The sequence below is a fragment of the Streptomyces sp. NPDC049585 genome (genome assembly GCF_040675615.1).
Lineage (GTDB): Bacteria > Actinomycetota > Actinomycetes > Streptomycetales > Streptomycetaceae > Streptomyces > Streptomyces luteosporeus.
The window spans coordinates 1-54,869 of sequence record NZ_JBFAPE010000024.1 but is presented as its reverse complement, the minus strand read 5'-3'; the positions used below and the strand labels follow the sequence as shown (position 1 = coordinate 54,869).

Below are 54,869 nucleotides of genomic sequence, written 5' to 3'. Positions count from 1 at the left end.
TGTTGCGGAGCTTGACCTCGACCCTGGTGCGGGCCAGCCGGGTCTCCTCGAGGTCCGTCTCCAGCTCGGCGATGCGCTCCTCGGTCTTCCACTCGTCCCGGGTGCGGGCGGCGGAGAGCTGGGCGACGCGCTTGCCTGCCGCGCGGTCCCAGCGGCGCATCATCACCGAGCCGACGACGGCCGCGGCCGCGGAGGCCGCGGCCAGGGCGCGTATGACGAGCGGCTCGCCCACCACCAGAGCACCGGCGGCGCACGCGACGGATGTCGCGGCGACCGACAGCGGGGGAAGAAGCCGGTGCAGGGGTGCGGAATGGCGGTGGCGTCCTCGTGGCATGGCCTGAAACTTACCGTGCGTTGCCTCGGGAGTGTGACCCCGCCACCAAACTCGTCCCTTGATCTTACTTCTCCCCTACACCGTCACTTGCTCGCCGTCACGTCGGTCCGTCACTTCGTCAGGAGCTTCTTCTCCTTGAGGTACTGCGCGGCGACATCGGCGGGCTTGAGCCGCTCGGCGTCGACCTTCTTGTTGAGTTCGGTGAGATCGGCCGTGGTCAGGACCCTGTTGAGCCGTTCCAGCGCTTCCGTGATCTTCTCCGAGCCGGCCTTCTTGGCATTCACCACGGGCAGCACGTTGTCGGAGTTCTGCAGCTTCTTGTCGTCTTCGAGGAGCACCAGTCCGAACTGCTTCAGGGTGGCGTCCGTGGTGGTGGTCAGGAGCAGCTGCGCCTTGCCGTCCTTGACCGCCTGCTTGGCCTGGGGGCTGCCGACCTCCAGCGGCACGATGCCGGAGACCTCGATGCCGTAGGTCTTCTCCAGCCCGGGCCTGCAGAAGGGCCGCTCCCGGCATTCGTCGCCCGCGGCCAGCTTGACCTGCTGCTTCGACTTTCCGAGGTCGGAAAGCGTCTTGAGGTGGTGTTCGTTTGCGAACTCGCCGGTAACGGCGAAGGCGTTCTGGTCGACCGCCCGGCCCGGTTCGAGCACCTTCAGACCGCGCGGCTCGGCGAGTTTCCGCAGGGCCTTCACCGTGGCCTCCGGATCGGAGGAGGCGACCTGCGGGGCATCCTTGCCGTTCTGCTTCTTGTTGAGGAATTCGGTGAGCGTCGCCGCGTACTCCGGGACGACGTCGATCTCGCCCCGCTCCAGCGCCGGCTCGTACAGCTCGCGCGCATCGACGGTGTGCACCGTCGTGGAATACCCGGCGTTCTTCAGCAGCCCCGCGTATATCTCCGCCAGAACCTTCGATTCGGTGAAGGACGCGGAGCCGATGACCAGGGACTTCTCCCCCGAGCCGGCGCCGGAGCCACCCGCCCCGCCGGACTTCTCCAGGCTGTCGCCGCCGCAGCCGGCGAGCCCCGCGGTCAGGGCCGCGACGCCGGCGGCCGCCAGCAGGGCGCGGGCGCGGCGCGCCCGGCGCGCCGTTCCCGGCAGCAACGGCAGCGTTGTCCTGGGCATAGGTGACTCCATCCGTCCGATTGGTTCGCTCGTCATGCGCGTGCGGTCGCCACCTGCCCGCGCATCGGGTCCAGCAACCGCTGCAGCAGCACGAACGCGCCCTCCACCGCCAGCGCCAGCACCGCCACCAGCAGGGCGCCCGCCACCACCTGGGCGGTGTCGGTGAGCCGGAAGCCGGCCGTGATGATGCGGCCGAGCCCGCCGCCGCCGGGCAGCGCCGCCAGCGTCGTCGTGGCCACGACCTGCACGGCGGCGGACCGGATGCCGGTCATGATCAGGGGGAAGGCCAGCGGCAGCTCGACGCGCGCCATTACCTGACGGCCCGTCATCCCCATGCCGCGCGCGGCTTCCACCGTCCCCCGGTCGACACCGCGCATGCCCACATAGGCGTTGGTGAGCACCGGGGGTATCGCGAACAGCACGAGCGCAATGACCGTCGGCCAGGATCCGTGCGTACCGAGCGGGCTGAGCAGCAACAGCACCAACACCGCGAAAGTCGGCACCGCACGGCCCACGTTGGAGATGTTGATGGCCAGCGCGCCGCCCTTGCCCAGGTGGCCGAGCAGCAGGGCGACGGGCAGCGCGATCGCGCAGGAGATCAGAAGGCAGACGACGGTGAGGAAGAGGTGCTCACCGAGCCGGTGCCACACCCCGTCCGTGCCGGACCAGTGGGCGGAGGTGCTCAGCCACTCCCACGTACGTCCCAGGACGTCCATCAGGCCACCGCCTCGCCCGGCAGGTCGTTCGCCGGCCGCCGCGCCGACATCCGCTTCTTCGGCCGCGCTCCCGCCCGCGCCCACGGTGTGAGCAACCGCTGGACGCCCAGCAGCAGCACGTCCGCCACCACGGCCAGCAGGACGCACAGCACGGATGCCGTCAGCACCTGGGCCTTGAAGTAGCTGTGCATGCCCTCGTAGATGAGGTTGCCCAGGCCGCCGTAGCCGATGATGGCACCCACCGTCGTCAGCGAGACCGTCGAGACCGTGGCGATCCTCAGACCCGCCATCAGAGCCGGTACGGACAAGGGCAGTTCGACCTGGAACAGCAGCCGGGCCGGACCGAACCCCATGCCCCGCGCCGCCTCCCGTGCCTCCTCCGGGACGGACGCGAGGCCGGCGAGTATGTTGCGCACCAGGATCGTCAGCGAATACAGCACCAGACCGGTGACCACCACCGCCGCCGAGAGCCCGAACACCGGCACCAGCAAGGAGAACATCGCCAGGGAGGGCACCGTGTACAGGATCGTGGTCGCCCCCAGCACCGGCGCCGCGATCCCCCGCCACCTGCGGGCCAGCAGCGCCAACGGGAAGGCCACGAACAGGCCGATCAGCACGGACGAAAGAGTGATGCCGATGTGCTGGAGGGTCGCTTCCGTCAGCTCCGTGCCGCGCGTGCGGACGTACTCCCCGCAGACCCAGTCGTTGGCGATCAGGCAGTTCTGACCAGCCATCCGTGCCCTCACCTCCCCCTCGGCTTTCACGGTCGGTTACCAGCGACCCTAACCCGGCGCACTGACATTCGCCTCCGGCGGTCATTCGACGGCAACATGTTCGAAGGCCGTCCCGACGGCCGACGGGCAGCCAACCGGGCAACAATGGGGAACCATGATCCGCTTCGAGCACGTCACCAAGCGCTACGCCGATGGCACGACCGCCGTCGACGACCTCTCCTTCGAGGTCGCGGAAGGAGAGCTGGTCACGCTCGTCGGACCGTCCGGCTGCGGCAAGACCACGACCATGAAGATGGTCAACCGGCTGATCGAGCCCACCAGCGGCCGCATCCTCGTCGACGGCCGGGACATCGCCGACGTCGACCCCGTCGAACTGCGCCGACGCATCGGGTACGTCATCCAGCAGGTCGGCCTCTTCCCCCACAAGACCGTGCTCGACAACACCGCCACCGTGCCGCACCTGCTGGGCTGGTCGCGCAAGAAGGCCCGCGCGCGAGCCGCCGAACTGCTGGAACTGGTCGGGCTCGACCCCGCCCTGTACGGGGACCGCTACCCCGAACAGCTCTCCGGCGGACAACGCCAGCGCGTCGGGGTGGCCCGGGCCCTGGCCGCCGACCCGCCCGTCCTCCTGATGGACGAACCCTTCGGAGCCGTCGACCCCGTCGTGCGGGAACGACTGCAGTCCGAATTCCTGCGACTGCAGTCGCAGGTGCGCAAGACGGTGCTCTTCGTGACGCACGACATCGAGGAAGCCGTACGGCTCGGCGACCGCATCGCGGTGTACGGGAACGGGCGCATCGAACAGTTCGACGCACCGGCCGCGGTGCTGGGCGCGCCCGCCACGCCGTACGTCGCGGACTTCGTGGGCGCCGACCGGGGGCTCAAGCGGTTGTCGGTCACGCCCATCGAGGCGGGCGACCTGGAACAGCCGCCGGTCGTGCACCTCGACGACCGGCTGGCCGACGCCGCGGAGCGGCTGACCGCCGACGGGGCGCGGTGGGCCGTCGTCCTCGACGACGCGGATCGGCTGCACGGGTGGGTCTCCGCGGAGGCGGTCTCCTCCGGTGGCGGAGTCGTGCGGGACGTGGCACGGCGGATGGATGCCTGGCTGCCGCTGGGGGCGTCACTGAAGCAGGCGTTCAGCACGATGCTGCAGCACGATGCGGGGTGGATTGCGGTGGTGGACGGGGAGGGGGCGGATCACTTCTTGGGCGTGCTCACGCCGGGGGGATTGCATGCGGCGTTGCGGCGGTCGGTGGGTGGGGACGCGGACGTGCGCACCGTCAGTGGTGCGTGACCCGCACCCGGGGTGCGGGCGGGGTGGTTCCGCCCGGTGGGCGGGTTTGTGCCCACCCGTTCCTCCCCCAGCTACCGCTGGGAGGTGCCCCCACCCCAGCTACCGCTGGGAGGTGCCCCCACCCCAGCTACCGCTGGGAGGTGCCCCCATGCGGAACGATTGCCCACAAACGCGCGGGCGGCGGAAGCCTGCCCGCAAACCGGCCGTCAGGCTCGGCTCGCCCCGCCGTCTTCGTCGTCGTCTTCCGGGAGGCGGCAGACTCGTTCCATGAAGAAGGCCGCTGCCACCACGCAGGCGCCGGCCAGGACCGAGGCGCCGGCGTAGATGGCCTGGTCGCGGCGGACGGGGACGTCGAGGCCGTCCATGAGCAGGAAGACGCCGACGCCGCCGTACATGCCGGCCACCAGGGCCGCGACCAGGGCGCTCGCCTGGCCGAAGACGACGGCTCGCGCCGCCAGGAGCGGGTCGACGCCCTTGGCGCCGGGGCGGCGCTCCCGCTGGGCGCGCAGGCGTGCCCGGATCGAGAGGCCGGTGGCGAAGAGGACGACGGCGATGACGGCCAGCACGATGGGCGCGGCCACGGGCACGCTGGGCAGCGTGCCGAAGGAGTCCCACAGCCGGGCCGCCGCCCAGGACAGCACCCCGGCCACGGCGAACAGCCCTGCCAGCATCCCGATCCGCAGTTGTTTCACGTGGCTGTCGCCCCTTTGTTTTTTGTCGCTCGCCGCCACCCGCCCAACGGCTACTCGGGCAGACGGAGTTCCAGGTCGGTCCGGACGGACACACCTTCCTTGCCGACCGTCGTCAGCAGGTCGGCCAGTGCACCGTGGCCCGGGACGACGGCCTCGGGGTCCACGTCGTACCACGGGACGAGGACAAAGGCACGCTCGTGGGCACGCGGGTGGGGCAGGGTGAGTCGCGGGTCGTCGGAGACGACGTCCTGGTAGGTGACGATGTCGACGTCCAGGGTGCGCGGGCCCCAGCGCTCGTCCCGCACCCGCTCGAAGGCCTCCTCGATCGCGTGACCGCGCTCCAGCAGGGAGTCCGGCGGAAGAGTGGTCTTCACCAGCACGACGGCGTTGAAGTACGACGGCTGGGAGCCCGCCTCTACGCCCCACGGCTCGGTCTCGTAGACGTGGGAGACGGCTTTGACGCGCAGGCCGGGGGTGTCCTCCAAGGCGTCGATGGCGCCCTGGAGGGTCTCCAGGCGGTTGCCCAGGTTGCTGCCGATGGAGATCACGGCGCGCTTGGGGTTGTGCAGGGTGATGTCGGCGGCGTCCACCTGTTCCACCACGGAGGCGGGCACCGGCTGCACGGTCGGGTCGCTGCTGCTCATACTCGGCTCCGGGTGATCGTGACGGTCACGTCGTCGAAGGGAACGGTGATCGGGGCGTCCGGCTTGTGGACGACGACCTCGACCTGCTGCACGGGCTCGTGCGCGAGGCACTGCTGGGCGATGCGCTCGGCGAGGGTCTCGATGAGGTCGACGGGCTCGCCCTCGACGATGCCCACGACCTCCTCGGCCACGATGCCGTAGTGCACGGTCTTCGTGAGGTCGTCGCCGGCCGCGGCAGGCCGGGTGTCCAGGCTCAGCACCAGGTCCACGATGAAGGTCTGGCCCTCCTCGCGCTCCCGCGGGAACACCCCGTGGTTGCCGCGAGCCTTCAAGCCGCGCAGCGCGACACGATCCACACGAATCACTCCTGCTGGTCGTCGGTACGGGCCCGGCGCGGCAGGCGGCCGCCGGGTGGCCCACTTCGAATCTACCTGCGGGCACCGACACGACCGGTCCTCGGGTGCTATGGACAGGGCCTTCGGGCGGTGCTAAGCACCGCCCTCGCTCTCCGCCCCCGTCCCCGCCTTTCCACCCCCGGCCTGGGCCGACGCGCCTGCGGGGTGGTCCGGCCAGGGGTGACATACCCGTGCGGGGGACGTGTCGTACGCCACATCACCCCGACGGGTCAGCCCGCCCGGGTCAGGATGATTCGTCCCCGTCGTCCTCCTCGTCCTCCTCGCCCGCCAGCACCGGCGAGCCGTGGTGGGACCAGACCTTCCACTCGCCGCCGGCCGTGCGCCGGAAGACGTTGGTGGCCACGACCAGCTGGCCGACCAGCGGGCCGAGCTCGCCCTCGTTCTCGGCGGGGGCGCCGCTGAGGATGTTCTCCGTGCAGGTCACCAGGGCGGTGTCGCCGGTGACGGAGACCTCCACGTCCGTCAGGAAGAACTGGATGTAGTCCGTGCTCGCCATGATCAGGGCGTACGAGCGCAGGACCTCGCTGCGGCCGCGCAGCACCGGCCAGCCGGGGTGCACGCACGAGACCTCGACGCCGGGCTCGTTCAGCCACAGCTGCTCCATGGCCACGGTGTCGCCGCGCTCGACCGCCTCGTACAGCGCGGTGTTGGCCAGCTCGACCCGCTCGCTCTCGGTGCGGGCGGTGCTCACACCGCCCCCTCGGCGGCCGCGGCACCGGTGACGGCGGCGACCACACGCACGGCATCCGCGCTGGCCCGCACCTCGTGCACCCGTACCGCCCAGGCGCCGTCGCGGGCGGCGAGGGCCGAGACGGCGGCGGTGGCGCCGTCCCGCTCGCGGGCCGGCGGCGGTTCGGCCCCGGGGCCGGCCAGCACCCGGCCGAGGAAGCGCTTGCGGGAGGCCGCGACCAGCACCGGCAGGTCGTCGAGCTCCCGGCGGAACCTGCGCAGCCCGGCGACCAGGGCCAGGTCGTGCTCGGCGTTCTTGGCGAAGCCCAGGCCCGGGTCGACCACGATGCGCTCGGGCTCGACGCCGCCGGCGACGACGGCGTCCAGCCGCTGCCGCAGCTCGTCGATCACCTCGCCGGCGACGTCCGGGCCGTAGACGGCCCGGCTGTTCATGTCGGCACTGAAGCCACGCCAGTGCATGACCACGAACGGCACCCGGGCGTCGGCGACCACCGGCACCATGGCCGGGTCCGCCAGGCCTCCGCTGACGTCGTTGACGAGCACCGCGCCGGCCTCGACGGCGGCCTCGGCGACGGCGGCGCGCATGGTGTCCACGGAGACGACGATGCCCTCGCCGGCCAGCTCGCGGACGACCGGGATCACCCGGCGCAGCTCCTCGTCCTCGTCGATCCGCGTCGCCCCGGGCCGGGTGGACTCGCCGCCCACGTCGACGAGGTCGGCGCCGGCCGCGGCGAGCTCCAGGCCCCGCTTGACCGCCAGGGCGGTGTCGAACCAGTGGCCGCCGTCCGAGAAGGAATCGGGCGTGACGTTCACCACGCCCATCACGGCACAGCGGTCCCACGCGGGCAGTCCGACCGGCCCCACCCGGCCGCGCAACGTACTCATACCAACCAGCCTAGGGCGTGGGGGCGCCCCGTTCACCGCCCGCCCGGGGGCGCGGGAGAAGCGAGGGCGCGGGAAACGGCACGGGAAAAGCGAGGGGCCCCCGCCCGGACGGTGTCCGGTGCGGGGGCCCACGGGGCCGGCTGCGGTCAGGCCGCGCGCGTGACCTCGCTCTGCTCGACGGCTTCCTCGTCGTCCACGATCACCGAGGGGTCGGCCGGGCGGCGGCGCAGCAGGCGCGGCAGCTCCAGGAAGCCCTCGGCCTGCATCATCGCGAAGCCGATGCGCGGCAGGTCGCGGCTGTTGGGGAAGACCACGAAGCGGGGCTCCCAGATCGGGCGGAACTTCTCGTTGAACTTGTACAGCGACTCGATCTGGAACCAGCGCGACAGGAAGATCAGCACCGCGCGCTGGATGCGGACGACCGGGCCGGCGCCCAGCTTGCCGCCGCGCTCCAGGGCGGAGCGGAAGAAGGCGAAGTTCAGCGACATGCGCTTGATGCCCAGCTCCGGCGCGGCCTGCAGGAAGGCGACGATCAGGAGCTCGTTCATGCCGGGGTCGGCGCTGCGGTCGCGGCGCATGAGCTCCAGGGAGCTGCCGTCCGGGCCCCAGGGGACGTAGTGCTGCATGGCCCGCAGGTCACCGAAGGGCAGGTCCTCGCCCTCCTCCGGGTCCTTGTGGGCGGTGGCGATGATCGCGTCCAGGTCCTTGGGGTCGCCGATGCGGCCCAGGGCCATGGAGAAGCCGCGCTCGTCCTCGGTGTCCCGCCAGGCGTTGGCGGCCTTCTGGACGGCAGCCAGCTCCTCGGGGTTCAGGTCGCCCACGCGGCGCACCTTGGTGGTGTAGCCATTGCGCTCGATGCGCTTGACCATCTGGCGGACGTTGCGCATGGAGCGGCCGCTCAGGCTGAAGTCGGCGACCTCGACGATGGCCTCGTCGCCCATCTCCAGGGCGTCCAGGCCGGTCTCGCGGGTCCACACCTCGCCACCGGTCTGGCTGCAGCCGGCGACGGCGGGGGTCCAGGAGTGGCGCTTGGCCAGCTCCATGAACTTCTCGATCGCGCCGGGCCACGCCTCGACGTCACCGATCGGGTCGCCACTGGCGAGCATCACGCCGGAGACGACGCGGTAGGAGACGGCGGCCTTGCCGGACGGCGAGAAGACCACGCTCTTGTCGCGGCGCAGCGCAAAGTGGCCGAGGGAGTCGCGGGCACCGTGCTTGGCCAGCAGCTCGCGCAGCCGGTCCTCGTCCTGCTCGGTCAGCAGCGGGGCCGGGTACTCGGGGCGGAAGAGCAGGTACGCGGTGGAGAGCACGGTCAGCAGGCCGAGGGCGCCCAGCGAGTAGCCGACGACGTAGTCGGTGCCGCCGGTGTAGCGGACGGAGCCCTCGAAGCCGAACAGACCCCACACGACGTGCTCGATCTGCTCCAGCACCGGCGGGTCGCCGACCATCTGGTTGGCGTGCGAGCCGACGATCACCCAACCGAGGGCGAAGCTGACGCCACCCATGACGATCAGGTTGGCGAGCGCCTTCCAGCGGCTGCGCGAGTCCGGCAGCGCGTCGAACGCCTTCTTGTGCCGCAGCAGGTAGACGAAGAGCAGCAGCGAGAGGATCGTGCCGATCCTGGAGTGGCGGTAGATCAGCTGGGCCGCGGCGCCGATGGGCAGCAGGACCACGGCGGCCATCCAGGCCCGCTTCTTGGCCCGCTTCAGGCCGTGGGCCAGCATCAGCAGCAGGATGCCGACGATGATCGAACCGGCGGCGGCCAGCTGGGTCACCGTACCCGGCAGCACCTCGGCGAGGGCGTGCACCTTGCTCCAGCGCCACCGGGGGATGACTCCGGCCGCGACGTCGGCGAGGCCGATGAGCGCCGCGATCGTGCCCACGACGGCGGGTACGTTCTCGGGCTTCGGGCCTTTGACGACTCGCGCAAGCCCCGTGAGCCACTTCGAACGCGAAGCAACCTCGTCGGACTTATTGCCATCTTCCCTGACAGACATCTCTTCCCGTCGTCCTGTCGACTGGAGCTGCGCCGTTCGGCAGCAGCACCCGTGCAATGTGCGCCCTGTAGGACGACGGTTTCGGGGTTGAGGTTCCGCGGGGGGCCGAGCCCGGAAAGAAGTAACCATTCCGCGACTCGGCGCCGGGTCGCTCGGCAGAAAGCACCTCATGGGTCTCACCAGCATGGCAGTACTGCTGCTTGCCATCGCGGCTGCGGTAGTGCTCTTCGCGTTGACCATTTGGCTCTGGCCCCGGCTGGGCAGGAAGAGCGTGGGCGCCGTGGCCGCCCGCGTGGGCATGATGCTGGCCACGCAGCTCTCCCTGTTCGCCGCGATCGGACTGTGGGCGAACCAGTCCTTCGGCTTCTACGGCTCGTGGGCCGACCTCTTCGGCCAGGTCAAGGACGAGGGCGTGGTCGTCGACCACAGCATGGGCGCCAAGCGCGTCCAGGTGGTCGGTGCGCAGGCGGTCAAGGTCCCGCGGGGCAACGTGCCGCGCGTCGGCGGCAAGATCGAGAAGATCAACGTCGTCGGCATCGAGTCCAAGATCAGCAGCCCGGCGTACGTCTACCTGCCGCCGGAGTACTTCCAGCCGGAGTACGCGAACAAGACCTTTCCGGCATCGGTCGCCCTGACCGGCTACCCGGGCACCGCCGAGGCGCTCATCAAGGGCCTGGACTACCCCGTGCGCGCACACAAGCTCGCCAAAGAGAAGAAGATGCAGCCCACCATCCTCGTGATGATGCGGCCCACCGTCGCCCCGCCGCGCGACACCGAATGCATGGACATACCCGGCGGCCCTCAGACCGAGACCTTCTTCGCCAAGGACCTGCGCAAGGCCATCTCCGAGCAGTACCGCGTCGGCACCAAGGCCGCGAACTGGGGCATGATCGGCGACTCCACCGGCGGCTACTGCGCGCTGAAGATCGCCATGCGCCACCCGGACTCCTACAGCGCCGCCGCCTCCCTCTCCGGCTACTTCAAGGCCCCGCAGGACCCGACCACCGGCTCCCTCTTCGGCGGCAGCAAGCAGGTGGAGAACGAGAACGACCTGCTGTGGCGGCTGAAGAACAAGCCGCTCCCGCCGGTCTCGCTGCTGGTGACCAGCAGCAAGAAGGGCGAGCACAACTACAAGGACACCCTGAAGTTCATCGACATGGCCTCGAAGTCCCCGACCCGGGTCTCGTCGATCATCCTCGACAGCGGCGGGCACAACTTCAACACGTGGCGGCGCGAGCTGAACCCCACGCTGAAGTGGATGGGCAGCCGGCTTTCCGCTTAGCGGATTCCTTGCCGGCTCCCGGGGTACGGGGTCCTGCCGTCAGCCGACTGCGCGTCGTTGGTGGCTGATCGCGCAGTTCCCCGCGCCCCTTTCGGGCGCCCTCGCCGCGGCCGCGACAGAGAAAGGGCCCGCCATTTGGCGGGCCCTTTCTCATGTCCTGGTTCAGCGCGCCGCCATGATGAGGCTCATCGCCTCCGCGCGCGTTGCGGGGTCGCGGAGCTGGCCGCGGACGGCGGAGGTGAGGGTCTTGGCGCCGGGCTTGCGGATGCCGCGCATCGACATGCACATGTGCTCGCACTCGACGACCACGACCACGCCGCGCGGCTCCAGGATCTCCATCAGGGAGTCGGCGATCTGCGTGGTCAGCCGCTCCTGCACCTGCGGCCGGCGGGCGTAGACGTCCACCAGGCGGGCCAGCTTCGACAGGCCGGTGATCTTGCCGGTTGTGGACGGGATGTAGCCCACATGGGCGACGCCGTGGAAGGGCACCAGGTGGTGCTCGCACGTGCTGTAGACCTCGATGTCGCGGACGAGCACCATCTCGTCGTGGCCCAGGTCGAAGGTCGTGGTGAGCACGTCCTCCGGCTTCTGCCAGAGGCCGGCGAATATCTCGCGGTACGCCCGTGCCACTCGCGCCGGGGTTTCTCGGAGGCCCTCGCGGTCGGGGTCCTCACCCACCGCGAGCAGCAGTTCGCGGACCGCGTTCTCGGCCCGCTTCTCGTCGAATTCTCCGATGGTGCCCTCGGCGTCCAGTGTCACCGGGTCGGTCATGGGCTTGCCTCGTTCTCTCGTCCGTCAGCGCCGAAATGCGCGATGCCGCGCCCCCAGGCTAAAACCTGGGTGACGCGGCATCCATTCCGGGCCTTGCTACGGGGCCGATCAGCTCTCCGGGCCGGCGGGGCTGTCCTTCGACAGCTCGACGGTGTCCACGGAGGCGGCGCCGTTGTTGCTGGGGGCGAGCTCCTTGGGGGAGAGCACCGGCGGGCGCGTGGAGGGCGTACGCCGCGAGGAGCCGGTCCAGGCCGGGCGCGGCGGGCGCTTGACCACGTGCTTGAAGATCTCGGCGATCTCCTCCTTGTTGAGCGTCTCCTTCTCCAGGAGCGCCAGCACAAGGTTGTCGAGGATGTCGCGGTTCTCGACGAGGATCTCCCACGCCTCGTTGTGGGCGTTCTCGATCAGCTTCTTGACCTCTTCGTCCACCAGGGCGGCGACCTCTTCCGAGTAGTCGCGCTGGTGGGCCATCTCACGGCCCAGGAAGGGCTCGGAGTTGTCGGAGCCGAACTTGATCGCACCGAGGCGCTCGGTCATGCCGTACTGGGTGACCATCGCGCGGGCCGTGGCGGTGGCCTTCTCGATGTCGTTCGCGGCGCCCGTGGTGGGGTCGTGGAAGACGAGCTCCTCGGCCGCGCGGCCGCCCAGCATGTAGGCCAGCTGGTCGAGCATCTCGTTGCGCGTGGTCGAGTACTTGTCCTCGTCGGGCAGGACCATGGTGTAGCCCAGGGCCCGGCCGCGGGACAGGATCGTGATCTTGTGGACCGGGTCGGAGTTCGGGGAGGCCGCCGCGACCAGGGCGTGACCGCCCTCGTGGTACGCGGTGATCTTCTTCTCCTTGTCGCTCATGATCCGGGTCCGCTTCTGCGGGCCGGCCACGACGCGGTCGATCGCCTCGTCCAGCATGTGGTTGTCGATCAGCTTGCGGTCGCTGCGGGCCGTCAGCAGAGCGGCCTCGTTCAGCACGTTCGATAGATCGGCACCGGTGAAGCCGGGCGTACGGCGGGCGACGGCCGAGAGGTCGACGTCCGGGGCGACCGGCTTGCCCTTCTGGTGGACCTTGAGGATCTCCAGACGGCCCTGCATGTCCGGGCGGTCGACGGCGATCTGCCGGTCGAAGCGGCCGGGGCGCAGCAGTGCGGGGTCGAGGATGTCGGGCCGGTTGGTGGCCGCGATCAGGATGACGCCGCCCTTGACGTCGAAGCCGTCCATCTCGACGAGCAGCTGGTTCAGCGTCTGCTCGCGCTCGTCGTGGCCGCCGCCGAGGCCCGCGCCGCGGTGCCGGCCGACGGCGTCGATCTCGTCGACGAAGACGATGGCCGGGGCGTTGGCCTTGGCCTGCTCGAACAGGTCGCGGACGCGGGAGGCGCCCACACCGACGAACATCTCGACGAAGTCGGAGCCGGAGATCGAGTAGAACGGCACGCCCGCCTCGCCGGCGACGGCGCGCGCGAGCAGCGTCTTGCCCGTACCGGGCGGGCCGTACAGCAGCACACCCTTGGGGATCTTGGCGCCCACGGCCTGGAACTTCGCGGGCTCCTGCAGGAACTCCTTGATCTCGTGGAGCTCCTCGACGGCCTCGTCGGCACCGGCCACGTCGGCGAAGGTGGTCTTCGGGGTGTCCTTGGTGATCAGCTTGGCCTTGGACTTCCCGAAGTTCATCACTCGGGAGCCGCCGCCCTGCATCTGGTTCATCAGGAACAGGAAGACCACGACGATCAGGACGAAGGGCAGCAGCGAGAGCAGGACACCGATGAAGGGGTTCTGCTTGGAGGTCGAGACGTTGTAACCCTCGGGCAGCGTGCTCGAGTCGTCGTCGTCGGCCTTGGCCTGCAGATCCTTGGAGATCTCCACGCCCTGGTCGCCGATGTAGTTGGCCTGGACCTTGCTCGAGCCCTTGATCTTGACGCCGCTCTTGAGCTCGACCTTGATCTTGTTCTCGTCGCCGGTCGTCAGCTCGGCCGACTTCACCTGGTTCTTGTCGATCGCGTGTACGACCTGGCTGGTGTCCACCGACTTGTAGCCGCCGGACGAGCCGACGACCTGCATCAACACGACCACGGCGAGGACGGCCAGCACGATCCACATGACCGGCCCACGGAAGTAGCGCTTCACGTCCATCCATACGGGGCGCGAGCGCCCCGTCCCTCCTGCCACAGTGAGGCACGGTCACCCCGGAACGAGGTGCTGTGCGTGCGGTGTCCTGCTCGACCTTGAAAGCTTGAAAAAAGACTGACCTTCGGACGGTACCCCAGCATTGTCACCCGATGACGCCGCGGACGGTCAACAAACCCGCCTTCCCCTGCTCCAACGGCGGGAAACCGCGAAGGGTTCCCGCGCGCCGGAACACACGACTGCACCGGGCCCCACCAGGGCCCGCGAACCGCTCTAGCCGCCGTAGACGTGCGGCGCGAGCGTGCCCACGAAGGGCAGGTTGCGGTATTTCTCCGCGAAGTCGAGACCATAACCGACGACGAACTCGTTCGGGATGTCGAAGCCGACCCACTTCACGTCGATCGCGACCTTCGCCGCCTCCGGCTTGCGCAGCAGCGTCACGACATTGAGCGACTCCGGCTCGCGCGAGCCGAGGTTCGACAGCAGCCACGACAGGGTCAGGCCGGAGTCGATGATGTCCTCGACGATCAGGACGTGCTTGCCCTTGATGTCGGTGTCGAGGTCCTTGAGGATGCGCACCACGCCCGAGGACTGGGTGCCCGCGCCGTAGGAGGACACGGCCATCCAGTCCATGGTGACGGGGTTCGACAGCGCCCGCGCCAGGTCCGCCATGACCATCACGGCGCCCTTGAGGACGCCGACGAGGAGCAGGTCCTTGCCCGCGTACTCCTCGTCGATGAGCGCGGCCAGCTCGGCCAGCTTCGCGTCGATCTCTTCCTTGGTGATGAGCACCGACTTCAGATCGGTGCCCATGTCCTTCACGTCCACCCGCGCCACTCTCGCTCGTACGACTCGTCCGGCCCGGCGGCGCGTCGATCGCCCCGCTCGCGTCAGCCCTGCCGGAGCACCAGTCTGCCACCCTGCCTGCGAACGGCCACGCGCCCGGGCAGGTTGATCGCCCCCTGACCGCGCCAACCGGTGATCAGCCGGTCGACTTCCTCCAGGTGACGGGCGAAGAGCGAACCCGGCGGCGAGCCCGCGGCGATGGCCGCGCGGCGCAGCACGCGACGGCGCACGGCGACGGGCAGGGCGTAGAGCTTGGCGACCTCCAGGTCGCCCGCGTCGTCCCGGACGGAGGGCTCGACCGCGGCGGCCCAGGAGTCCAGGGCGTCGGCGTCGTCCCGGGAGAGCTGGGCGGTACGGGCGAGGGCCTCCACGACGCCCTTGCCGAGCGCCTTCTCCAGGACGGGCAGGGCCTCGTGCCGCACCCGGGAGCGGGTGTAGGCGGGGTCGGCGTTGTGGGGGTCGTCCCAGACGGGGAGCGCCTGGACCATGCACGCCTTGCGCGCGGTCTGCCGGTCCAGACCGAGGAACGGCCTGCGGTAGCGGCCGCCGTGGCCGGAGGTGATGGCCATCCCGGACAGCGAACGGATGCCGGAGCCGCGGGCGAGGCCCAGCAGAACCGTCTCGGCCTGGTCGTCGCGGGTGTGGCCGAGGAGGACCGCGGTGGCACCGTGCCGCTCGGCGACGGCGTCCAGCGCGGCGTAACGGGCGTCACGGGCGGCGGCCTCCGGACCGCCGTCCCGGCCCACGTCGACCTGCACGGCCTCCACCGGATCGAGACCGAGGGCCCGCAGGCGGCTGGCGACCTCGGCTGCACGCAGGTCGGAACCCGGCTGGAGACCGTGGTCCACGGTCACCCCGCCGGCCCGCAGGCCCAGCCGGGGAGCCTCGAAGGCGAGCGCGGAGGCGAGCGCCATGGAGTCGGCGCCGCCGGAGCACGCGCACAGGACGAGCGGGGGGCGACCGTCCTGTACGAGGGGCTTCGGGGAGGAGTCGGGGGGCATGGTCAGGACGTCGTGGAGGACGCGGCGAACCGCCAGGCGTATCGCCGCGACCGCGGGGTGTGGACCCATGTCCGTGTGTCCAATCGTTCCATTCGGAGGGGATGCCCGAGGAAGTATCGCGAGACTTCCGCTGCCTTCCGTCACGCTGTGTACGTCGATGGTGACAGAGACGAGCCTTTACCCGAGCATCGCACGCCCACCCTTGCCTTACGGTCCCTCGGACGGGTGATTACGGGAGCGTTCTTCCGGTACGGCCCGCGACCACGGGGCGTGACCGGGTCACCCGGCCGTCGTGCCGTGCACCCGTGCGACCCAGTCCGCCGGTTTGGCGATCTCGGCCTTCGTCGGCAGCGTGTTCGGCGACGTCCAGACCCTGTTGAACCCGTCCATGCCGACCTCGTCCACCACGGCCCGTACGAACCGCTCCCCATCACGGTACTGCCGCAGTTTGGCGTCCAGACCCAGCAACTTGCGCAGCGCCGCGTCCAGCCGGCCGGCCCCGCTGGCCCGCCGCTTCTGGAACTTCTCCCGGATCTCCGCGACCGACGGCACCACCTGCGGGCCCACCCCGTCCATCACATAGTCCGCGTGCCCCTCCAACAGCGACATCACCGCCGTCAACCGGGCCAGCACCTCCCGCTGCGCCGGAGTCTGCACCAGCTCCACGATGCTGCGCCCCTCCCCCTCCGGCGGCCGGCCCCCCGCCAGCGACTGCGCCGCCTCCCGCACCCGCTCCAGCAGCGTCGCCGGATCGACGTCCGTCTCGCTCAGGAACGTCCGGATCTCGCCCTCGATGTGATCCCGCAGCCACGGCACCGCCGCGAACTGCGTCCGGTGCGTCTCCTCGTGCAGGCACACCCACAGGCGGAAGTCGTGCGGATCCACCTCCAGCTCGCGCTCGACCTGGACGATGTTCGGCGCGACGAGCAGAAGACGGCCGCCACCGCCCGGGAGATCCTCACTGCCGGGCGCGAACGTCTCGTACTGCCCCAGCACGCGCGAGGCCAGGAACGACAGCAGCATCCCCAGCTCCACGCCCGTCACCTTGCCGCCGACGGCCCCCAGCACCGCCCCGCCCGGCAGGTTGCTGCGCCGGTCGGACATCTTGTCCAGGAGCGGCGTCAGCAGCGCGCGGAAACCGGCGACGTTGGCGCGGATCCAGCCGGGCCGGTCCACGACGAGGACGGGGACGGGGGTGTCGGACGCCGCCACCATCCGGGTGAACCCGCGGACGTGCTCCTCCGCGGCGGTCGCATGCCGCCGGAGCTCGGCGACGATGTCACGGGCCTCGTCACGGGTGACCTCCGGCCCGGGGCGGACGAGACGGGCCGCGGTCGCGGCTGCGAGCTTCCAGTCGACCATTTCCGGTGCGTTGCCGTTGCCGCTTGTCATGCCTTTCACGGTACGTGCGCCGCACGGTGGTTGGGGCGGTGGTCTTTCCCCAATCCCGCCCCTCCCCGCTCCCCGGGGCTCCGCCCCGGACCCCGGAGCGGTCACTGGAGGGGTCCACTTCCAGCCAGGCCGGCGTTCGAGGCCACCGGGCGGAGCCCGGTACGGGGGTGCCAGGCCGTGTCCGGCGGATCTTCGTCACGCGCCACCACGGCGCCCCGTAAGGGGCGCGGGGCGGTGTCGATCTGCGGCTGCCGCCGCGTGGGCGCGATCGGCCACCGACGGCCCGCAGTCGACGCGCCGGGGGCGAAGCGCGGCACCCCCTGTGCGGGCCGTCGTGGCTTGTCGCGCAGTTCCCCGCGCCCCTTACGGGGCGCCGCGGTGGCTGCTTGACGAAGATCCGCCGGACACGGCCTAGGGGCGGAGCCCCGCGAGTGGGGGCTCAGCCCGTGGTGGCCAGCGTCGTCGCCAGGCGGTCGAGCGCCTTCTGGGCCGCGTCCGCGTCCGTCGTGCCCGAGGCCAGGAACGCAAACGCCAGCAGGCGGCCCGACGGCGTCACCACCGTGCCGGCCAGCGTGTTCACGCCCGTCAGCGTGCCCGTCTTGGCCCGTACGAGGCCGCGTCCCTGCATTCCCGCCGCGTACCGCTCCCGCAGGGTGCCCGTGAAGCCCGCCACCGGCAGGCCCGTGAGGACCGGCCGCAGGCCGGGGCGGCCGGGGTCGGCGGCCCGTACGAGCAGGTGCGCCAGGAAGTCCGCGGTCGCGCGGTCCGCGCGGTCGAGGCCGCTGCCGTCCGCGATGTGAACACCGTCCATCGGCAGGCCCAGCTTCGTCAGCTGGGCCGTCACGGCCCGTGCCGCGCCGGCGAAGCTGACCTCCTCCCCGCCCGCGACCGCCGTCTGCCGGGCGAGGGCCTCGGCGATGTCGTTGTCGCTGTTGGTGAGGGCCCGTTCCACCAGGGCCGACAGCGGCGCGGAGGAGACGGAGGCCAGGCGGGGCGCGCCCGCCTGCGCCCGGCCCTCGGCGACGTCGCCGTCGATCTCGACGCCCCGCTCCCGCAGCATCGTCGCGAAGGTGCGCGCCGCGGCGCCCGCCGGGTCCGCCGTACGGTCGGCGGGGCCGCGGTCGGAATCATCGAGGCGGCCCTCGTCGACCATGAGGGCGCTGACCGGTGCGAGGTTCTCGTTCGGCCCGATGACGTGCAGCCCCGGCCCCGCGTACCGCGAGGCGTCGTACGCCAGCCGGACCCGCTCGGTGCCGCGCGCCTTGAGCGCCCCCGCCGTCGCGTCGGCGAGCTCGGCGAGGCTGGCGCCGGCGGAGCCGCCGTCGTGCTCCGGCCGGGCGGTCAGGGTGGGGTCTCCGCCGCCGACGAGCACGATGCCGCCGTCCGGGCCGCCGCCGAGCACCGTCGTCGCGATGCGGTGCTCCGGGCCGAGCGCGGCCAGCGCGGCGGCCGCCGTGGCGAGCTTGATCGTAGAGGCGGGGGTGTACGCGTCGCGCTCCCCGGAGCCGTACAGCTTCTCGCCCGTCAACGCGTCGACCACGGCCGCCGCCCGCCCGGCGGAACCGAGCGCCGGATCCTGCAGGAGCGGCTCCAGGGCCGCCGCGAGTCCCACCGGTTCGCCGCGACCTGCGCGCAGGGCGCCCAGTACCGGCGGTACGGGCGCGGCCTGCGGTCCGGCGTGACGCGCGCCACCCCCGACACCCGCCCGGACGTGCTCCGCACGGGCCCGTTCGGCCGTACGCTGACCTCCGTCCCAGGGCCCGGCCACGGCCGCCGCACCGGTCCCGAGCGCCAGGCCGGCCACGGCCGACGCGGCGACGAACCGCACGGTCCGACGCCGCGCCGCAGGGGTGTCACGCCATGCCCCACGCCACCGCCCGACCTGCCAGCGCCCGGCCTCCGGCACCACGGACCAGCCCCTTTCGCCACCACACACCTGCGTGGGGGACACTTAATCACCAGACGTATGTGTTGATCATGAAGGAGCCACCCGTGGAGTTCGACGTCACCATCGAGATCCCGAAGGGTTCGCGGAACAAGTACGAGGTGGACCACGAGACCGGTCGCATCCGTCTGGACCGCCGCCTGTTCACCTCCACCAGCTACCCGGCCGACTACGGCTTCGTCGAGAACACCCTCGGCGAGGACGGCGACCCGCTGGACGCCATGGTCATCCTGGACGAGCCCACCTTCCCGGGCTGCCTCATCAAGTGCCGCGCCATCGGCATGTTCCGCATGACGGACGAGGCCGGCGGCGACGACAAGCTGCTGTGCGTGCCGGCGAACGACCCGCGCATGGAGCACCTGCGCGACATCCACCACGTGTCGGAGTTCGACCGCCTGGAGATCCAGCACTTCTTCGAGGTCTACAAGGACCTGGAGCCCGGCAAGTCCGTCGAGGGTGCGGACTGGGTCGGTCGCGCGGAGGCCGAGGCGGAGATCGAGGCGTCCTACAAGCGCCTCGAGGCGGCGGGCGGCGCCCACCACTGACCCCTGCGGGGTCGCTTTGCGGGTAGGGGTGCCCCCGTGGGCCCCCTACCCCGCACGCCATGCCGGGGCTCGGGGCTTCGCCCCGGGCCCTGCGCCATGCCGCGGAATCTGCGGGCGCGTCGTGGCTTGTCGCGCAGTTCCCCGCGCCCCTATGGGGCGCTGTCGCTAGAAGCCGCGGGTGCGCTTCGCCGCTCGGCGGAGGGCCGCTTCGCCCGGGACCTTCAGGAAGAGGCGCGCCATCTCGCTTCCGAGGTTCACCCCGATCGCAATGGCCAGCGCCAGCGCCGCTGCCTTCGTCAGGCTCGCAATCCCCGTGTTGAGCTCGTTCTTCGCAAAGTTCAGCAGCGCGAAGTACATCGCACTACCCGGCAGCAGCGGCCCGATCGCCGCCGTCACGTACGGCAGTGCGGACGTGTACCAGTAGCGCGACATCAGCTGCCCGAAGAGGCCCACCAGTCCCGCCGCGATGGCGGTGGCCGGCACCGGGTCGAGTCCGGCCGTGTCGGCGAGCGCGCCGTAGACGGTCCAGGCCACGGCCCCGTTCAGAGTGGCCGCGAGCACGGTGTGCCGTTCCTGCTGCAGCAGGACCGCGAAGGCCGCGACCAGCAGCATCGCCGCCACGATCTGGATGACGGGCCGTTCCTGACGTTGTAGGACCGCTTCCGGGTTGAGCGTGCCGCCGCCGATGTGGACGCCGCCGTAGAGGACGACGAGTACGCCGCAGACGATGCCGACGACCAGGTAGACGACTTCGAGCAGGCGCGCGGCAGCGGTGATGTAGAAGCCGGTCAGGCCGTCCTGGACGCCCGCGACCAGTGCCCGTCCGGGCAGCAGCGCGAACAGCCCACCGGTGATCACCGCCGACGCCTGGACGTGCACGTACTGCTGGCCGGCGCTCAGCGCCACACCCATCGCCGCCGGCGGCATGGCCGCCGCCACGAACTGGTAGAACTCCGGCAGCCCGCGCCCCGATGCCAGCCACGCCAGCCGGTCGCCGAGCATCGCCCCGGCGGCCGCCGCGAGGAACACCACGATCCCGCCCCCGACGAGCAGGGACGCCCCGCCCGCCAGCAGGCCGGCCGCGGCTGTCAGTGCCCAGCTGGGGTACGGGTGGCGGTTGCGCCGTATCTCGGCGAGCCGCCGGTACGCCTCCTCCAGGGTCAGCCCCTGGGTGGTGATGTCGTGGACGAGCCGGAAGACCGCCGACAGCCGCGTGTAGTCCGTACCGCGCCGCCGCACGGTACGGCTGGCGGTGACCGGATCCTCGACCAGCGACGGCTGGTAGCTGACGGACAGCAACGTGAACGTCACCGTCGGCTCGCAGCGCGCCAGCCCGTACGCGTGGGCGACGCCGAACATCGCCGCCTCGACGTCCTCGGCCCCCTCGCCGCCGGCGAGCAGCAGTTCCCCGATGCGCAGCGTCAGGTCGAGGATGCGGGGCACCGGCAGGGCCGGTGCCTCCTCTTCCTGCTTCTCCATCCGCTCGGGCACCGGCCGCTCGGCGAGCGGCATGCGCAGCATGGTGCGCATGCGGTCCTGCCAGGGGGTTTCCTTGGTCAGGCTGATCAGGGGCATGCCGTACGGCGGGGTGAAGGCGGGGTGGACGGGCGGTCCCTGCACGCCGGCCGGTACGCCGCGCCCGCGGGGCGGGGCAAAGGCGGAACGTTCCTCCGGCTCGGTCTCGGGCTCCGCCACCCCGTTCGGCAGGGCGAACTCCGAGGTCGGATGCTCGTCCTCCGGCGGTGGGGGCAGCGGCACGCCCAAGGGCGGGGTGAAGGCGCTGCGCGCCTCGTCGGACTGCGGCTTGCGGTCATCCGGTTCGGAAGCGTCGCCGCCGCGCTGCCGATCAGTCACCACGTGCTCCACGTGCTCCTCGTCAGGCACTCCTGTTACCGCCAGCATGCATGGCGGCCGGAACGGCCGCGCACCGGGGGCCCATAAACGGAATGAGAGGCCCCGGAGGGGCCCCTCATTCGTCACAAACGACCGATATCAGTAGCGGGCGTGCCGCCCGTGCCCGTCGTGGGGCCAGTCGTCATTGGGGTCGCGCTGCTGAGGCTGCTGGGGGTACTGCTGCTGCGCCTGCTGGGGGTACTGCTGTTGCGGCTGCTGGGGCTGCTGCGGGTACTGCTGGTAGTCCTGGTAACCCTGATGGTCACCGTTCTGGTAGCCGCCGTAGGCGCCGTTCCCGTACGCACCGCCCCCGTACGCAGCGTCCCCGTACGCACCGCCCTGGTAGTCGCCGCCGCCCTGCTGATAACCGCCACCCTGCGGCTGGTAACCACCGGCCTGCTGCGGGTATCCGCCCGGCTGCTGGTACCCGTAGCCGTCCTGCTGCTGGTAGCCACCCTGGTACTGCTGGTACTGGTACTCGTACCCGCCCGGGGCCTCCATCCCGGGAGCGGGCGCCGGCACCGCAGCCGGCACCGCGGCCGGGGCCGGCTCGTACGACGCAGGCGCCGGCACCCGCACCGGCACGGGCTCGGGCTCCGGCTCCGCCGCCGCCTTCTTCGCCTTGCTCCGCGCCCGCAGGAACTCGATCGCGATCGGCACCACCGACACCAGCACGATCGCGACGAGCATCGCCTCGATGTTCTTGTGGACGAACTCCACGTTGCCCAGCGCCGCCCCCAGCAGCGTCACGCCGGCACCCCACAGCGCGCCGCCGATCATGTTGAAGATCAGGAAGGAGCGGTAGTTCATCCGGCTCACGCCGGCGATGATCGGCGTGAAGGTGCGCACGATGGGCACGAAGCGCGCCAGGACCAGCGACTTCGGTCCGTATTTCTCGAAGAATTCGTGCGCCTTCTCGACGTTCTCCTGCTTGAACAGCTTCGAGTCGGGCCGCCGGAACAGCGCCGGGCCCACCTTCCGCCCGAACAGGTAGCCCGCCTGATCGCCCAGCACCGCCGCCAGCCAGACCATGACGCACACGGCCCACAGCGGGTAGTGCAGCTTGCCCGTCGTGACCAGGAGCCCCGTCGTGAACAGCAGCGAGTCGCCGGGCAGGAAGAAGCCGATGAGCAGGCCGGACTCGGCGAAGACGATGGCCAGGACACCGAAGATGCCGAATTGGCCGATCAGGTAATCCGAGTCCAGCCACTGTGGGCCGAGCGCGAGGGTGATCGGGGTCACGGGGTGAGCTCCTGGGTGGAGGAGAAGAGAGGAGGCGGAGGCGAGAGGCGAAAGTACGAAAGTACGGCCGTGCGGCTCAAAGGTACCAACGCGGACCGCCACCCCCCGGGTTCCACCGTACGGCGCAACCCCGCCGCTGCGGCGTGCGTCACGGACAGCAGACGGCAAAACTGCACATACAGACGGAAGAGGTGGCTCACATGGGCATCGACGAGTACGGCGGCGGCCAGGCGGAGAACCCCGATGTCCTCGTGGTCACGACCAACGACATCCCCGGCTACCGCGTGGACAAGGTCATCGGCGAGGTCTTCGGCCTGACCGTCCGCTCCCGTCACATCGGCAGCCAGATCGGCGCCGGTCTGAAGTCGCTGATCGGCGGCGAGCTGCGGGGCCTGACCAAGACCCTCGTCGAGACCCGCAACCAGGCCATGGAGCGCCTCGTCGAGCAGGCCCGCGCGCGGGGAGCGAACGCCGTGCTCATGTTCCGCTTCGACGTCACCGAGGCGGCGGACGTCGGCACGGAGGTCTGCGCCTACGGCACGGCGGTCGTGGTCTCCCCGCACGCATAGGACACCCCCGTCCCCGACCCCGGACGGCCGGCACCCCCTCACGGGCACACGCCAGGTCGTGTCCGGCGGATCTTCGTCACGCGCCACCACGGCGCCCCGTAGGGGCGCGGGGAACTGCGCGATCAGCCGGACACGCCCTAGGCGCCCCGTAAGGGGCGCCCCCTTACGCGGCGCTGTGGCGCGCCGCGTTCGCGGTGATCGCGTCCTTCAGGTAGGCCGCCATGCCCGGCCGGATCGCCTCGTACGTGGCGGTGAACCGCTCGTCCGCCACGTACATCTCCCCCAGGCAGCTGTGCATCTCGTACGAGCAGTCGTAGTAGAACTGCGCGATCTGCTGCCGGTGCTCCTCGGCGAGGTCCATCGCCGCCTCCGAGTCGGCCGCCGCGCCCGAGGCCATCAGCTCGGCGATCCGCCGGTTGAGGTCGTCGGCCGCGGCCTGGATGCGCAGCCAGTCCTCCTTCGTGTACTTGGCCGTGCGCTGCTGCGACTGCCGGTACGCGTCGGTGTCGCCCCAGCGCTCCTGGACCTCGTCCTTGTACTGGTCCGGGTCGAAGTCCCCGAACACCTCGAACTTCTCCTCCGGCGTGAGGTTGATTCCCATCTTTCGCGCCTCCATGGCGTGCTCCACGGCGGCGGCCATCTGCTGCAACCGGTCGATCCGTCCCTGCAGCAGCTCGTGCTGCCGGCGCAGGTGCGCCATCGGATCGGCGCCCGGGTCGTCCAGCAGTGCCGCCACCTCGTCGAGCGGGAACCCGAGCTCCCGGTAGAACAGGATCTGCTGCAGCCGGTCGAGATCGGCGTCCTCGTACCGCCGGTGCCCGGCATGACTCCGGCCGGACGGCACGAGCAGCCCGATCTCGTCGTAGTGGTGCAGCGTCCGCACGGTGACACCGGCGAAATCGGCGACCTGTCCCACGGAATAACTCACGTCCGCGCTCCTTCTTTCTCTGGCGCGCTCCACGATGCGTCCTCACGTGACGTGAGGTGCAAGCCGAATACCGATCACCCTTGCGGGTTGGTCTTCACAGGGTTCACGAACCCGCGCCGCCGCCTCCCTGCACCATCAGGCTCATGGAACAGCTGCAGCGGGCTACTCGGGCCAACTGGATGTACCCACCGATCGACGGCTGGACTGTCGATCAAGTGGAGGAGCTGTACCTGCCCTACGACACTGATTGGGAACTGATCGACGGCAGGATCGTGACCTACAGTGACACCTCCTGGTGGCACAACCATGTGCGCGACGAGTTGTACATCGCTCTGAGGACGGCGCTGCGCCGCCCCTACACGGTCGGCATGAGCCGGTGGACGGAGATCAACAACCGCACGGCGGTCTCACCGGACCTCGTGGTGTTCGACCACCGAGGTCTCGACATCCACACCCTCGTCGCCACGCCGGTCGCCAATGTGGCACTCGTGGTCGAGGTCCACTCACCCTGCTCCCACGCGGCTGACCGCCACCTCCGGCCGGGGCTCTTCGCCGAGGCGGGCATCGGCCTCTTCTGGCGGGTGGAACGGGGGGAGGATGCTGTTCCTGAGATCCACGAGCACCAGCTCGACCCTTCAACCGGACGCTATGGCGAGGCAACCCGCCACACCAGCACGCTCAAGACCCACGTCCCCTTCCCCATCGAGGTCGATCTGCGCAGCCTGATCGATTTCTGACGCCCCGCTCACGCCCCCCGCGGGTAGAACTGCCGGGCCCATCGCCGCAGCTCCCCCACCGGCCCGTCGTCGGGCGTGAGGCACGGCTCCGCCAGGTACCGCTTGCGGTGCCAGATCTCCACGTCCCGCCGTACGTCCTTCGCCAGCCACGCCACCCCGCACCGTGTCACCAGCCACGCCGCCATCGCCGCCGGCGGCTCCCACGGCAGGGTCACCGCGCTGCACACGAACACCCGGAACTGCGTCCGCCACGCTCCCACCGGCGTCGGGTTCACCCACATCCGCATCGACAGGCCCAGCGGCGCGATCTCCACCTCCGCCAGCACCAGCCCCAGCCCGAACTGCCGCACCGTGTACTCCACCGGTACCCGCCCCACCACCGGCAGGTTCCGCAGCGCCCGCAGCCGTACGCTGCGCACCGGGCCCTCCGTCCGCGTCGACAGCAGTTCCTGCGTCTCCGCGAACCCGTGCACCGGCCCCATGTGGCCGTAGTCGGAGATGTTCTCCGCCACCTCCTGCGGATGCGTGTCCGCCAGCAGCAGCCGCTGCCCCGGCACGCTGTAGCAGCCCGGTTCCGGCAGCTCCGGCGGGTGCCAGTCCGGCTCCGCGCCCCGCTCGTCGTACCAGACGTACACCATGCCGTTCGCCTCGCGCACCGGCAGCATCGACAGCCGCGCCGCGTCCGGCGGCTCCCCGCCGCCCGGCCTGCGCCGGCACGTGCCGTCCAGCCCGTACGCGAACCCGTGGAATGGGCAGACCAGGTACTCCCCGTCCACCCTCCCCCCGAACCCCAGGTGCGCCCCGAGGTGCGGGCAGTACGGGCGCGTCGCCCGCACCCGCCCGCCCCGCGTCCGGTACAGCACCACGTCCTCGCCGGCCAGCCGCCGCGTAGCCACCGTCCCCGCCTTCAGCTCCTTGCTCGACGCCAGGCAGAACCAGCCGCGCGGGTACGGCAGCGGCGCGGGGCGATTGGGGTTCGCGGACGGGATGACCTCCACGGCCAAATACTGCCGTTGCGCATACTCACCCAAACGAGGAGCGATCACCCCCGCCCTCTGAATGATGCATTCCGTTTTCGTGCGCCCCCGCGTGCGCCCCCGAGCCGTCCGGCCCGATCGTCAGCTCGCACCACACCGTCTTCCCGATCCCGTACGGCCGCGGAACCGCGCCCCACGCATCCGCCAGCGCCGCCACCACGCGCAACCCGCGCCCGGCCTCCGCCAGCGGCCTCAGCTCCCTCACGCACGGGAAGCCGTCACCCGCATCCGACACCTCGATGCGCAGTTTTTCGCCACGGACCACGCACAAGGCGTGGATCTGCCTGCCGGGCGACACGCGCGCATGTCGGCATGCGTTGGCGACGAGCTCACTGAGCAGCAGCACAGCGGTCTCGGCGGTCCCGGCCGGCAGTTGCCACAGCCGGGCCCGCTCCCGGAGAAGGGCACGCGCCCGCGCAGCACTACGAGCGTGCCGCGGAAGGCGCCACCAGACGTACTGGGCGGGTGCGTCTACGGAGACGAGGGTGGGCATGAGGGGTCCTCGGATGGGGGTCTGTTTTCGCAAGTACGCGGCTCAAACCCTCCTGTCCTGCGATCGTCGGACGGGAGTACCGACGTTGGTACGGATCGCGTGCGTACGCACGGGACCCGGGGAGGGCAGCACGGTGAGGAACGGAAACCCCGAGCCGCCAATTGCTTGGCGCTACTGCGGGCACCAGATGAAGATGTGGCGCACGCTCGCCGGCGTCAGCCGGGAGCAATTGGCGGAAGAAGCGGGATTCAGCGTCGAGTTCATCAAGTCGGTCGAGCAGGGGCGGCGCCGGGCGAACCTACACCTGCTGCAGGTGACGGATGACTTGTGCGGGGCACGGGGGCTTGTGGTGGCGGCACATGAGTACCTGGAGCCGAGCCGTCATGCTTCCCAGTACCGGGCGTTCTTCGCGGCGGAGGCGGAGGCAGTATCGCTCTCGTCCTACCAGAGCCTGTACATCCCGGGGTTGCTGCAGACGGAGGACTACGCCCGTGCCCTGATGAGCAAGGCCTGGCCGCCCGTCGACGACGAGATCGTCGAGCAACGCGTCACTCAACGGCTGCAGCGGCAGGAGAAGCTGCACCGAAAGCCCCTAGTGCCGTTCCACTTCGCCATCTACGAGGCGGCCCTACGTACGAACGTCGGTGGGCCGGGGGTCATGAAGGCGCAGCTGGATCATCTGCAGAAGGCCAGCGAGCTGCGCAACGTCTGCTTGCAGGTCCTGCCGGTGGGCAGGTACACGCCGTCCAGCCTCTGCGGACCGTTCACCTTGCTGGAGACACCCACTCACCGACACATCGCCTATGTGGAGGGCCAGAACACCAGCGCGCTGCATTCCGAGGCGAGCATGGTCAGCGACTTCATCCACGGCTACGGATTGATCCGCACACAGGCGCTGAGCGCGGAAGAGACAGTCGAGTTCATCGGAAAGGTCTCACAGGAGCTATGAGATGGCGCAAGTCCAGCTACAGCAATACCGGAGGAGGGGAGTGCGTCGAGGTGGCCATGCCGCCGGACGGCGTACTCGTCCGGGACTCGAAGCTCGGGTCCTCCCGAATACGGATCGCGCCCGCGAGCTGGGCCCGGTTCACGGCCGAGCTTCGGGCGTCGGGGGTCGAGCGACCCAATAAGGAATGGGCGGTGGGTTGAAACCCACCCACCCTCCCAAGTCCCGCTCAAGCACACGCACATGACTTTGCGCAAGCGGGTCGCGACTCACCGCACTTGGCCTGTAGCGTGCGCAGCAACAAGCAACCCCCGCCGGTGTTGGCGCACCGAAACGGGGGTCTGACCACCAAGATCGAAGCGAGAGCGATCCCGTGGCTGAAGCCAAGACTATCCCTGCCCCTCCCATGGCCGCAGCCGGCTACGGCAAGCGGTCGGCGCCGGACCAGGCGCCTCGTGCGCGTGAGATGTTCGCGCACCTTCCCGCCCGCGAGGCGTACATCGCCACGTACGTGGACCGGCTCCCCGACGGGGCCGCGATGGACGTGAAGACGCTGGCCAGGACGTTGCCGTACGGCCAGCAGGCCATCCGCAGCGCGCTGACGAACCTGTCCGAGGCCGGGCACCTGCGGCGCGTGCGGGAGATGGTGGGCGAGGGGCGTACGCAGTGGGTGTGGCGTACGTACTTCTCGCGTACCGCGCGCGACGACGCGTGGTGGGAGGAGCACCTGGAGGTTGACGCCCCGCCCGAGCCGAAGGCGCAGGCCGCGCCCACCGAGGAACCCGAGGCGTACGAGGCGCTGGCCGCCGTCGGGCGGGCCGACAGCCGGATGGGCCTCTCGCACGCCGAGTGCGTCGCCCTGGCGCCGCTGGCGGCGCTGTGGCTGGCGAGAGGGGCCACGCGGGAGGCGCTGGTACGGGCGCTGACCGCCGGGCTACCGGCGGTGGTGCACGCGCCCGGGGCCCTGGCCCGTACCCGGTTGCGGGGCAAGCTGCCGCCCGAACCGCCGCAGCCGGCGGCCCCCGTCGTACGGCTGCTGGAGTGCACGGGGTGCGGGACGCCCGGGCGCCCGGAGGCGCTGGCGGGCGGCCTGTGCCGGGCCTGTCACGGCCGTCCGCCGGAGGAACCGGCCACCGTGGACGTCGCCGCCCTGGCCGCCGCCGCGAGGGCGGCGAGCCGGGCGGGGCGGGACCGGTTCGTCACGTCGCTCAGCCGGTGAGCGGGCCGCCGACGTCGGACTCCGGTACGGCCTGGGCGTCCGCGGGCGCGGCCGGCGTGTCCACGGGCTTGCCGAAGTCGGCGAAGTCGAGGGTGGCCACCATCTTGGTGCCGCCCACGTCGAAGGTGAGGCGGGACCGGACGAGGTGTCCGGCCTTGTCGACCCAGGCGTCGGCGGTGACGGGGAGGTCGGCGTTGAGGATGTCCCGCATCGAGTCGACCTTGGTGCGGCGTTCCGCAGCCATGCGGAGGACGAGCGTCTGGTGGTCCAGCCTGCCGCGGTAGTGGACGGTGGGCGTGCCGTTGACCTTCTCCTCGCCCGCCTTGACGGGACTGCGCATCTGCGCGATCTGGCGCAGGGTGTGCGCGGGGTCGTTCACGGGTGCGCGCAGGAGGTAATGGGCCTCGGCCTTCTCCCGCGGGATCGAACGCCAGGCGGTGTCGCCGTCGGTGGCCTTGGGCATCCGGAAGTACACGGTGCCGTCGGTGAAGACCTCGTCGAGGGTTGCGGCGCCGCCACCGCCGCCGCCCTGGGGGTCGTCGAGGCCGGCCGTCAGGCGCCCCTTGCCGCCCGCCAGGTCCATGCCGCCGCGGACGGAGACCGTGAAGCTCTGTCCTTCACCGCTCATGTCGACGCGTTGGTCAATGCGGACGGTGGACTTCTCGGTGGCGGCCACCGCGGCCCGTACGGCCGCGGCGGGCGCCGCCGAGGAATCGCCGGACGAGCCGGATGAGCCCGCTGAGCCGGACGAGCAGGCCGAGCACAGCAGGATGGCGGCAGTACCGACAAGGACGGCGGATCGCCGCATCGTTACCCCAGAGGACTCAGGAAGGGGCCATACCGACATGCCCCATATCGAACACTGATCCTAACGGGGGGTGCGCTCCACTTCGCTGCGCGCGGGGTGGCGGAGTGTGCGCTGCGCCGCTGCGCGGCTTGGGGGGCGGAGGGCCGGGCTGCGCCCTGGGCGGTCCACCCGCTGCGCGGCTGGAAGCGCGTACTCGGCACGGGAGCGGTGCGCGGCACCGGGGTGGGTGATGAAGCGAGCTACGCCGCTGCGCGGCTCAAGGCCGAACCCCGCAAGCGAAGGGAACCGCACTTCGCAGTGAAGCCCGCCGCTGCGCGGCTTGGCGGCGTTACCCCGCACCGTCACGGGTGCCCCGCGAGGGTTTCCGCTACCAAGACGGCACCCGCCCCGGTCCGGGCATCCTGCCAGCGCAGCGAAGCGGAGCGGCCCACCAACGAGGAAGGGAAACGCTGCCGCTACGGGACAAGCGACTCAAGCCGCGCAGCGAAGCGGAGCGCACCCACGAAAAGCCGCAACCCACACGTGCCGGGCCCGCCCTTCCAGCCGCGCAGCGGGTGGGCCCCCAGGGCGCAGCCCGGCCCTCCGCCCCCCAAGCCGCGCAGCGGCGCAGCGCACACTCCACCACCAAACCCACCCACCCGCACCCGCACCCACCCGCACGCCGGTCACCAGCTCAGCGCGCTCTCCGCATCCGTCTGCCAGTACGTGACCCAGGCCGTGTCGTCGATCCACGTCTTCTGCGGGAGGCGGACGGCGACGGTGGCCGTGCTCTCCCCGTCGCCGGCATCGAGCGCGATGCGCGCGGTCTCCGCGAAGTAACCCCAACTGGCGCTGTCGTCCGCCGCGGACGTCTTGATGCCCGCGTAGGCGGACTGCCCCGGCCGCAAGGTGACGGCTGCCTGCGGCGCGGACGCTTCGAGGGAGCCGATGACGTACTGGCTGTCGTCGAAGCCGACGAACGGCGCGCGCACGGCATTGCAGGGAGCGGAGCCGGTGTTGGTGGCGACGAGCAGCGCGTGGTTGATCGGGCGGCTGACGTTCCGGACCGTGAAGGACAGGTCCTTCACGTCGCAGGTGGCGGTGACCGCGCCGTGCGTCACCTGCGGGACGGGGGCGGCGGCATGCGCCTGCGGCGTGGCCGTCAGGGCACCGGCGAGGAGCGCGGCGGCGAGGGGGGTGACGGCAGCGGACGTACGGATACGCATGAGTGCTCCTCCTGTGACGGGTTGGCGGTGCCCTCAGCTTTCGAGATGACCGATTCCGGCTTCAACCCCCGCCGTGTCCTACGGGACATTCGAACGCTTCCACCTAGGCTGACCTGGGAGGATTCCGGGCCCTGGAACACGGGAGCGGAACGGTGGACGTCGTACGAGGGGGTTGCCCGGCGGTGGCCGGACAGACGCAGGAGCTGGCGCGTGCGCTCAGCGAACTGAAGGACCGGGCGGGCCTGAGCTACGGGGCGCTGGCGAAACGGCTGCATACGAGCACGTCGACGCTGCACCGGTACTGCCACGGGGCGGCTGTGCCGGGCGAGTACGCGGCGGTGGAACGGTTCGCGCGAGCGTGCGGGGCGGAGCGGGAACAGCTGGTGGAACTCCATCGGTTGTGGATCCTCGCGGATGCGGAACGCGAGGCGGCGCGCAAGGCGCCGACGCCCGCGCCTCCGGCGGATCCGGAGCCCGTGGCTCCCGTGGCCGCGTCGGGTTCCGGCCAACGCCGGGTCCGCCTGGCGCTGATAGCCGCGATGGCGGTCGGGGTGGCGACCGTGGGGACCGCCGTCGCCGGCAGCTACTTCTCCTCCGACCGCGGCACGGCGGCGACGCCTCGTGCCACTGCCGGATCCGCGTCCGATGGCGGCAGCGCGAACCCATGGAACGTGGAACCGAACCGCGGCGCACTCCCGAGCGCGAACGCATCCCGCTCCCCCGGGCTGCCGTTCCCCCAGTGGGACCCGACCGGCCCACCGGCCCTGCCCACTATTCCTCCCCCGGCCACCGCCCCGGGGCCGCCCCCGCCGGCGGCGGACGTCCGCGCGTACTCGCTGGAGGACCGGTGCGGTTCCATGTACGTCTCGGGGCGCACCCCCGGCGAAGTACCGGCACCTCCGGAGGGAACCGACGCCCGCGGCTGGGTGACGGGCATGCGCGCGGTGGCGGGCGGGCGGATGCAGATCCAGGTGACCGTGCAGGGGACAGGGCGGGAGGCCGTCGTGCTGCACGGCCTGAACGTTCATGTCGTCGACCACACCGACCCCCTGGAATGGACCGGCTACTCCATGGGAGAAGGATGCGGCAGCGGACTGACACCGCGAACCTTCGACATCGACCTGGACACGGACCGTCCGGTCGCCCAACCGAAGGCGGGAGTCCAGAACGACGTCGAACTCCCGGCGGCCCACTTCCCGTTGCGGGTCTCGTCCGCCGACCCGGAAGTCCTCGACGTGGTGGCCCACACGGACAAGCGGGCGGTCGCCTGGTACCTCGACCTGGAGTGGAGCAGCGGCGCGAGGCGCGGGACTTTGCGCATCGACGACAACGGCCGGCCGTTCCGCACGAGCGCGGTGAAGTCGCGGCCGCAGTACACGTACAACATGGCGAAGAAGGTGTGGGAGCCGCTGGAGGACTACGCGCGGCACTAGCGCGATGGCGGCGCAGACGGCCACCCTCGACCGCATCTCGGGCGGCCGGTTCACGCTCGGCATCGGCATCGGCATCGGCATCGGCGGTCGCGAGGACGACTGCCTGGCCGCGGGCATCGACATCCGACGCCGGGGCCGCCGCCTCGACGAGCAGATGCCCCTGCTCCGGCGGACGTGGCGCGGCGAGGCGTACGGCGAAGGCGTCGGCCCGATCGGCCCCGCGCCCGCGACGCCCGGCGGACCGGACGTGCTCTTCGGCGGCTTCGCCCCGGCGGCGATCGAGCGGGTCGGCCGATTCGGCGACGCGCTGTTCTGAGGGCACCACTGCGCCACCCGATCAGCCGCTGCGCCGCGGAGTGGTACGGAACGGCTGCACCATCGAGGATGGATCTGCATGACCATCTGACCGAAGGAAGGCCGGCTCATGGAGTTCGCAGTCATCGGCGGGACCGGGCTCATCGGGTCCCGGGTCGTGGAGAACCTCAACGGGGCCGGGCACCACGCCGTCCCGCACGCGCTGTCCACCGGCGTGGACGTCATCAGCGGCGACGGGGTGGAGGCGGCCGTCAACGGCGCCGACGTCGTCGTCAACCTCACGAATTCCCCGACCTTCGACGACGCCTCGCTCTCCTTCTTCCGGACCTCGATGGACAACCTTCTCGCCGCGAGCGCGAAGGGCGGGGTCCGGCACTTCGTCATCCTCTCGATCGTCGGCGTCGACCGCGTGCCCGGCCTGGACTACTACCGCGCGAAGGTCCTCCAGGAGGACGTTTTGAGGGCCGGGCCGATCCCTTACTCGATCGTCCGCGCCACGCAGTTCATGGAGTTCATGGAGGCGACCATGGCCATGACCACGGACGGCAGCACGGTGCGCTTGCCGCGCACTCCTGTGCAGCCGATCGCTGCGGCGGACGTCGCGGCGGTGGTGGCCGAGGTCGCCGCGGGCAGCCCCTTGAACGGCGTCCTCAACGTCGCGGGGCCCGATGTCTATCCCCTCGACGAGTTGGGGCGCCTTACGGTGGCGACAAAGGGGGACGGGCGATCCGTCGTGACCGAGGACGGTGCCGGGCTGTTCGGGGCCGTCGAGGGTGACGTCCTCACGGTGCCGGAGGGCGGCGGCGCCCGCATTGCGCCCACGCGCTATGCCGACTGGCTGTCCTGAGGGGCTCCGGGTTCTCGCGCAGTTCCCCGCGCCCCCTGGGGGTGGGCCTGTGCGTGGGGCGGTGCGGCGCCGTCGGGGCTTGTCGCGCAGTTCCCCGCGCCCCTTCGGGTGGGCCTGTGCGTGGGGCGGTGCGGCACCGTCGGGGCTTGTCGCGCAGTTCCCCGCGCCCCTGGGGGGCGCGCGGTTCCTCGCGTCCCTATGGGGTGACCGTTAGTTTGAAGCCCTCGTGGGTGGGGGTGAAGCCCAACGTGGAGTAGAAGCGGTGTGCGTCCTTCCGTTGTTTGTTGCTGGTCAGCTGGACCAGGGCGCACCCGCGGGCACGGGCACGCTCCGTCGCCAGCTCCATCAGGACCCGGCCGAGGCCGCCACCGCGCCGGTCCGCCCGGATCCGTACCGCCTCGATCAGGGCCCGCTCGGCCCCGCCCTTGCCGAGCCCCGGGATGTACGTCGCCTGCAGGCAACCCAGCACCGTGCCGTCGCGATCGACGAGGACGAGCATCTCGTTGCGCGGGTCCGCGTCGATCGCCGCGAACGCGCGCTCGTACTCCTCCGTGACCGTGATCGTCGCCGGGTCGATCACCGTGTCCTCGTCGGCGAGCAACGCGAGGACGGCCGGCAGATCGGTGCGCGTGGCGGGACGCAGGGTCGGCATGCTCATGACCGGAAGATTACTCCCACGGCTCGTTGAACGAACGGCCCGGCACCGGCTTGGCTATGAGCGCGATCGGGATGAAGAAGTTCACCTGCCCGATGGCGATCATGAGCGTGGCCAGGGCCTTCTCGTCGTAGTGCTCCGCCACCGCGGCGTACAGCTCGTCGGAGACCCGCTCGCCCTGGGCCGAGGGCTGCAGCACGGCCTCCACCAGGGCCAGCGCGGCGCGCTCCGGCGCCGTGAAGTACGGCGAGTCCTGCCAGGAGGACACCGAGGTGATCCGCTCCTCCGACTCCCCCATCTTGCGCAGGAACCCCGTGTGCAGAACGGTCAGGTAGGTGTTGGCCACGATCTGCCCGGCGCGCAGCTGCACCAGGCTGATCGTGCTCCGCGGCACCGACTGGTTGCCGGCGGCCTTGAACAGGGCCGCGGACACCTCCGCGAGCTCGGGCACGAGCTTCACCGGATCGGACATCCGCGGCCCCACCTGCACCTCAGCAGTGATCGAACGCGCAGCCGTCGTCGTCATCGTCGTCTCCCCTTCGGGCGTCTCGGCGTCTTCGAGTTGCTCTCACTGCTTTGACGGATGGCGACGCACGAGTGTGACGAGGGCCGGCGAGAACTTTCAGGGGTTGTCGGTGAAGGACACGTCACAGTCCGCGCACTCGCAGTACGCGGACCCGTCTTCCTGCGGGAAGACGGTGATGTTGTCGCTCCCACAGTTGGGGCAGTTCATGGCTGGCGATCCTCCGCTTCTCGACTCCTCGTCCCCCGCTCCTTTCTATGCCCAGGCGCGGGGGCGCATGCGCGTCGCGCGGGGGCATGGTGTGCGGTACGGTGCGCATCCACGCTGGGTCAGGATGCGCGCGGGATCCGCGGGATCGCTTCGCGGAGGACGCGGGGGAGGTCGATCACGGGGAGGCCGAGGGCCCGGTACCAGTGCCATGTCTGTTCGATGGTGGCGCCGATGCGGCGGGAGTTCTCAATGAGGCGGACGAGCGGGGCGGGAAGCGAAACCCCGTTCATGTCCACCAGGTCCGATCCGCCGATCAGCTCGATGGCAGCCTCCCTCGACAGGCCGTCCGGCATCCGCCGGCACGAGAGCTCCACCCCGTAGTGGTCCAGCAGACGCACCAGTTCCTCAGGAGCGGTCGCAACGACACGCGACATCAGCAGGACGCGGGCGAAGGGCATGGTGTCCTCGGTGTTCAGGTCGTCCCAGAAGTCCTCGTTGAAGAGCAGGACCCGGTCCAGGATCGTCAGCCGACGCGGAATGGACAGGGGGATGTCGAACCCGTACACCTCCAGCCGTTCAATGGCGGCTCGCACCCCGGTCGGACCCGCCTGGAACAAATGTGCATAACGGATGGGCCTGCCAGGGCGCAGGAATGGATCGTCGCTGTTCACGATGTCGTAGAGCAGCTCCAAGTCGTCGCGGCGAACATCCGCAGGGAAGCGGGACGGAATCTTGAATCCCAGCCCAGCCAGCCGTTCGCAGACGACCGGGAGCTCCATGCCCAGGTCGCCGGCCACAGCAATCACATGTCCGGGCGGCACCTCTTCCGAACGGTCCAGCCACGGCGGCCCGACCTCCAGGCCCTCGCTGAGAAACCGCAGCAGATCCTCGTCGGGCCGATCGGGCAGACAGCCCGGATCAATCCGAAACCCGTAGCGTCGGAACCGATCGCAGACTTCGGGAACGCCGAGGCCCAGGGCCAGGGAAGCAGCTGCAATCTGCCCGGGTGCGATCGGGCCGGTATCGGGCAAGTAGCCCATGCGCTCCACGGTCTCGCGAGAGAACAGGGGGTGATCAACGGCCTCGTTGTGCAGCGTCAGAATGTCGTCCGGAACGTGTGCACCCATACAGCGCCATGCCTCGACAACCTCCTCCGCGCTCACTCGAAACCTTCTCGCCACATCCATCAGACGCGCGACCGTTACCTCATATCCTGGCCCGACACGGTTTCCCGCGCGGTCGAACAAGACCATGAGGGCCGGACCGCCGCCGGAAGCCACAGCGGCGACCATCTCAGGCGTCCGTTCGTGGCTCCGGAAATCGAGTACCCGCTCCAGGACCTCCTCGGGCGATGCGCCGGTTGCCTCGGAGATCCGCACCATGTCGGTTCCGAGGATGTCGCGGGGGCGCCAAGACCACAGAAAATGCCCATCGGTCTCGGCGGCCAGCATTTCCATGTCGGACGGCAACGCCAGTCGTACCTCGCCGACCTCTGCGAGCTCCGGGCAGACCGCCGTGAGCTCTTCCAGGACGGCTTCGGCCCGGTGAGCCAACAGCCGCCACAGCACGATGTCGTCAGGTGGGTAGCCGGATACCCAGAACCGTGGGTCCCGGTCCATGAGCGTCTCGGCGACAATCGACAGGTCGGCAGGGAAGCACCCTTGGTGCTCCATCGAGAACGTCAGCCCATCGAGGTGGAACGTCCGGCCGGCGCTCACCGCCGCAACCGTTATCAGATCCCCAAGCGCCCCATTGGCGCTCGCCACTTGAACGATCCACTCGTAACTGGGCAGTGGCGCATCGACGCGCACCAAGTCGTGGACGGCGCTGCCGAGGATCTCCTGCAGTGTGGCGGAGACGTCGTCCAGGACGTTCGCCCTGTCCGCCGAGAGCCGGTTCGGAGCCAGTGGACCGAAAAGGTTGACGACGAATCCCCTGGGCCGGCTGTCCCGTGTCGCCAGCACGCCACGCCGCACCGTCGGCTGGACGACCAGGCCGTCGACGAGAAGGGCCCCGCCTTCCTCGCACCAGATCACCTGGGCCCCGGCCGGCGGGTCGGCCCAAGCGACCACGGAGCCGTGCGCGTTGATCCCGAGGGCCTCGCCCTTCGGGCCTTCCCGGGGCCGGAACACGCCCCGTTCCCAATCGGTCGTACGGCCCCCGTGCCGGACCTCCGTCGGGAACTCCGCAATTCCCAGGAGCCGTTCCAGCACGTCCACGCACGACCAGCCCGGCCCCCGCTCTCCCTCCCGCAAATACAGCCGCACCCGCGTCCCCGCGTCCGCCTCCTCCCCCCGCGCCTTCACCTCCACGATCCGGAACAGGTGCCCAGGCCCGAAGACCCGGACCTCCAGCACCGGCCCCAGTTCCCCCTTCGCGTCCATGCGGCACGTCCGCACCCGCATCTCATCGGCCAGCATGAAGTAGCTCAGTACGCCGATGCCGAAGCGGCTGTTCGGGTAGAACGCCACCGGTGGCTCGACCCGACCCCAATCCGCTCGCTCCAGCTTGAAGTCCAGCTGGTCGACGAAGCGCGAGCCCGCCTTGCAGAAGACCCCGCGGAGTTCGGATTCGCCCATGCCGATGCCGTTGTCATGGCATTCGACGTATTCGCGGCCGTCCTCGTCCGTGGCCTGGTCGAAGGTGATGCGGCCCTCGTACGCGTACGTCGCCGTTCTCGTCCGATCCAGGTATTCGGTCCGGGCTCGTCGGTAACGGCAGGCGTCCAGGGCGTTCTGATACAGCTCGCGAATCGCCAGGTCGCGGTCCTTGTAGAGCTGGACGCCCAGGAGGAGGTCACGGACGCGGCGTTCGTCGAGGCGGAAGCCCGCCCAGCCCTTGACGACGTCGTCGGCCGGGCTGACCTCGTCGGAGGAGAGGCGGGCGGGGAGGGTGGGGAAGGGGTGGGTGACGCGTTCGTGGGCCGTGCGGCGTACCGCCGCCAGGAGCTCGTCCGTGCGCGTCACGTACTCGCGCAGGCCCTCGATCACCGCCGCGTGGCGGCACTCCGCGCGGAGTACCGGCAGGTCGCGGGAGCCGCCCCAGCCGGAGCGGGAGAGGGTGCGGTGGAGTTGGTCCAGGTCGACGGGGTCGGGAATGCCCACGTGTTCCACCACGATCTGCGGGAGCGCGGTGACGTCGCGGCTCATGCCGTAGGCGAGGGCCAGCAGGAGCACCAGGCGCTGGTCGCGGATGCGCTGCGGGCCGCCGCGGCGGACGCGGACGGCGTCGTCGGCGGGCAGGGTGTCGAGGAACTCGCGGTTGCACACGTCCGCGCCGCGCCGCAGTCCGTGCAGGAGGCGGCAGACACGGCGTACGTCCAGGATCTCGCCCATCGCATCGGCCGGGTCGCCGATGTCGTCCAGGAGCCGGCGGACCTGCTGCGGGCCCGCGAACTCCTCTCCCTGTACCAACCAGCGGTGGAAGAGCCAGCTGGTGAGGGGTCGTGCGTCCTCGTCGGAGCTCTGTCTGGCCCGGCCCATGAGGAAGTCGTGGCTCTCCGCGAACGCCGTGAACGACGGGCCGGCTGCGTCGCGCATCGCCGCCGTCAGTTGCAGATAGTGCGTTCGGTAGAGGAACGGGGTCAGGATGAGGAGTGCCGCCTCCGCCGGGTGGAAGTCGAGCTCCCCGTCACCGGCCAGCAGGTACTCCACGCACTCCGCGAACCGGTACACGACGCCCTCGTCCCGTACCCATGGGTCGTCCGGGACGTCCGTCCCGTCCCGCAGGCCGGTCAGTGCCGTCACCACGTCCACCACCAGTTGCCGTAACGGCTCGGCGCCGCGGTCGGGCGGGACGTGGCGCCAGACGTTCGACTCCGCTGCCAGTTCCACCCAGGGATCGCGCGGGGCCGGGGGGCCGTCGGGCAGGGGGCCGTACACGTTCACCGTGTGGCCCTGCGCGATCACTGCGGCCTGTGAATTCGCCACCGTACTGCGCGTGTTGTGGCCCTGCATCCCGGCCCGGCCTCCCTTCCGCAACGGTGGCTACAGACTAGGAGCCCGTCGCGGCGAAGAAGGCCTCCGCCTCCTCGATCGCCGTCCGCAGGGTGTCGGGGTCGGGCTTCAGGCCCGCGAGGACACCGTCGACGTCGCGCAGGCCGGCCCGCCCGAGAAGGGTCTTCTCGTTGGTGACCCACTCCCCGCGCGCCGCCAGCACCGCGTGCGCGGTCTGCAGGGCGGCGGTGGAGAGGGCTCCCGCCACCTCGGTGAGCCTGCCATGGGGGGCGTGGTTCGCGCGGGCGTACGCGAGAGTGAGGTGCGCGTTGCCGCGCCAGAAGGCGGGGGCGGACTCGCGCAGGGCCTGCGGGTACGGCGGGCGCGGAAGCGTACCGTGCAGGACGCGGTTGATCGCGAGCTCGGCGACGACGAGATAGCTGGGGATGCCGGCCAGGTGGAACATCAGCGGCTCCCAGTGGAAGCGGCCCTTCTCCGCCTCGGCGAGTTCGTGCTCGACGACGTCGAGGTCGCGGTAGTGGACGTCCACCCGGCGCCCTTCGACGGTCAGCCACGCGCCGCCATTGAACACCCCGCCGCCCCAGTCGCCGATCCCGGACACCTCCCCCGGCCAGCCGAGGGCGCGCAGGTCGGCAGGGTCGAAGGCGCCGCGGTAGTAGACGGCGGTGTCCCAGTCGCTGTCGGGCGTGTGCGTGCCCTGTGCGCGCGAGCCGCCCAGCGTGACGGCCTCCACGGCCGGCAGCGCGGACAGGCGTTCCGTGAGGCGGCCGAGGAATGCTTCGTCCTGATCATTGACCGGATCTGCGTCCTGATCGTTGCGATCGTCGTCGCGGGACTTGTCGGGCATTGCGCCTTCACCTCTCCTGCCGCGCTCGGTTGCACGCCATACTTCTTCTCACACCGGTGAGTTGTTGCCATCATCCGCCACGACGACGGGGGCGCGACCTGATGAGGCCTTTGCTGCCCGCTGATCCACGGGAGGTCGGGCCGTACCGTCTGCTCGCGCGTTTGGGCAGTGGGGGGATGGGCCGGGTGTTCCTGGGGCGCTCGCGCGGGGGGCGGGCGGTCGCGGTGAAGCTGGTGCGGGCGGAGCTCGCCGAGAACGCGGTGTTCCGCCGCCGGTTCGCCCAGGAAGTCGCGGCGGCCCGCCGGGTCAACGGTTTCTACACGGCGCAGGTCGTGGAAGCGGACACCGACGCCGATCCGCCCTGGCTGGTGACGTCCTACATCCCCGGCCCCTCCCTGCAGGAGGCGGTCGAGCGGTGCGGCCCGATGCCGGCGGCTGCCGTGGCGGCGCTGGGTGCGGGGCTGGCCGAGGGGCTCGGGGCCGTACACGCCTGCGGGGTGGTGCACCGCGACCTCAAGCCCGGCAACGTCGTCCTCGCCGACGACGGGCCCCGCGTGATCGACTTCGGTATCGCCCGGGCACTGGATGCCACCTCCCACCTGACGCAATCGGGCGTCATCGGCACCGCGGCCTTCATGTCGCCGGAACAGATGCTGGGGCGGGAGGCGACACCGGCGAGCGACGTCTTCTGCCTCGCCGGTGTGCTGGTGTACGCGGCCAGCGGGCACAGCCCCTTCGGGGTGGGGCCGGCGGCGGCCGTGGCGTACCGCGTCGTCCACGACGAACCGGACCTCTCGGGCGTGCCGGCGGGGATCGCCCCGCTGATCCGTGCCGCTCTGGGCAAGGACCCGGGCGACCGGCCGGCCCTGTCCCACGTCCTGGACCACTGCGCCGCGCAGGCCGGTGGTGCCGGCGTGTGGCCCGCCGACGTCACGACGTTCATCGCCGAGCAGGTCGCGAAGACGAAGTACCTGACCACGCAGCGCGTCCCTCCGCCGCCTGCTCCGCCTCCCCCGCCCCTTGCGGCCGTGCCGGCGCATTTCGGCATTGTCGCGGGCCGTGACACGCTCTTCATGCCGGCGCTCCCCGGCCGGAACGGGAACGGTCAGGGGCAGGGGCAGCGGCACGGTCAGGCAGTCACCGTGGTCCTTCGGTACAAGGTGCCGGGAGAACCCGTGGCCCATGGTGAACCGCTGTTGCGGGTGTCCACGACCCAGGGCGAATTCCTGATCACCTCGCCGGTTCGTGGCGTACTTCACGCCATGGACCACGCCGTCGGCTCGTCGATACCCGTCGGGGCGACATTCGCGGCCTTCGGCTCGCGCACCATCCGTTCCTAGGGTTTGCCGTGGCTCCGGGGAGGAAGACGAACCGGAGTCAACGACGCCGACGCGAATCCTGGAGGCATCGTATGAGTGCCGAGAAGAAGGCGCAGAACCTGGCCGACAAGGCCAAGGGCAAGGCCAAGGAGGCAGCCGGATCGCTCACGGGCAACGACGCCAAGCGGGCGCGCGGAAAGGCCGAGCAGAGCAAGGCGGACGCCAAGCAGGCCGCTGAGCACGCCAAGGACGCGTTCCGGCATTAGCCGGCATTAGGGCGTGTCCACGGCGCCGCCCTGCAAGGGGCGCGGGCAACTGCGCGACAAGCCGCCCTGCGCCCGCAGGGAGAGTGCCGTGCTTCGCCCGGGCCCCGGGGTGGCCCCGGGGTGGCTCGTCGACTGCGGGCCGCCGGTGGCCGATCGGGCCCACGCGGCGCCAGCCGCAGATCGATACTGCCCCGCGCCCCTACGGGGCGCTGCATGATCCGCCGGGCACGCCCCAGGTGTGTCCGCGGCGCCCGTAAAGGGGCGCGAATCCTGCCGGCCGGGGACCCCGGGCCCCCGGCCGGCAGGCGTTGTGACCGGATTCAGCCCAGTCCCAGTTCGCGTTCCGCCAGTGCCGTGCCCTCGATCCGGGCGCGGATCTTGGCGAAGGCGGTCTCCCGGGACGTCGAGGTGTCGTCCGCGAACGGGGAGAAGCCGCAGTCGTCGCAGGTGCCCAGGCGGTCGGCCGGGATGTGGCGCGCGGCCGCGAGGACGCGGTCGCGGACCTCTTCGGGGGTCTCGACGCGCGGGTCGACAGGGTCGGTCACGCCGACGAACAGCCGTACGCCGTCCGGCAGATGGTCGGCCAGGACGCTCAGCACTTTGTCCGGATCCGGTTCACTCGCCAGCTGGACGGAGAAGGCCCCGGCCTTCAGCCGGAGGAGCTTGGGTACGAGGGCCGCGTAGTCGACGTCCAGGCTGTGGGTGGAGTCCTGGTCGCCGCCGGGACAGGTGTGGACGCCGATCCTGGCGCGTTCGGCGTCCGAGAAGCGCTCCAGGACGCGGTTGTTCAGGTCGATGAAGGAGTCCAGGACGCCGCCCGAGGGGTCGAGCTTCAGGGACAGTCGGGCCTCGGTGAAGTCGAGCTGGACCGCGTGGGCGCCGGCGTCGAGGCATGTGCGGATGTCCGCCTCGGCCTCGTTCGCCAGGTCGTCGAGGAAGGCCTCCCTCGGGTAGCCGTCGATGCCGCTCGGCGGGTAGAGCAGGCTGAGCGCCGAGGGGGCGATCACCGCCTGCTTCACGGGTACGGTCGCGTGGGCCTGCGCCGCCCGCAGGTAGGTGTCGGCCCGCACGCCGTAGTGGAAGGGACCGGAGGTCAGGGCGGGGAGCTGCCGGGTGTGGCCGTCCGCGAAGGGGATGACCACGCCGTCGGGCGACAGGCTGGGCAGCCCCGCCAGGGGGTAGGTCGCGAAGCTCGGCTTGGACTGTTCGCCGTCGGTGACCACCGCGGAGCCGAGCTCCTCCAGGCGCCGGATCGTGTCACGGACCGCGCGGTCCCGGGCGGCGGCGAGATCGGCGTCGTCGATCTTGCCGGAATCGTGGGCTGCCATGGCTTCGAGCAGCTCAGGGGGTCGAGGGATGCTGCCGATGGGTTCGGTGGGAATCCTCACGCGGGGAGCGTAGGGAAGGGGCGTCGGCCCCTCAATCGGTTGCGCGGCACTGTCAGTACGTGCGAACGCAACCGGCCAGGCGCCGCCGTGCGCGCCCCGGGGCGCGTGCTCAGCGCACGATGCCGCGGCGCGCGATCAGCGCGCGACGCCCGGGTGCGGGCTCGGCGCACACCTCCGGGGCGCGTGCTCAGCGCGCGATGCCGTCCCACGGGTCGCCCTCGTCCGCCATCACGTACGCCCCCGCCTCCAGCCGCTCGATCAGGCCGCGCGCCCAGCGGGCGCCGCCGGCGGCGATGTCCTCCCACAGGACGCCGATCTCGGCGATGTGCCCCCAGTCCTCGCCCTCCCCCGGTGTCCAGCGGCGCCGGATGTCCTCCCGCCACGCCTCCAGGGCCGCCACGCGCTGCCGCAGCAGGGCGACGGCCTCGGCGCGCGGCAGGTCGACCAGGAAGCCGACGCAGGCGGTCAGCACGTCGACCCGCTGGTCGTGGGAGGCCAGGGCGGTGCGCAGGAGGGAGAAGTACTCCGCCTCGCCCGCCGCCGTCAGCTCGTACTCCGTACGGGGCGGGCCGCCGGCCTCGCTGGGGGCCGTGTCGTGGGCGACGAGCAGGCCCTGCTTGGCCATGGTCTTCAGGGCGTGGTAGATCGAGCCGGGCTTGGCGTTGGACCACTCCTGGGCGCCCCACATCTCCAGGTCGCCACGCACCTGGTAGCCGTGGGCGCGGCCGTGCTGCCGCACCGAGCCCAGGACCAGCAGCCGGATCGCCGACATCTCTCGTACCGCTCTCGTACCGCTTCGCGCGGCCGCTTCTCGTGCCGCTCGGGTTCTGACCCGGTCAAGCCTAGGCGGTTGTGCCCCGGCCCTCCGCCTCGACCGCCACCAGTTCGAAGGCGGTCTTCCCGTCGAGCGACTCGCGGATGATGTCCGCATGGCCCGCGTGCCGGGCGATCTCCTCGATCAGGTGCAGCACCACCCAGCGCACGGAGACCCGCTCGCCCGGCGGGAACCAGGGGGCCTCCGGCAGAGCGAACGTTTCCTCCAGGCTCTGCACCGAGTACACGTAGCGCTCGGTCTCTGCCGCGACGGCGGCCCAGTGGGCCAGCAGCCCCGTGACCGACTCGCCCTCGAGGAGGCGGAAGGACTCTCCCCAGTTCGATTCGTCGCGGGCGACGGCCGGCGGCAGGCCCTCGGCGCGGCGCACCCAGGACTGCTCGGTCTCGACCACGTGCTTGAGGAGCCCGGACAGCGACAGCTCGCTGGCGCTGGGCCTCGTGGCCGCCTGCTCCTCCGTGAGGCCCAGGACGGCGCGGCGGAGACCGCCGCGCTGGGCGTCGAGGAAGGCGAGCAGGGTGCTGCGCTCGTCGGCCGGGTCCTTCTCGATCACATGCGTGGGCATGGGTGACGTCGCCTTTCGTCCACCGCGGCTGTTGCGTGCTGACAGATCAACAGTAGGGCGGATGTAGGTCGGAGGCGGTCCTATATGCGGCCCGCACGCCCGGCATGTCTCGCAGCGGGAACCGGAGCAGGAACCGGAGCGGAAATCAGAAGGGGAATCTGCTGCGGCCGTGCTGGATCGAGACCCACTTCGTCGTGGTGAACGCCTCCACCATCGACTCCCCGTTCAGCCGCCCCACCCCCGAGTGCTTCTCGCCGCCGAACGGCACGATCGGCTCGTCGTGCACGGTCGCGTCGTTCACGTGCACCATGCCGGTCTCGATGCGCATGGCCACGCGCACGCCCCGCTCCACGTCGCCCGTGTGGACGGCCCCGCTCAGCCCGTACGGGGTGGCGTTGGCGATGCGTACGGCCTCCTCCTCGCCGTCGAAGGGGACGATCACCGCGACCGGGCCGAAGATCTCCTGCCCGTGGACGGGCGAATCGGGCGGCAGCCCGGTCAGAACGGTCGGGGCGACGAGGTTGCCGTCCGTCACCCCGCGCAGCAGGGCCGTGGCACCGTCCGCGACCGACTGCTCCACCAGGCTGGTGATCGCCTCCGCCTGTCCCGAGTTGATGAGCGGGCCGATGTGCGTAGCGGGGTCGCACGGGTCGCCGACTTTCAGGGTGCGCACCTTGGCGACGAACTTCCGCGTGAACTCCTCCTCCACCGTCCGGTCGACGAGGATGCGGTTGGCGGCCATGCACACCTGGCCCTGGTGGATGAAGCGACTGAAGACGGCGGCGTCGACCGCGTAGTCGACGTCCGCGTCGTCGAGGACGATCAGCGCGCTGTTGCCGCCGAGCTCCAGGATGGTGCGCTTGAAGTGGGACGCGGCGACGGTGGCGACGTGCCGGCCGACCTTGTCGGAGCCGGTGAAGGAGATGACCTTGGGCACCGGGTGCTCGATGAGGGCATCACCGATCTCGGCGATGTCGGTGACGACGACGTTGAGGACGCCCCCGGGCAGGCCGGCGTCCTCCAGCAGCCGGGCGACCAGGGTGCCGCCGCACACCGGGGTGTTCTGGTGCGGCTTGAGGACGACCGCGTTGCCGAGCGCGAGCGCGGGCGCGACCGACTTCAAGGACAGCAGGAAGGGGAAGTTGAAGGGGCTGATCACCCCGACGACGCCGACCGGGATCCGGTAGAGGCGGTTCTCCTTGGTGTCGTCCGGCGCGGGCAGGATGCGGCCCTCGGGCCGCAGGGCCAGCTGGATCGCCTCCCGCAGGAACTCGCGCGCCAGGTGCAGCTCGAAGGCCGCCTTCGTGGCCGTGCCGCCGCACTCGGCGGTGATGGCGGCGGCCAGCTCCTTCTCGTGGTCGTCGATCAGGCGCAGGGCGCGCTCGAAGACCAGGCGGCGCTTGTACGCATTGGTGGCGGCCCAGGCCGGCTGGGCGCGCTCGGCGGCCCGGTAGGCAAGGTCCACCTCCGCGACGCTCGCCACGGTGATGGAGGCGAGCTTCTCACCGTCGTACGGGTTGAAGTCGACGATGTCCCACGAGCCGGTGCCGGCCCGCCACTCGCCGTCTATGTACTGGGCCGCTAACGCGTCGAAGCTGGATCCGTAGGACATGCGCCATCCCGTCTGCGAGGCTCTGCCGTACCTGTGCGTACCTGTGCGTACCGACGTTCATGCCGACGTGTGTACCGCTGTGCGTACCGACGTTGTGCCGACATTCGTTCCTCTGACCGGACGTCATCGTACGCGCGTGTCAGTCACGTCACAGGCGTTGCAGCAGAGCGGAGATGTGGTCGCGCGTCCTCTCCGGGGACAGGCTGTCGGCGTGCAGGCGCTCCATCACGCGCGCGTACTGGGCGACGTCCTCGGCCTTGTCCAGGTAGAGCGCGCTGGTCAGCTGCTCCAGGTAGACGAGGTCGACCAGGTCGGACTCGGGGAAGCGCAGCAGCGTGAAAGCACCGCTCTCCCCCGCGTGCCCGCCGTGGGCGAAAGGCATCACCTGCAGGGTCACGTTGGGCTGCTCGGAGATGTCGATGAGGTGCTGCAGCTGATTGCGCATGACCGTTTCGTCACCGTACGGACGGTGCAGTGCCGCCTCGTCGAGGACGGCGTGGAAGCGCGGCGCCCGCTCCGAGAACAGCAGCTTCTGGCGCTCCATGCGCAGCGAGACGCGCCGCTCGGTCTCGGCGGCGTCCGCGCCCGGCTGGCCGCGCACGACGACGGCGTGGGCGTAGCCCTCCGTCTGCAGCAGGCCGTGCACGAACTGCACCTCGTAGATCGATATCTCGGAGGCCGCACCCTCCAGGCCCACGTACGTCTGGAACCACCCCGGCAGCACGTCGCTGTAGCTGTGCCACCAGCCGGCGACGTTGGCCTCCCGGGCCAGGCCCAGCAGCGCCTCGCGCTCGGCGGGGTCACCGACCCCGTACAGCGTGAGCAGGTCCTCCACGTCCCGTGCCTTGAAGCTCACCCGGCCCAGCTCCATGCGGCTGATCTTCGACTCGGACGCCCTGATGGAGTAGCCGGCCGCCTCGCGCGTGATGCCGCGCGCCTCGCGCAGCCGCCTCAGCTGGGAGCCCAGCAGGATGCGTCGCACCACGGAACCGCTCGACTCGCTCGTGGCCATCTCTGGGACCCTTCCTCTCGCCGGGACGGCCGCCGGTCCTGCCCGGCCCCGCTCCCGGTCGCGGTCTACGGCCTTTCCGGGGCGACCCCCGCAGCCCCCGGCGCCGAAGTCTGCCATCTCCGGGCTCCGTTGCGTGCAGGTGCGGTTACGCAGACCGGCCACGGGCAGGAGCTCTACGACGGGGGGCGTAGGGAGAATTGGCACCGAACCCCCTGTGCGCCCCCAAATCCGCCCCGTGCACGTGCATCTGCCCTTGCATCCGCCGGACGCATTGGCAACCATGGAGCTCGCACACGTGCACGTCACGTCCTCGATTGCCAGGAGTGCCTCGGATGGGTACCGAAGGATCGACTGTGCTCTCACCCTTATGGCGAGGGCTTCCTCCGATCGACTCATCCACCGACTCCACCTCGGCCTCCTGTACGCTCCCGCCCTGTTTCGAAGCGGTCGGCAGCGCCCGGCAGTTCACGCGGGCCACGCTCGACCAGTGGGAGCTGGGGACGCTCTTCGACGAGGTGGCTCTCGTCGTGTCCGAGCTGGTGACCAATTCGATGCGCTACGCCCTGCCGGCGGACCGGATGGCCCGGTTCGAAGGAATGGCGGAGATGGCCGGCCTGGGGTGGGTCGGGGGGACCGAACCCCTGGTGCGGCTGCATCTGATGCGGTGGACGTCACGGCTGGTGTGCGCGGTGCGCGATCCGAGCGAGACGGGACCGGGGCCGGCCGAGGGCGAGGCCGACGCCGGTGCCGAATGCGGACGCGGGCTGTTCCTCGTGGAGTCGTTCAGCGATGCGTGGGGCTGGCACCCGCTCGCCGGAGCGACCCACGGCAAGGTCGTCTGGGCTCTGTTCCGGCTGCCGCGCGGGCGCGACTAGATCACGGGGTTAGTCGCGCAGCAGGTAGTCGAATTCGCCGTCCTTGATGCCGAGCACCATGGCTTCGATCTCGGCGGGTGTGTACACGAGCGCCGGACCGTCCGGGTGGCGGGAGTTGCGCACGGCAACCCCGCCACCCGGCAACTTGGCGAACTCCACGCACGAGCCCTGGGAGTTGGAGTAGCGGCTCTTTCGCCACACGACATCTTGGATGTCCGAGGCGGCCATTCCGTTGTACGCCTGGGCCACTGGAGACTCCCGGATCGTTGCTGGGTCCGCCCTCGCATCCAGAACAACGATTCGAGGACGTCAACTCCTCCGGATCATAGCTCCGTTCATGTGCCTCTGCATGAGCCGATGCACGTGCACTGACGGTGTTCCTCCCACTACTTCACGACTTCTTCGCGGAAGCCGAACCTCCGAGTGATCCGGCTCCGGAAGGGGACCGGCTTCCGGAATGAGGCAGCAGGGCCATCTCGCGGGCATTCTTGATCGCCCGCGTCAGCTGCCGCTGCTGCTGGACGCTCACCCGGGTCACCCGGCGGCTGCGAATCTTCCCGCGGTCCGAGAGGAACTTCCGCAGAAGATCGGTGTCCTTGTAGTCGACGTGGGTGATTCCGGCGGCGTCGAGGGGATTCCGGCGTGGCCGGGGAGGGATGCGGCGCGACACGGTCGGCCCTTTCGGTCGAAGGCTGTCGGGGGACGAGGGTTCAGGAGACGGGGTCGAGGAGCTCGTCGAATGCGGGGGACAGGCGGCGCCAGCCGTCCGGGCCCGCCGCGTACTCGGCGTCCGTGAGCACGCACGACTCCAAAAGGGCGGTCACCCCTTCGCGGTCCAGCTCGGGCGAGGTGAACGTCAAGTACTGGCCGCGGTCACCGTGCTCCGGATCCCAGTCGAGGGCTGCGGCCACGCGGCGCTCGGCCGGTACGAGGTCCCAGGCGGCGTCCGGCAGGGCGGCCAGGAAGGGGCCCGCACTCTCGACGCACAGGGCGCCGCCGGCCGCGTCCCATGCCAGCAGCGTGTCGGGCCGGTCGGCCAGCCAGAACCGCCCGCGGCTGCGGGCGGCACAGCAGGTCAGGTCCTCCAGGGCGGCGTAGAGCCGGCCCGGGTGGAACGGCCTGTTCCGGCGCCAGACGAGGGTGCCCACGCCCGCCTCGTCGGCCTCCTGCGGCAGCAGCGCGCACGCCGGGTGACTGCGGGCGGCCGCCGCCGCGACGTCGAAACCCTCGAATGCGCACGCGGCCAGGTCGATGGAATCGACCGGAACACATCGCGCCGCGGGGGCGAGCTGACGCAGCAGCGCCCGGTCGCCGTCGCCGGCCGGCTCCTCGCCCTCGGCCAGGGCCAGTACGCAGACGTACTCCAGCTGCCGGGCAAAGGTGTCGCCGACCGTCCGCAGGTCGGTCGGCGCCGCCGCCAGGCCCGCCTCGGCGAGGTCGTCGCCATTGGCGAGCGTGGGCAGCACAAGGGCGGGGTCGACGGCCGTGAACAGGCCCGTGAGCACCGCCTCCGGGGCGGCGTGGGCCGCCACCACCTCGGCCATCGCCTTGGGTTCGACGGAATCCCACAACTCGACGACGGCCAGGCGGGCGTCGCCGCTGCCGGCGAGGCGGCCCAGCTCCGGGACCAGGTCCTCGCGCAGGGCGCAGCAGGCGCAGTCGTTGACGAGGGGCACCTCGCTCTCGCCGAGCAGGCCCCTGCGGTCCCGGACCGTACGGCGGACCGTGCCGGTGGCGGCGGCCGTCGACAGGTCGTGGTGCAGGGCGACGCTGCGGGGAACGGTCTCCAGCAGCCGCTGGACGACGGTACGGCGCGCGTCGGCGTGCAGGCCGCCGACGAGGACGACGGGCAGGGCGGCGGGGAGCGCGTCCATCAACGGGCCCCGTCCGCCGGGCGCTTGCCGTAGCGGCGTTCGAAGCGTTCCACGCGGCCGGCCGTGTCCAGGACGCGGGCGGTGCCCGTGTAGAAGGGGTGGCTCGCCGAGGAGATCTCGACGTCGATGACGGGGTAGGTGTTGCCGTCCTCCCACTCGATGGTCTTGTCGCTGGTCGCGGTGGAGCGGGTGAGGAAGGCGAAGTCGGCCGCCCGGTCCCGGAAGACGACGGGCCCGTACGGGGGGTGGATGCCGGGCTTCATGGGTCAGCGCTCCTCTCGGAAGACGACGTGGCGGCCGACGACGGGGTCGTACTTCCGCAGTTCGAGTCGATTCGGGTCGTTACGGCGGTTCTTGCGGGTGACGTAGGTGTAGCCGGTGCCTGCGGTGGACCTGAGCTTGATGACGGGGCGCAGTTCATTGGTGCGGGCCATGGGGGCTACTATACAGAAATGGTTTCCATTTTCATTTGGAGGTGCTGCGGATGTCCGCCCACTGCCAGCTGACCGGCCGCAGGCCGGGGTTCGGCAACACCGTCTCCCACTCCCACCGGCGCACCAGCCGCCGCTTCGACCCCAACGTGCAGCGCAAGCGCTACTGGTTGCCGAGCGAAGGACGCTCCGTACGGCTCACGCTCAGCACGAAGGGGATCAAGACCGTCGATGCCATCGGCATCGAGGCGGCAGTGGCGCGCATCCGCGCGCGGGGAGGGAAGGTCTGATGGCGAAGAAGAGCAAGATCGCGAAGAACGAGGCGCGGAAGCTGGTCGTCGCGCGGTACGCGGCGCGGCGGGCCCTGCTCAAGGCGGTGATCCGCGACCCGAGGACGACGCCCGACGCACGGGCGGACGCCCAGCGGGAGCTGCAGCGGCAGCCGCGGGACGCGAGCGCGACGCGGGTGCGGCAGCGGGACGCCGTGGACGGGCGGCCGCGGGGGTACGTGGGCGCGTTCGGGCTGTCGCGGATCAACCTGCGGGCGGCGGCGCACGCGGGACTGCTGCCGGGGGTGCGGAAGTCCAGCTGGTAGCGCGCTCGCCTGCGGCCGCGCCCGCGCACCCCGGACCGCGCCCCGCGCGGCGCCCTCAAGCGCCGGACGCGCCGGGCGGCAGGAGCAGCGTCGCGTCCGCGTAGCACCAGGCCCAGGATTCGCCCGGTTCCGCCGAGCGGGCCACATCGTGGCCGGGGGTCGTGTGCGCGTGGGCGCTCGCGTGCTGGTGGGGGGAGCTGTCGCAGCAGCCGATGTGGCCGCACACCAGGCACTCGCGCAGGTGGACCCACGTGCTGCCGATGCGCAGGCACTCCTCGCACCCCTCCGGGGTGCGCGGTTTGACGTCGCGGACCTCGCCGAGGTGGGTGCAGGGCCTGCCCTCGGCGACCCGCCAGGTGCTCGGGTCGGTCATACCTTCGAGCTTAGGCCGTTGTCAGACCCCCCTGCCAGACTCGCCTGCGTGAGCCGGGGCGGAGGCGGGCCACGGGGGTGCCCTTCTCCGTCCGGTTCACACGACCGGCCTTCACACAGCCGGACCCTTTCCGCGGGCAGTGCGGCGCGGCGCCTTGCACGATGGCTTTGGATCATTGGCGTCGAGCAGGGCAGGACCAGATCTGATGACCCTCAGTCTCGAGCAGCTCACGCGCTGCACCGTGGCCGTCGACCTCGGAGCGTCCAGGACCCGCGTCTATCTCAGGGACAGCGGCCTGGTCGTGGACGAGCCGAGTCTCGCCGCGATCAATTGCCGCACCGGGTCCCTGATCGCGGTGGGCACGCTGGCCGGCGGGATGGCCGGGCGGACGCCGGGGCACATCCGGGTGGTGCGGCCCATCTCCGGCGGCACGGTCGTGGACATCGACATGGCGCAGCGCATGCTGCGTTTTCTGGTCAACGACAAGATCCGCCGCGCCTGGCGCCGCAAGCCGATGCTGCGGGCCGCGGTGTGCCTGCCGCACGACGCGGAGCCGATCGCGCAGCGGGCGGCCGTGGAGGTGCTCACGGCGCTGGGGGCGCGGCGGGTGGAGCTGGTGGACGCGCTGATCGCCGCGGCCGTGGGCTGCGGGCTGCCGGTGGAGCAGCCCGAGGCGACGATGATCGTGATGTGTGGGGCCGCCTCCACGCAGATCGCGGTGTTGTCGCTGGGCTCCATCGTGGCGGCGGAGAAGGTGCAGGTCGGCGGGGACGCCATCGACTACGCGGTGATCCAGCACCTGCGCAGCGAGCACGAGCTGATGCTGCCGTCGCAGGGGCTGCACCCGCTGCATCTGGCGTTGTTCGATCCGGCGCGGATGGGCACGGAGGCGGAGGTGCGCGGCCGGGACGTGGCCACGGGCCTGTCCCGTACGGTGCTGGTCAACACCGCTCACGTCCGGGAGGCGGTGCACACCCCGCTGACGGCGGTGATCGACGCGATCGGCCGGGTGCTGCGGGAGTGCCCGCCGGACCTGGTGGCCGACCTCGCCGAGCGCGGGGTGATGCTTGCGGGCGGCAGCGCGATGCTGCCGGGGCTGGACATGATGATCGAGCAGGCCACGGGCATGGTGGTGCGCATCGCGGACAAGCCGGACGTGTGTGCGGTGATGGGGCTGGGCGCGCTGATCGAGGGGAAGGTGCGGCCGATGCACCTGGACCCGCTGGCCGGATAGCTTGGCCGGATAGCGACGCTTTTCCTGCCCTTTCCCGTCCTTGGGAACTTCTTTAACGTCCGCGACGGTTCTCCCTGTGCACCCCTATTCGCACAAGGAGACTGACGCACATGGCGCTCTGGGACCGGTTCAAGGACTCGGCCACGACGATGCAGGGCCAGCTGCTGGCGAAGAAGAACGAGCTCAAGAGCGGCGCATTCCGTGACGCGAGCATGGCGATGTGCGCGCTGGTGGCGGCCGCCGACGGCTCGATCGACGCCTCGGAGCGGCAGCGCGTCGCCTCGCTGATCGCCACCAACGACGTCCTGCGCAACTTCCCCGCCGACGACCTGCAGGCCCGTTTCAACGACTACTGCCAGAAGCTGACGACCGATTTCGACTTCGGCAAGGTCAGCGTCATGCAGGTCATCGGCAAGGTGCACAAGAAGCCGACCGAGGCGCGCGCGGTGATCCAGATAGGCATCGTGATCGGCGGCGCCGACGGCAACTTCGACAAGGACGAGCAGGCCGTCGTCCGCGAGGCGTGCTTCGCGCTGGGCATCAACCCCGCCGAGTTCGACCTGTAAGGCGTGCGGGGCGCGGGGGGCCGGCAACGGCCTCCTGCGCCCGCGTGCCGGCCCCGGGCCCCCCTTCCTCGCCTCCCGGGGCCGGCCGGTCCCCCGTGGGCCTCCTCACGCCCGTGCGACGGCCGACGCCCGCTCCGCCGAGTCGTCGCCGACGCCCTTCTCCGTCCAGGTGCCCAGCGCGATCTCCGCGGTGATGCCCGGGCCGAAGCCGGCGATGATGCCGCGGGCCCCGTCGTGGGCCCCGCCGTCCACGAAGAGCCGCTCCAGGGCGTCGAAGATGACGGCACTGGCGATGTTGCCGCGCTCGATGAGCGTCTCCCGGCTGTAGCGGAAGGTCTCCAGCGGCAGCCCCAGGTAATGGCCGAGGTCGTCGAGGATGCGCGGGCCGCCCGCGTGGACGATGTAGAAGTCGAGCTCGGAGACGTCCCACTGGTGGGGTTCGGCCATGTCGCGCATGGCCGGCGCCAGCATCGCCATCGTGCCCGGCACCCGCTTGTCCAGCAGGAAGTGGAAGCCGGTGTCCCGCACCGCGTAGGAGATCCACTCCTCGGTGTCCGGCACCAGGTGCGAGCCGTTGCGCTCGATCCGTACGCCCGTACCGCCCTCCCCGCGCATCACGGCGGCCGCCAGGGCGTCGCCGAAGAGGCCGTTGGAGAGCAGGTTGCCCACGCCCAGGTCCGTGGGCTGGTAGAGCAGCGAACAGAACTCGCACGCCACGATCAGCACATTGGACCGCGGGTAGGCCTGGCAGAAGTCGTGCGCCCGGTTGATGGCGGCGCCGCCCGCGGCACAGCCCAGCTGGGCGATGGGAAGTTGCCGGGTCTCGTGGCGGAAGCCCATCGTATTGATCATCCATGCCGTCAGCGACGGCATCATGAAGCCTGTACACGACACATACACGATCAAATCGATGTCTCGGGGAGTGAGCTCCGCGTGGTCCAGCGCCCTGTTCACCACGTCGGGCACCCGGGCCTTGGCCTCGCGCTCGTACCGGGCGTTGCGCACGGTGAAGCCCGGGTGCTTGAGCGTGTCTTCGATCGGCTGTACGAGGTGTCGTTTCTGCACGCCGGTGTTGCCGATCAGCCGGAGGGCGAGCCCCAGCTGAGGATGGTCGGCGTGGAGCGTCCGTGCGAGCTCCAGCGTCTGTTCCCGGGTGATCACGTGTTCGGGAACGGCAATGGCCGGTCTGCACAGCGTCGCCATGACGGCCTCCCAGTCGCGTCGGTTCCGATGCCCAGGGCCGCCAAAACGGCGTGCCAGCATATGTCCAGTGCATGCCGCAAAGCGCGGCGCGCCACACATATGCCCGGAAAGTTCACCCGAAGAGCGCACTTATCTACGCAAACTGCACATCCGTTCGTCGAACACACAGCACGCTCATAGGAAATACAGAGGATCAGTCCTTGATCTCGCAGATCGCAGCGCCCGACGCGATCGAGGCACCGACCTCGGCAGCCAGGTCCTTGACCGTACCGGCCCGATGGGCGGTGATCGGCTGCTCCATCTTCATCGCCTCCAGAACCACCACCAGATCACCCTCCTGGACGACCTGACCGTCCTCGACGGCGACCTTGACGATGGTGCCTTGCATGGGGGAGGCGAGGGTGTCGCCGGTCAGGGCGGAGCCGGACTTCTTCGCGGCGCGGCGTTTGGGCTTGGCGCCGCCGGCGGCGGCGGTGCGGGCGAGGGTCATGCCCAGGGAGGCGGGCAGGGAGACTTCCAGGCGCTTGCCGCCGACCTCGACCACGACGGTCTCCCGACCGCCTTCACCGTCCTCGTCCCCCGTGCCGGCTGTTCCTGCATACGGGGGGATCTGGTTGTCGAATTCGGTTTCGATCCAGCGGGTGTGGACGTGGAAGGGGTCGTCGGTGAAGGCGGGGTCGGCGACGACGGCGCGGTGGAAGGGGATGGCGGTGGCCATGCCCTCGACCGTGAACTCCGCCAGAGCCCGCCGTGCCCGCTCCAGGGCCTGCCGGCGGGTGGCGCCGGTGACGATCAGCTTGGCGAGCAGGGAGTCCCAGGCCGGGCCGATCACGGAGCCGGACTCCACCCCCGCATCGAGGCGGATGCCGGGGCCGGTGGGGGGTTCGAAGCGGGTGACGGTGCCGGGGGCGGGCAGGAAGCCGCGGCCCGGGTCCTCGCCGTTGATACGGAACTCGAAGGAGTGCCCGCGCAGCGGCGGGTCGTCGTAGCCCAGGGCCTCGCCGTCGGCGATGCGGAACATCTCCCGCACCAGGTCCAGGCCGGTGACTTCCTCGGTGACGGGGTGTTCGACCTGCAGGCGGGTGTTGACCTCCAGGAAGGAGATCGTGCCGTCCTGCCCGACCAGGAACTCGCACGTGCCGGCGCCTTCGTAGCCGGCCTCGCGCAGGATGGCCTTGGAGGCGCGGTAGAGCTCGGCGTTCTGCTCCTCGGACAGGAACGGCGCCGGAGCCTCCTCCACCAGTTTCTGGTGGCGGCGCTGCAGGGAGCAGTCACGGGTGGAGACCACCACGACGTTGCCGTGCTTGTCCGCCAGACACTGCGTTTCCACATGGCGGGGGCGATCCAGGTAGCGCTCGACGAAGCACTCGCCGCGGCCGAAGGCGGCCACCGCTTCGCGGACGGCGGATTCGTAGAGCTCGGGGACCTCTTCCAGGGTCCG

57 protein-coding genes and 1 pseudogene (1 of these 58 running past the window's edge) are annotated in these 54,869 nt (G+C 70.7%); 18 read left to right on the top strand and 40 right to left on the bottom strand.

All coding sequences use genetic code 11. The features are described from left to right. From AB0K17_RS22880 to AB0K17_RS22865, 4 genes are all read right to left on the bottom strand, one after another. Positions 1-334: the beginning of a hypothetical protein gene (locus tag AB0K17_RS22880; protein ID WP_365984073.1), read on the bottom strand. Its footprint begins 602 nt before the window's first position; 334 of the gene's 936 nt are visible here — the first part of the coding sequence; it begins with the start codon at positions 332-334; the stop codon falls past the left edge of the window. A gap of 110 nt (positions 335-444) precedes the next feature. Further along, positions 445-1,452 carry an ABC transporter substrate-binding protein gene (locus tag AB0K17_RS22875; RefSeq protein ID WP_365966181.1) on the bottom strand — a complete coding sequence of 336 codons (1,008 nt, stop codon included), beginning with the start codon at positions 1,450-1,452 and terminating at the stop codon, positions 445-447. 32 nt (positions 1,453-1,484) lie between these two features. After that, positions 1,485-2,168 (bottom strand): ABC transporter permease subunit, encoded by a 684-nt coding sequence (locus tag AB0K17_RS22870; RefSeq protein ID WP_365966180.1) that lies wholly within the window; start codon positions 2,166-2,168, stop codon positions 1,485-1,487. After that, a complete protein-coding gene (locus AB0K17_RS22865; RefSeq protein ID WP_365984072.1) occupies positions 2,168-2,902 on the bottom strand; it encodes an ABC transporter permease in 735 nt (244 codons plus the stop codon). The genes AB0K17_RS22870 and AB0K17_RS22865 overlap by 1 nt, the downstream gene beginning before the upstream one ends. A gap of 154 nt (positions 2,903-3,056) precedes the next feature. Here AB0K17_RS22865 and AB0K17_RS22860 point away from each other — a divergent pair, with 154 nt between their 5' ends. Next, positions 3,057-4,199 (top strand): betaine/proline/choline family ABC transporter ATP-binding protein, encoded by a 1,143-nt coding sequence (locus AB0K17_RS22860; protein ID WP_365984070.1) that lies wholly within the window; start codon positions 3,057-3,059, stop codon positions 4,197-4,199. Between the two features lie 206 nt (positions 4,200-4,405). Here AB0K17_RS22860 and AB0K17_RS22855 read toward each other — a convergent pair whose 3' ends face one another. From AB0K17_RS22855 to AB0K17_RS22830, 6 genes are all read right to left on the bottom strand, one after another. Then, positions 4,406-4,891 carry a DUF3180 domain-containing protein gene (locus AB0K17_RS22855; protein ID WP_365966177.1) on the bottom strand — a complete coding sequence of 162 codons (486 nt, stop codon included), beginning with the start codon at positions 4,889-4,891 and terminating at the stop codon, positions 4,406-4,408. 50 nt (positions 4,892-4,941) lie between these two features. Then, the gene (folK, locus tag AB0K17_RS22850) at positions 4,942-5,535 is read right to left on the bottom strand and encodes a 2-amino-4-hydroxy-6-hydroxymethyldihydropteridine diphosphokinase (RefSeq protein WP_365966176.1); all 594 of its coding nucleotides are present in this window, start codon (positions 5,533-5,535) and stop codon (positions 4,942-4,944) included. Then, a complete protein-coding gene (folB, locus tag AB0K17_RS22845) occupies positions 5,532-5,891 on the bottom strand; it encodes a dihydroneopterin aldolase (RefSeq protein WP_365966175.1) in 360 nt (119 codons plus the stop codon). Before folB ends, folK begins: the two co-directional genes overlap by 4 nt. A 283-nt stretch (positions 5,892-6,174) precedes the next feature. Next, complete coding sequence (locus AB0K17_RS22840; RefSeq protein ID WP_365984069.1) at positions 6,175-6,642, bottom strand: nuclear transport factor 2 family protein; 468 nt, start codon at positions 6,640-6,642, stop codon at positions 6,175-6,177. Then, positions 6,639-7,526: a dihydropteroate synthase gene (gene folP, locus AB0K17_RS22835; RefSeq protein ID WP_365966173.1), complete on the bottom strand. Its 888-nt coding sequence runs from the start codon at positions 7,524-7,526 to the stop codon at positions 6,639-6,641. The genes AB0K17_RS22840 and folP overlap by 4 nt, the downstream gene beginning before the upstream one ends. A 146-nt stretch (positions 7,527-7,672) precedes the next feature. Then, a complete protein-coding gene (locus tag AB0K17_RS22830) occupies positions 7,673-9,523 on the bottom strand; it encodes a phosphatidylglycerol lysyltransferase domain-containing protein (protein WP_365966172.1) in 1,851 nt (616 codons plus the stop codon). 169 nt (positions 9,524-9,692) lie between these two features. Between AB0K17_RS22830 and AB0K17_RS22825 the strand changes: the two genes are divergently transcribed. After that, on the top strand, positions 9,693-10,805 hold the full coding sequence (locus AB0K17_RS22825) for an alpha/beta hydrolase-fold protein (RefSeq protein WP_365966171.1): 1,113 nt from the start codon (positions 9,693-9,695) through the stop codon (positions 10,803-10,805). Positions 10,806-10,967: 162 nt separating this feature from the next. Here AB0K17_RS22825 and folE read toward each other — a convergent pair whose 3' ends face one another. The 6 genes from folE to dacB all read right to left on the bottom strand — a co-directional run bounded on the left by folE (position 10,968) and on the right by dacB (position 18,758). Beyond that, positions 10,968-11,576 (bottom strand): GTP cyclohydrolase I FolE, encoded by a 609-nt coding sequence (gene folE, locus AB0K17_RS22820; protein WP_365984068.1) that lies wholly within the window; start codon positions 11,574-11,576, stop codon positions 10,968-10,970. 108 nt (positions 11,577-11,684) lie between these two features. Further along, a complete protein-coding gene (gene ftsH, locus AB0K17_RS22815; protein WP_365966169.1) occupies positions 11,685-13,697 on the bottom strand; it encodes an ATP-dependent zinc metalloprotease FtsH in 2,013 nt (670 codons plus the stop codon). A 267-nt stretch (positions 13,698-13,964) separates the two neighbouring features. Further along, positions 13,965-14,504: a hypoxanthine phosphoribosyltransferase gene (gene hpt, locus AB0K17_RS22810; protein WP_344439083.1), complete on the bottom strand. Its 540-nt coding sequence runs from the start codon at positions 14,502-14,504 to the stop codon at positions 13,965-13,967. A 77-nt stretch (positions 14,505-14,581) separates the two neighbouring features. After that, on the bottom strand, positions 14,582-15,607 hold the full coding sequence (tilS, locus tag AB0K17_RS22805) for a tRNA lysidine(34) synthetase TilS (protein ID WP_365984067.1): 1,026 nt from the start codon (positions 15,605-15,607) through the stop codon (positions 14,582-14,584). A gap of 210 nt (positions 15,608-15,817) precedes the next feature. Further along, positions 15,818-16,900, bottom strand: a complete 1,083-nt coding sequence (locus AB0K17_RS22800; protein ID WP_365966225.1) for a zinc-dependent metalloprotease — start codon at positions 16,898-16,900, stop codon at positions 15,818-15,820. Positions 16,901-17,369: 469 nt separating this feature from the next. After that, positions 17,370-18,758 carry a D-alanyl-D-alanine carboxypeptidase/D-alanyl-D-alanine-endopeptidase gene (dacB, locus tag AB0K17_RS22795; RefSeq protein ID WP_365984066.1) on the bottom strand — a complete coding sequence of 463 codons (1,389 nt, stop codon included), beginning with the start codon at positions 18,756-18,758 and terminating at the stop codon, positions 17,370-17,372. Between the two features lie 164 nt (positions 18,759-18,922). Here dacB and AB0K17_RS22790 point away from each other — a divergent pair, with 164 nt between their 5' ends. Continuing rightward, a complete protein-coding gene (locus AB0K17_RS22790; RefSeq protein WP_344439087.1) occupies positions 18,923-19,420 on the top strand; it encodes an inorganic diphosphatase in 498 nt (165 codons plus the stop codon). Between the two features lie 165 nt (positions 19,421-19,585). Here AB0K17_RS22790 and AB0K17_RS22785 read toward each other — a convergent pair whose 3' ends face one another. Both AB0K17_RS22785 and AB0K17_RS22780 read right to left on the bottom strand, forming a co-directional pair. Continuing rightward, positions 19,586-21,322, bottom strand: a complete 1,737-nt coding sequence (locus AB0K17_RS22785) for a threonine/serine exporter family protein (RefSeq protein ID WP_365984065.1) — start codon at positions 21,320-21,322, stop codon at positions 19,586-19,588. Between the two features lie 90 nt (positions 21,323-21,412). Continuing rightward, on the bottom strand, positions 21,413-22,555 hold the full coding sequence (locus AB0K17_RS22780; RefSeq protein ID WP_365984064.1) for a DedA family protein: 1,143 nt from the start codon (positions 22,553-22,555) through the stop codon (positions 21,413-21,415). Positions 22,556-22,755: 200 nt separating this feature from the next. On the opposite strand from AB0K17_RS22780, the gene AB0K17_RS22775 reads away from it, so the two are divergent. Continuing rightward, entirely contained in the window at positions 22,756-23,124 is a 369-nt protein-coding gene (locus AB0K17_RS22775) for a YbjQ family protein (protein ID WP_344438993.1), read from the top strand. Positions 23,125-23,287: 163 nt separating this feature from the next. Here the strand turns inward: AB0K17_RS22775 and AB0K17_RS22770 are convergent, their stop codons facing one another. Next, on the bottom strand, positions 23,288-24,052 hold the full coding sequence (locus tag AB0K17_RS22770) for a MerR family transcriptional regulator (protein WP_365984063.1): 765 nt from the start codon (positions 24,050-24,052) through the stop codon (positions 23,288-23,290). A 143-nt stretch (positions 24,053-24,195) separates the two neighbouring features. On the opposite strand from AB0K17_RS22770, the gene AB0K17_RS22765 reads away from it, so the two are divergent. Further along, entirely contained in the window at positions 24,196-24,789 is a 594-nt protein-coding gene (locus AB0K17_RS22765; protein WP_365984062.1) for a Uma2 family endonuclease, read from the top strand. 8 nt (positions 24,790-24,797) lie between these two features. Here AB0K17_RS22765 and AB0K17_RS22760 read toward each other — a convergent pair whose 3' ends face one another. Continuing rightward, entirely contained in the window at positions 24,798-25,787 is a 990-nt protein-coding gene (locus tag AB0K17_RS22760) for a Rieske 2Fe-2S domain-containing protein (RefSeq protein ID WP_365970055.1), read from the bottom strand. 25 nt (positions 25,788-25,812) lie between these two features. After that, on the bottom strand, positions 25,813-26,319 hold the full coding sequence (locus AB0K17_RS22755) for an ATP-binding protein (protein WP_365984061.1): 507 nt from the start codon (positions 26,317-26,319) through the stop codon (positions 25,813-25,815). A gap of 133 nt (positions 26,320-26,452) precedes the next feature. Here AB0K17_RS22755 and AB0K17_RS22750 point away from each other — a divergent pair, with 133 nt between their 5' ends. The 3 genes from AB0K17_RS22750 (at position 26,453) to AB0K17_RS22740 (ending at position 28,484) form a co-directional block, all read left to right on the top strand. Beyond that, complete coding sequence (locus AB0K17_RS22750) at positions 26,453-27,268, top strand: helix-turn-helix transcriptional regulator (protein WP_365984060.1); 816 nt, start codon at positions 26,453-26,455, stop codon at positions 27,266-27,268. Beyond that, entirely contained in the window at positions 27,265-27,468 is a 204-nt protein-coding gene (locus AB0K17_RS22745) for a DUF397 domain-containing protein (protein ID WP_365984059.1), read from the top strand. Before AB0K17_RS22750 ends, AB0K17_RS22745 begins: the two co-directional genes overlap by 4 nt. Before the next feature lie 203 nt (positions 27,469-27,671). After that, positions 27,672-28,484, top strand: coding sequence for a hypothetical protein (locus tag AB0K17_RS22740; RefSeq protein ID WP_365984057.1), 813 nt, complete (start codon positions 27,672-27,674; stop codon positions 28,482-28,484). Here the strand turns inward: AB0K17_RS22740 and AB0K17_RS22735 are convergent. Next, on the bottom strand, positions 28,474-29,292 hold the full coding sequence (locus AB0K17_RS22735) for a hypothetical protein (protein WP_365984056.1): 819 nt from the start codon (positions 29,290-29,292) through the stop codon (positions 28,474-28,476). The two genes, AB0K17_RS22740 and AB0K17_RS22735, sit on opposite strands and share 11 nt — an antisense overlap. Before the next feature lie 665 nt (positions 29,293-29,957). Further along, on the bottom strand, positions 29,958-30,497 hold the full coding sequence (locus AB0K17_RS22730) for a DUF4232 domain-containing protein (protein ID WP_365984055.1): 540 nt from the start codon (positions 30,495-30,497) through the stop codon (positions 29,958-29,960). Positions 30,498-30,679: 182 nt separating this feature from the next. On the opposite strand from AB0K17_RS22730, the gene AB0K17_RS22725 reads away from it, so the two are divergent. The 3 genes and pseudogenes from AB0K17_RS22725 to AB0K17_RS22715 all read left to right on the top strand — a co-directional run bounded on the left by AB0K17_RS22725 (position 30,680) and on the right by AB0K17_RS22715 (position 33,092). Continuing rightward, positions 30,680-31,930, top strand: coding sequence for a helix-turn-helix transcriptional regulator (locus AB0K17_RS22725; RefSeq protein WP_365984054.1), 1,251 nt, complete (start codon positions 30,680-30,682; stop codon positions 31,928-31,930). Beyond that, positions 31,926-32,234: pseudogene (locus AB0K17_RS22720) on the top strand (LLM class flavin-dependent oxidoreductase); the annotation flags it as partial. The gene AB0K17_RS22725 and the pseudogene AB0K17_RS22720, both read left to right, overlap by 5 nt. Positions 32,235-32,354: 120 nt before the next feature. Continuing rightward, positions 32,355-33,092, top strand: coding sequence for an SDR family oxidoreductase (locus tag AB0K17_RS22715; protein WP_365984053.1), 738 nt, complete (start codon positions 32,355-32,357; stop codon positions 33,090-33,092). A gap of 196 nt (positions 33,093-33,288) precedes the next feature. On the opposite strand, the gene AB0K17_RS22710 is transcribed toward AB0K17_RS22715, so the two are convergent. The 4 genes from AB0K17_RS22710 to AB0K17_RS22695 form a co-directional block, all read right to left on the bottom strand. After that, positions 33,289-33,750 (bottom strand): GNAT family N-acetyltransferase, encoded by a 462-nt coding sequence (locus AB0K17_RS22710; RefSeq protein ID WP_365970063.1) that lies wholly within the window; start codon positions 33,748-33,750, stop codon positions 33,289-33,291. A gap of 10 nt (positions 33,751-33,760) precedes the next feature. Continuing rightward, positions 33,761-34,219 (bottom strand): carboxymuconolactone decarboxylase family protein, encoded by a 459-nt coding sequence (locus tag AB0K17_RS22705; RefSeq protein ID WP_365984052.1) that lies wholly within the window; start codon positions 34,217-34,219, stop codon positions 33,761-33,763. A gap of 380 nt (positions 34,220-34,599) precedes the next feature. After that, complete coding sequence (locus AB0K17_RS22700; protein WP_365984051.1) at positions 34,600-38,436, bottom strand: ATP-binding protein; 3,837 nt, start codon at positions 38,434-38,436, stop codon at positions 34,600-34,602. A 37-nt stretch (positions 38,437-38,473) separates the two neighbouring features. Continuing rightward, positions 38,474-39,283, bottom strand: coding sequence for a nucleotidyltransferase domain-containing protein (locus tag AB0K17_RS22695; RefSeq protein WP_365984050.1), 810 nt, complete (start codon positions 39,281-39,283; stop codon positions 38,474-38,476). A 101-nt stretch (positions 39,284-39,384) separates the two neighbouring features. Here AB0K17_RS22695 and AB0K17_RS22690 point away from each other — a divergent pair, with 101 nt between their 5' ends. Together AB0K17_RS22690 and AB0K17_RS22685 are read left to right on the top strand one after the other, a co-directional pair. Further along, positions 39,385-40,623 carry a protein kinase gene (locus tag AB0K17_RS22690; protein WP_365984049.1) on the top strand — a complete coding sequence of 413 codons (1,239 nt, stop codon included), beginning with the start codon at positions 39,385-39,387 and terminating at the stop codon, positions 40,621-40,623. Positions 40,624-40,694: 71 nt separating this feature from the next. Beyond that, positions 40,695-40,868 (top strand): CsbD family protein, encoded by a 174-nt coding sequence (locus AB0K17_RS22685; protein WP_365970067.1) that lies wholly within the window; start codon positions 40,695-40,697, stop codon positions 40,866-40,868. Between the two features lie 320 nt (positions 40,869-41,188). Here AB0K17_RS22685 and AB0K17_RS22680 read toward each other — a convergent pair whose 3' ends face one another. The 5 genes from AB0K17_RS22680 to AB0K17_RS22660 form a co-directional block, all read right to left on the bottom strand. Then, on the bottom strand, positions 41,189-42,256 hold the full coding sequence (locus AB0K17_RS22680; protein ID WP_365984048.1) for a cobalamin-independent methionine synthase II family protein: 1,068 nt from the start codon (positions 42,254-42,256) through the stop codon (positions 41,189-41,191). A gap of 187 nt (positions 42,257-42,443) precedes the next feature. Next, positions 42,444-43,028 carry a helix-turn-helix transcriptional regulator gene (locus AB0K17_RS22675; protein WP_365984047.1) on the bottom strand — a complete coding sequence of 195 codons (585 nt, stop codon included), beginning with the start codon at positions 43,026-43,028 and terminating at the stop codon, positions 42,444-42,446. A gap of 70 nt (positions 43,029-43,098) precedes the next feature. Then, positions 43,099-43,653 carry a DinB family protein gene (locus AB0K17_RS22670; protein WP_365970162.1) on the bottom strand — a complete coding sequence of 185 codons (555 nt, stop codon included), beginning with the start codon at positions 43,651-43,653 and terminating at the stop codon, positions 43,099-43,101. A gap of 145 nt (positions 43,654-43,798) precedes the next feature. Continuing rightward, positions 43,799-45,265, bottom strand: a complete 1,467-nt coding sequence (locus AB0K17_RS22665) for an aldehyde dehydrogenase family protein (RefSeq protein ID WP_365984046.1) — start codon at positions 45,263-45,265, stop codon at positions 43,799-43,801. Between the two features lie 148 nt (positions 45,266-45,413). After that, the gene (locus AB0K17_RS22660) at positions 45,414-46,277 is read right to left on the bottom strand and encodes a helix-turn-helix transcriptional regulator (protein ID WP_365984045.1); all 864 of its coding nucleotides are present in this window, start codon (positions 46,275-46,277) and stop codon (positions 45,414-45,416) included. A gap of 332 nt (positions 46,278-46,609) precedes the next feature. Between AB0K17_RS22660 and AB0K17_RS22655 the strand changes: the two genes are divergently transcribed. Continuing rightward, positions 46,610-47,152: an ATP-binding protein gene (locus AB0K17_RS22655; RefSeq protein WP_365984044.1), complete on the top strand. Its 543-nt coding sequence runs from the start codon at positions 46,610-46,612 to the stop codon at positions 47,150-47,152. 9 nt (positions 47,153-47,161) lie between these two features. On the opposite strand, the gene AB0K17_RS22650 is transcribed toward AB0K17_RS22655, so the two are convergent. From AB0K17_RS22650 to rpmG, 5 genes are all read right to left on the bottom strand, one after another. Beyond that, positions 47,162-47,401, bottom strand: a complete 240-nt coding sequence (locus AB0K17_RS22650) for a DUF397 domain-containing protein (RefSeq protein ID WP_365970166.1) — start codon at positions 47,399-47,401, stop codon at positions 47,162-47,164. Between the two features lie 142 nt (positions 47,402-47,543). Then, positions 47,544-47,822 carry a 30S ribosomal protein S18 gene (gene rpsR, locus AB0K17_RS22645; RefSeq protein ID WP_365970167.1) on the bottom strand — a complete coding sequence of 93 codons (279 nt, stop codon included), beginning with the start codon at positions 47,820-47,822 and terminating at the stop codon, positions 47,544-47,546. Between the two features lie 40 nt (positions 47,823-47,862). Beyond that, positions 47,863-49,026, bottom strand: coding sequence for a GTP-binding protein (locus tag AB0K17_RS22640; RefSeq protein WP_365970168.1), 1,164 nt, complete (start codon positions 49,024-49,026; stop codon positions 47,863-47,865). Next, complete coding sequence (locus tag AB0K17_RS22635; RefSeq protein WP_365984043.1) at positions 49,026-49,289, bottom strand: type B 50S ribosomal protein L31; 264 nt, start codon at positions 49,287-49,289, stop codon at positions 49,026-49,028. Before AB0K17_RS22635 ends, AB0K17_RS22640 begins: the two co-directional genes overlap by 1 nt. Before the next feature lie 3 nt (positions 49,290-49,292). Then, positions 49,293-49,460 (bottom strand): 50S ribosomal protein L33, encoded by a 168-nt coding sequence (gene rpmG / locus AB0K17_RS22630; protein WP_365970170.1) that lies wholly within the window; start codon positions 49,458-49,460, stop codon positions 49,293-49,295. Between the two features lie 50 nt (positions 49,461-49,510). Here rpmG and rpmB point away from each other — a divergent pair, with 50 nt between their 5' ends. Next, positions 49,511-49,747 carry a 50S ribosomal protein L28 gene (gene rpmB / locus AB0K17_RS22625; RefSeq protein ID WP_365970171.1) on the top strand — a complete coding sequence of 79 codons (237 nt, stop codon included), beginning with the start codon at positions 49,511-49,513 and terminating at the stop codon, positions 49,745-49,747. Next, positions 49,747-50,052, top strand: coding sequence for a 30S ribosomal protein S14 (gene rpsN, locus AB0K17_RS22620; RefSeq protein WP_365970172.1), 306 nt, complete (start codon positions 49,747-49,749; stop codon positions 50,050-50,052). Before rpmB ends, rpsN begins: the two co-directional genes overlap by 1 nt. A gap of 55 nt (positions 50,053-50,107) precedes the next feature. On the opposite strand, the gene AB0K17_RS22615 is transcribed toward rpsN, so the two are convergent. Beyond that, positions 50,108-50,425 carry a UBP-type zinc finger domain-containing protein gene (locus tag AB0K17_RS22615; protein ID WP_365970173.1) on the bottom strand — a complete coding sequence of 106 codons (318 nt, stop codon included), beginning with the start codon at positions 50,423-50,425 and terminating at the stop codon, positions 50,108-50,110. Between the two features lie 205 nt (positions 50,426-50,630). Here AB0K17_RS22615 and AB0K17_RS22610 point away from each other — a divergent pair, with 205 nt between their 5' ends. Next, positions 50,631-51,659 (top strand): rod shape-determining protein, encoded by a 1,029-nt coding sequence (locus tag AB0K17_RS22610; RefSeq protein ID WP_365970174.1) that lies wholly within the window; start codon positions 50,631-50,633, stop codon positions 51,657-51,659. Between the two features lie 110 nt (positions 51,660-51,769). Beyond that, entirely contained in the window at positions 51,770-52,225 is a 456-nt protein-coding gene (locus AB0K17_RS22605) for a TerB family tellurite resistance protein (protein ID WP_344439069.1), read from the top strand. A 105-nt stretch (positions 52,226-52,330) separates the two neighbouring features. On the opposite strand, the gene AB0K17_RS22600 is transcribed toward AB0K17_RS22605, so the two are convergent. Both AB0K17_RS22600 and AB0K17_RS22595 read right to left on the bottom strand, forming a co-directional pair. Then, positions 52,331-53,428 (bottom strand): type III polyketide synthase, encoded by a 1,098-nt coding sequence (locus AB0K17_RS22600; protein WP_365984042.1) that lies wholly within the window; start codon positions 53,426-53,428, stop codon positions 52,331-52,333. Positions 53,429-53,621: 193 nt separating this feature from the next. Continuing rightward, positions 53,622-54,869 (bottom strand): biotin/lipoyl-containing protein (locus tag AB0K17_RS22595; RefSeq protein ID WP_365984041.1); only part of this gene is annotated, 1,248 nt, incomplete at its 5' end.

Bases quoted from the DNA above. Each gene is read 5' to 3' on its own strand.
- AB0K17_RS22875 (WP_365966181.1), bottom strand. From the start codon at position 1,452: ATGCCCAGGACAACGCTGCCGTTGCTGCCGGGAACGGCGCGCCGGGCG.
- AB0K17_RS22870 (WP_365966180.1), bottom strand. From the start codon at position 2,168: ATGGACGTCCTGGGACGTACGTGGGAGTGGCTGAGCACCTCCGCCCAC.
- AB0K17_RS22865 (WP_365984072.1), bottom strand. From the start codon at position 2,902: ATGGCTGGTCAGAACTGCCTGATCGCCAACGACTGGGTCTGCGGGGAG.
- AB0K17_RS22860 (WP_365984070.1), top strand. From the start codon at position 3,057: ATGATCCGCTTCGAGCACGTCACCAAGCGCTACGCCGATGGCACGACC.
- folK (WP_365966176.1), bottom strand. From the start codon at position 5,535: ATGAGCAGCAGCGACCCGACCGTGCAGCCGGTGCCCGCCTCCGTGGTG.
- folP (WP_365966173.1), bottom strand. From the start codon at position 7,526: ATGAGTACGTTGCGCGGCCGGGTGGGGCCGGTCGGACTGCCCGCGTGG.
- AB0K17_RS22830 (WP_365966172.1), bottom strand. From the start codon at position 9,523: ATGTCTGTCAGGGAAGATGGCAATAAGTCCGACGAGGTTGCTTCGCGT.
- AB0K17_RS22825 (WP_365966171.1), top strand. From the start codon at position 9,693: ATGGGTCTCACCAGCATGGCAGTACTGCTGCTTGCCATCGCGGCTGCG.
- folE (WP_365984068.1), bottom strand. From the start codon at position 11,576: ATGACCGACCCGGTGACACTGGACGCCGAGGGCACCATCGGAGAATTC.
- ftsH (WP_365966169.1), bottom strand. From the start codon at position 13,697: ATGGACGTGAAGCGCTACTTCCGTGGGCCGGTCATGTGGATCGTGCTG.
- hpt (WP_344439083.1), bottom strand. From the start codon at position 14,504: ATGGGCACCGATCTGAAGTCGGTGCTCATCACCAAGGAAGAGATCGAC.
- tilS (WP_365984067.1), bottom strand. From the start codon at position 15,607: ATGGGTCCACACCCCGCGGTCGCGGCGATACGCCTGGCGGTTCGCCGC.
- AB0K17_RS22800 (WP_365966225.1), bottom strand. From the start codon at position 16,900: ATGGTCGACTGGAAGCTCGCAGCCGCGACCGCGGCCCGTCTCGTCCGC.
- AB0K17_RS22785 (WP_365984065.1), bottom strand. From the start codon at position 21,322: ATGCTGGCGGTAACAGGAGTGCCTGACGAGGAGCACGTGGAGCACGTG.
- AB0K17_RS22775 (WP_344438993.1), top strand. From the start codon at position 22,756: ATGGGCATCGACGAGTACGGCGGCGGCCAGGCGGAGAACCCCGATGTC.
- AB0K17_RS22765 (WP_365984062.1), top strand. From the start codon at position 24,196: ATGGAACAGCTGCAGCGGGCTACTCGGGCCAACTGGATGTACCCACCG.
- AB0K17_RS22755 (WP_365984061.1), bottom strand. From the start codon at position 26,319: ATGCCCACCCTCGTCTCCGTAGACGCACCCGCCCAGTACGTCTGGTGG.
- AB0K17_RS22745 (WP_365984059.1), top strand. From the start codon at position 27,265: ATGAGATGGCGCAAGTCCAGCTACAGCAATACCGGAGGAGGGGAGTGC.
- AB0K17_RS22740 (WP_365984057.1), top strand. From the start codon at position 27,672: ATGGCCGCAGCCGGCTACGGCAAGCGGTCGGCGCCGGACCAGGCGCCT.
- AB0K17_RS22735 (WP_365984056.1), bottom strand. From the start codon at position 29,292: ATGCGGCGATCCGCCGTCCTTGTCGGTACTGCCGCCATCCTGCTGTGC.
- AB0K17_RS22730 (WP_365984055.1), bottom strand. From the start codon at position 30,497: ATGCGTATCCGTACGTCCGCTGCCGTCACCCCCCTCGCCGCCGCGCTC.
- AB0K17_RS22715 (WP_365984053.1), top strand. From the start codon at position 32,355: ATGGAGTTCGCAGTCATCGGCGGGACCGGGCTCATCGGGTCCCGGGTC.
- AB0K17_RS22710 (WP_365970063.1), bottom strand. From the start codon at position 33,750: ATGAGCATGCCGACCCTGCGTCCCGCCACGCGCACCGATCTGCCGGCC.
- AB0K17_RS22705 (WP_365984052.1), bottom strand. From the start codon at position 34,219: ATGTCCGATCCGGTGAAGCTCGTGCCCGAGCTCGCGGAGGTGTCCGCG.
- AB0K17_RS22700 (WP_365984051.1), bottom strand. From the start codon at position 38,436: ATGCAGGGCCACAACACGCGCAGTACGGTGGCGAATTCACAGGCCGCA.
- AB0K17_RS22695 (WP_365984050.1), bottom strand. From the start codon at position 39,283: ATGCCCGACAAGTCCCGCGACGACGATCGCAACGATCAGGACGCAGAT.
- AB0K17_RS22690 (WP_365984049.1), top strand. From the start codon at position 39,385: ATGAGGCCTTTGCTGCCCGCTGATCCACGGGAGGTCGGGCCGTACCGT.
- AB0K17_RS22685 (WP_365970067.1), top strand. From the start codon at position 40,695: ATGAGTGCCGAGAAGAAGGCGCAGAACCTGGCCGACAAGGCCAAGGGC.
- AB0K17_RS22675 (WP_365984047.1), bottom strand. From the start codon at position 43,028: ATGTCGGCGATCCGGCTGCTGGTCCTGGGCTCGGTGCGGCAGCACGGC.
- AB0K17_RS22670 (WP_365970162.1), bottom strand. From the start codon at position 43,653: ATGCCCACGCATGTGATCGAGAAGGACCCGGCCGACGAGCGCAGCACC.
- AB0K17_RS22665 (WP_365984046.1), bottom strand. From the start codon at position 45,265: ATGTCCTACGGATCCAGCTTCGACGCGTTAGCGGCCCAGTACATAGAC.
- AB0K17_RS22660 (WP_365984045.1), bottom strand. From the start codon at position 46,277: ATGGCCACGAGCGAGTCGAGCGGTTCCGTGGTGCGACGCATCCTGCTG.
- AB0K17_RS22655 (WP_365984044.1), top strand. From the start codon at position 46,610: ATGGGTACCGAAGGATCGACTGTGCTCTCACCCTTATGGCGAGGGCTT.
- AB0K17_RS22640 (WP_365970168.1), bottom strand. From the start codon at position 49,026: ATGGACGCGCTCCCCGCCGCCCTGCCCGTCGTCCTCGTCGGCGGCCTG.
- AB0K17_RS22635 (WP_365984043.1), bottom strand. From the start codon at position 49,289: ATGAAGCCCGGCATCCACCCCCCGTACGGGCCCGTCGTCTTCCGGGAC.
- rpmG (WP_365970170.1), bottom strand. From the start codon at position 49,460: ATGGCCCGCACCAATGAACTGCGCCCCGTCATCAAGCTCAGGTCCACC.
- rpmB (WP_365970171.1), top strand. From the start codon at position 49,511: ATGTCCGCCCACTGCCAGCTGACCGGCCGCAGGCCGGGGTTCGGCAAC.
- rpsN (WP_365970172.1), top strand. From the start codon at position 49,747: ATGGCGAAGAAGAGCAAGATCGCGAAGAACGAGGCGCGGAAGCTGGTC.
- AB0K17_RS22615 (WP_365970173.1), bottom strand. From the start codon at position 50,425: ATGACCGACCCGAGCACCTGGCGGGTCGCCGAGGGCAGGCCCTGCACC.
- AB0K17_RS22610 (WP_365970174.1), top strand. From the start codon at position 50,631: ATGACCCTCAGTCTCGAGCAGCTCACGCGCTGCACCGTGGCCGTCGAC.
- AB0K17_RS22605 (WP_344439069.1), top strand. From the start codon at position 51,770: ATGGCGCTCTGGGACCGGTTCAAGGACTCGGCCACGACGATGCAGGGC.
- AB0K17_RS22600 (WP_365984042.1), bottom strand. From the start codon at position 53,428: ATGGCGACGCTGTGCAGACCGGCCATTGCCGTTCCCGAACACGTGATC.